The 41,472-nt window shown below is 67.3% G+C and carries 26 protein-coding genes, 2 tRNA genes and 1 pseudogene; 15 read left to right on the forward strand and 14 right to left on the reverse strand.

Annotation, left to right across the window (positions count from 1 at the left end; translation table 11 throughout):
• Positions 1 to 87: pseudogene (locus O3656_RS08805) on the forward strand (DNA-binding protein); the annotation flags it as partial.
• A 78-nt stretch (positions 88 to 165) separates the two neighbouring features.
• On the opposite strand, the gene hemL reads toward O3656_RS08805, so the two are convergent.
• The 6 genes from hemL to hemE are packed head-to-tail and all read right to left on the reverse strand — an operon-like array spanning position 166 to position 7,108.
• The gene (hemL, locus tag O3656_RS08810; RefSeq protein ID WP_500063627.1) at positions 166 to 1,563 is read right to left on the reverse strand and encodes a glutamate-1-semialdehyde 2,1-aminomutase; all 1,398 of its coding nucleotides are present in this window, start codon (positions 1,561 to 1,563) and stop codon (positions 166 to 168) included.
• A gap of 44 nt (positions 1,564 to 1,607) precedes the next feature.
• Positions 1,608 to 2,639, reverse strand: coding sequence for a porphobilinogen synthase (gene hemB / locus O3656_RS08815; RefSeq protein WP_500063628.1), 1,032 nt, complete (start codon positions 2,637 to 2,639; stop codon positions 1,608 to 1,610).
• Positions 2,636 to 3,505: a uroporphyrinogen-III synthase gene (locus tag O3656_RS08820; protein WP_500063629.1), complete on the reverse strand. Its 870-nt coding sequence runs from the start codon at positions 3,503 to 3,505 to the stop codon at positions 2,636 to 2,638. The genes hemB and O3656_RS08820 overlap by 4 nt, the downstream gene beginning before the upstream one ends.
• Before the next feature lie 11 nt (positions 3,506 to 3,516).
• Positions 3,517 to 4,551: a hydroxymethylbilane synthase gene (gene hemC / locus O3656_RS08825; protein ID WP_500063630.1), complete on the reverse strand. Its 1,035-nt coding sequence runs from the start codon at positions 4,549 to 4,551 to the stop codon at positions 3,517 to 3,519.
• On the reverse strand, positions 4,548 to 6,014 hold the full coding sequence (locus O3656_RS08830) for a protoporphyrinogen/coproporphyrinogen oxidase (RefSeq protein WP_500063631.1): 1,467 nt from the start codon (positions 6,012 to 6,014) through the stop codon (positions 4,548 to 4,550). The genes hemC and O3656_RS08830 overlap by 4 nt, the downstream gene beginning before the upstream one ends.
• On the reverse strand, positions 6,011 to 7,108 hold the full coding sequence (gene hemE / locus O3656_RS08835; RefSeq protein ID WP_500063632.1) for a uroporphyrinogen decarboxylase: 1,098 nt from the start codon (positions 7,106 to 7,108) through the stop codon (positions 6,011 to 6,013). Before hemE ends, O3656_RS08830 begins: the two co-directional genes overlap by 4 nt.
• 241 nt (positions 7,109 to 7,349) lie before the next feature.
• Here hemE and O3656_RS08840 point away from each other — a divergent pair, with 241 nt between their 5' ends.
• Both O3656_RS08840 and rarD read left to right on the forward strand, forming a co-directional pair.
• Complete coding sequence (locus O3656_RS08840; RefSeq protein WP_500063634.1) at positions 7,350 to 8,669, forward strand: glutamyl-tRNA reductase; 1,320 nt, start codon at positions 7,350 to 7,352, stop codon at positions 8,667 to 8,669.
• The gene (rarD, locus tag O3656_RS08845) at positions 8,666 to 9,616 is read left to right on the forward strand and encodes an EamA family transporter RarD (RefSeq protein WP_500063635.1); all 951 of its coding nucleotides are present in this window, start codon (positions 8,666 to 8,668) and stop codon (positions 9,614 to 9,616) included. The genes O3656_RS08840 and rarD overlap by 4 nt, the downstream gene beginning before the upstream one ends.
• A 1,214-nt stretch (positions 9,617 to 10,830) precedes the next feature.
• Here rarD and dnaB read toward each other — a convergent pair.
• Positions 10,831 to 12,186, reverse strand: a complete 1,356-nt coding sequence (gene dnaB, locus O3656_RS08850) for a replicative DNA helicase (protein ID WP_500063636.1) — start codon at positions 12,184 to 12,186, stop codon at positions 10,831 to 10,833.
• A 342-nt stretch (positions 12,187 to 12,528) separates the two neighbouring features.
• Here dnaB and O3656_RS08855 point away from each other — a divergent pair, with 342 nt between their 5' ends.
• The 5 genes from O3656_RS08855 to rplI all read left to right on the forward strand — a co-directional run bounded on the left by O3656_RS08855 (position 12,529) and on the right by rplI (position 15,874).
• Positions 12,529 to 13,902 carry an MATE family efflux transporter gene (locus tag O3656_RS08855; RefSeq protein ID WP_500063637.1) on the forward strand — a complete coding sequence of 458 codons (1,374 nt, stop codon included), beginning with the start codon at positions 12,529 to 12,531 and terminating at the stop codon, positions 13,900 to 13,902.
• 265 nt (positions 13,903 to 14,167) lie between these two features.
• Positions 14,168 to 14,458 carry a 30S ribosomal protein S6 gene (gene rpsF, locus O3656_RS08860; protein WP_500063638.1) on the forward strand — a complete coding sequence of 97 codons (291 nt, stop codon included), beginning with the start codon at positions 14,168 to 14,170 and terminating at the stop codon, positions 14,456 to 14,458.
• A gap of 35 nt (positions 14,459 to 14,493) precedes the next feature.
• The gene (locus tag O3656_RS08865) at positions 14,494 to 15,060 is read left to right on the forward strand and encodes a single-stranded DNA-binding protein (protein WP_500063639.1); all 567 of its coding nucleotides are present in this window, start codon (positions 14,494 to 14,496) and stop codon (positions 15,058 to 15,060) included.
• A gap of 91 nt (positions 15,061 to 15,151) precedes the next feature.
• On the forward strand, positions 15,152 to 15,394 hold the full coding sequence (gene rpsR / locus O3656_RS08870) for a 30S ribosomal protein S18 (RefSeq protein WP_003791435.1): 243 nt from the start codon (positions 15,152 to 15,154) through the stop codon (positions 15,392 to 15,394).
• A 21-nt stretch (positions 15,395 to 15,415) separates the two neighbouring features.
• Positions 15,416 to 15,874, forward strand: a complete 459-nt coding sequence (gene rplI, locus O3656_RS08875) for a 50S ribosomal protein L9 (RefSeq protein ID WP_500063640.1) — start codon at positions 15,416 to 15,418, stop codon at positions 15,872 to 15,874.
• Positions 15,875 to 16,265: 391 nt separating this feature from the next.
• Here the strand turns inward: rplI and O3656_RS08880 are convergent, their stop codons facing one another.
• The 3 genes from O3656_RS08880 to O3656_RS08890 all read right to left on the reverse strand — a co-directional run bounded on the left by O3656_RS08880 (position 16,266) and on the right by O3656_RS08890 (position 21,863).
• On the reverse strand, positions 16,266 to 18,608 hold the full coding sequence (locus tag O3656_RS08880; RefSeq protein WP_500063641.1) for a transglycosylase domain-containing protein: 2,343 nt from the start codon (positions 18,606 to 18,608) through the stop codon (positions 16,266 to 16,268).
• 142 nt (positions 18,609 to 18,750) lie between these two features.
• On the reverse strand, positions 18,751 to 20,217 hold the full coding sequence (gene gnd, locus O3656_RS08885) for an NADP-dependent phosphogluconate dehydrogenase (protein ID WP_500063642.1): 1,467 nt from the start codon (positions 20,215 to 20,217) through the stop codon (positions 18,751 to 18,753).
• Between the two features lie 116 nt (positions 20,218 to 20,333).
• On the reverse strand, positions 20,334 to 21,863 hold the full coding sequence (locus tag O3656_RS08890; RefSeq protein WP_500063650.1) for a CCA tRNA nucleotidyltransferase: 1,530 nt from the start codon (positions 21,861 to 21,863) through the stop codon (positions 20,334 to 20,336).
• Positions 21,864 to 22,073: 210 nt separating this feature from the next.
• Between O3656_RS08890 and O3656_RS08895 the strand changes: the two genes are divergently transcribed.
• From O3656_RS08895 to O3656_RS08920, 6 genes are read left to right on the forward strand one after another with little or no spacing between them, the layout of a single operon-like run.
• Entirely contained in the window at positions 22,074 to 22,544 is a 471-nt protein-coding gene (locus O3656_RS08895; RefSeq protein WP_048677501.1) for an NUDIX domain-containing protein, read from the forward strand.
• Positions 22,531 to 25,029: a DUF6049 family protein gene (locus tag O3656_RS08900; protein ID WP_500063644.1), complete on the forward strand. Its 2,499-nt coding sequence runs from the start codon at positions 22,531 to 22,533 to the stop codon at positions 25,027 to 25,029. Before O3656_RS08895 ends, O3656_RS08900 begins: the two co-directional genes overlap by 14 nt.
• Positions 25,026 to 28,136 carry a lipid II flippase MurJ gene (locus O3656_RS08905; RefSeq protein WP_500063645.1) on the forward strand — a complete coding sequence of 1,037 codons (3,111 nt, stop codon included), beginning with the start codon at positions 25,026 to 25,028 and terminating at the stop codon, positions 28,134 to 28,136. Before O3656_RS08900 ends, O3656_RS08905 begins: the two co-directional genes overlap by 4 nt.
• 18 nt (positions 28,137 to 28,154) lie before the next feature.
• Positions 28,155 to 29,192 (forward strand): thioredoxin-disulfide reductase, encoded by a 1,038-nt coding sequence (trxB, locus tag O3656_RS08910; protein WP_500063646.1) that lies wholly within the window; start codon positions 28,155 to 28,157, stop codon positions 29,190 to 29,192.
• Positions 29,189 to 29,620 (forward strand): YchJ family protein, encoded by a 432-nt coding sequence (locus tag O3656_RS08915; protein ID WP_500063647.1) that lies wholly within the window; start codon positions 29,189 to 29,191, stop codon positions 29,618 to 29,620. The genes trxB and O3656_RS08915 overlap by 4 nt, the downstream gene beginning before the upstream one ends.
• A gap of 20 nt (positions 29,621 to 29,640) precedes the next feature.
• Entirely contained in the window at positions 29,641 to 30,282 is a 642-nt protein-coding gene (locus tag O3656_RS08920; protein ID WP_500063648.1) for a phosphatase PAP2 family protein, read from the forward strand.
• Between the two features lie 1,206 nt (positions 30,283 to 31,488).
• Here the strand turns inward: O3656_RS08920 and O3656_RS08925 are convergent.
• From O3656_RS08925 to O3656_RS08940, 4 genes are all read right to left on the reverse strand, one after another.
• Entirely contained in the window at positions 31,489 to 38,337 is a 6,849-nt protein-coding gene (locus O3656_RS08925) for an SdrD B-like domain-containing protein (RefSeq protein WP_500063651.1), read from the reverse strand.
• A 409-nt stretch (positions 38,338 to 38,746) separates the two neighbouring features.
• Positions 38,747 to 38,819, reverse strand: a tRNA-Ala gene (locus O3656_RS08930).
• 11 nt (positions 38,820 to 38,830) lie between these two features.
• Positions 38,831 to 38,965 carry a DLW-39 family protein gene (locus tag O3656_RS08935; RefSeq protein WP_285098988.1) on the reverse strand — a complete coding sequence of 45 codons (135 nt, stop codon included), beginning with the start codon at positions 38,963 to 38,965 and terminating at the stop codon, positions 38,831 to 38,833.
• Positions 38,966 to 38,995: 30 nt separating this feature from the next.
• Positions 38,996 to 39,072, reverse strand: a tRNA-Ile gene (locus O3656_RS08940).
• A gap of 123 nt (positions 39,073 to 39,195) precedes the next feature.
• Here O3656_RS08940 and O3656_RS08945 point away from each other — a divergent pair.
• A complete protein-coding gene (locus O3656_RS08945; RefSeq protein WP_500063649.1) occupies positions 39,196 to 40,074 on the forward strand; it encodes an Mbeg1-like protein in 879 nt (292 codons plus the stop codon).
• Positions 40,075 to 41,472: the final 1,398 nt, after the last annotated feature.

Below are 41,472 nucleotides of genomic sequence, written 5' to 3' on the forward strand. Positions count from 1 at the left end.
GACATCGTCTGGTTCACCCCCAACCCAGGAAAAGCACTGTTCTGCTTTACACCAGACCCCTCGTTCACCGTCCGTGAAGAGCCCTAACACACCCGCTGACGACATCAACCACCACGGAGAAGCACCCGTCGCCCATCCACGGCACAGGTGCCGCGGAGCGATCGACTACTCCGGCTGAGCCGCAGCGGCAGCCTGCGCAGCCGCCGGAGCCGCGGCGGCGATAGCCTCCAGCTCCGCCTCGCCGTGAGCGCCGGACACGAACCACACCTCGTACACCGAGGGCGGGAGGGCCACGCCCGAGGACAGGAACGAGTGGAAGAACGGGGCGTAGCGCCACGCCTCCTGGGCGCGCGCCTGGTCGTAGTCGTAGACGCCCGAGGCGGCCGCGGCCTCGCCGAACATGACGGAGAACAGGGACCCGGTGCGCTGGACGCGGTGGGCGACGCCGGCAGCGTTGAGCGCGTCCGACACGATCGTGCTGATCTCCTGCGCCGAGGCGTTGACTCGGTCGTACACGCCCTGGTCAGCGAGTTCGAGGGTGCGCAGGCCGGCGACCGTGGCCAGGGGGTTGCCCGAGAGGGTACCCGCCTGGTAGACGGGGCCCAGGGGAGCCAGCAGGTCCATGACGTCCGCGCGCCCGGCGACGGCCGCCAGGGGCATGCCGCCGCCCACGACCTTGCCGAAGGTCACGAGGTCGGGCACCCAGTCGGCGCCCTCCACGGAGGACGCGTCGACGAAGCCGGCACCGTAGCGGCCCGCGGGCGCGCCGTCGACCCACCCGGCCACGGCCTCGAGGCCCCACCAGCCGGCGGGGTCGACGCGGAAGCCGGTGAGGACCTCGTCGAGGATCATGAGCGCGCCGTGCGCGGTGCACAGGCGGCGGATTTCGCGGTTCCAGCCGGGGTGGGGCGGGACCGTGCCCATGTTGGCGGGGGCGCCCTCGAAGATGACGGCGGCGATACTGTCGCCCACCTGCTCGAAGCACGCGCGCAGGGCATCAACATCGTTGTAGGGCAGGACGATCGTCTGGGCGGTGATGGCCTCGGGGACGCCGGCCGACCCGGGCAGGCCGCCGGTGGCGACGCCCGACCCTGCGGCGGCGAGCAGGCCGTCGGAATGGCCGTGGTAATTGCCGGCGAATTTCACGATGAGGTCGCGCCCGGTGGCACCGCGCGCCAGGCGGATCGCCGTCATCGTCGCCTCGGTGCCCGTCGACACGAAGCGGACGCGCTGCGTGAAGGGCACGCGCTCGCGCACGGCGCTGGCCAGCAGCGTCTCAGTTTCGGTCGGCGCACCGAAGGACAGGCCGCGCGAGGCGGCCTCCTGGACGGCGGCGACCACCTCGGGGTGCGCGTGGCCGAGCAGCGCCGGGCCCCACGAGCCGACCAGGTCCACGTAGGAGCGCCCCTCCACGTCGGTGACGCGCGCACCGCTCGCGCTCGCGATGAAGCGCGGGGTGCCGCCGACGCCCCCGAAGGCGCGCACGGGCGAGTCCACGCCGCCGGGGATCACGGATTTTGCTTGGGAGAATGCGGTTTCGTTAGTAGTCACGGCTACCTTCATCGACGAAAAATGGATTGTTGCTATGGTACGCGCGCTCAGCACGCTCAGCGGGTCCGGCGGGCGACCTCGAGGGCCCAGTAGGTGAGGACGGAGTCGGCTCCCGCGCGGAAGATGCCGGTGAGGGACTCGTCGATGACGCGGGTGCGGTCGATCCACCCGTTGGCGGCGGCGGCCTCGACCATCGCGTACTCCCCGGACACCTGGTAGGCGGCGACGGGGATGTCGGAGGCGGCGGCCACGTCGGCCAGCACGTCCAGGTACGGGCCGGCGGGCTTGACCATGAGCATGTCGGCGCCCTCGGCCGCGTCGAGCAGCGCCTCGAAGAGGCCTTCGCGTCGGTTCGCGGGGTCCTGCTGGTAGGTGCGTCGGTCGCCCTTGAGGGTGGATCCGACGGCCTCGCGGAAGGGCCCGAAGTAGGCGGACGCGTACTTCGCGGAGTAGGCGAGGATCGCGACGTGGGCGTATCCCGCCTGGTCGAGGGCGGCGCGGATCGCGGCGACCTGGCCGTCCATCATGCCCGAGGGCGAGACCATGTGCGCGCCCGCGCGCGCCTGGGAGATCGCCATCGCCTGGTAGAGCGGCAGGGTCGCGTCGTTGTCGACGCCGCCTTCGGAGTCGAGGAGGCCGCAGTGCCCGTGGTCGGTGAACTCGTCCAGGCAGGTGTCCGCGCACACGACGAGGGCGTCGCCGACCTCGGCGCGCACGGCGGCGAGACCACGGTTGAGGATCCCGTCCTCCGCCCACGCCTGGGAGCCGATCGCGTCGCGGTGGGAGGGCACGCCGAACAGGTCGATGGCACCCACGCCGGCTTCGGCGGCCTGCGCGGCGGCCCGGCGCAGCGAGTCGATCGTGTGCTGGTACTGGCCCGGCATAGCCGCGATTTCGCGGGGTTCATCGATGTCGTCGCGCACGAAGACAGGCCAGATGAGCTTGGCGGGGTCGACGTGAGTTTCGCGCACGAGCGCGCGCATCGCTGGGGTCGAGCGCAGGCGGCGCGGGCGGATCGTCGGGATCGGGGAGGAGTCCACCCCGGCCTCGGCGAGGTAGGAGGTGACGGATTCAGGGACGGTAGTCATGAGTTTCTTTCTTCGGGTGCGTCGGCGTGGGTGGGGCGGGCGAGGGCGTCGGCGAGGGCGCGGACGATGGCATCGGGTGTGGGGGACGAGGCCTGGGCCGCGACCGCGATCCCCTGCCCCCTGGCGGTGGCGGCGGTGGGCGCGCCGATGGTCACGACCCGAGTTGAGGGGGGCGGCAGGCCGAGGAGCGGGGGGAGGGCGCGCGCCTGGGAGGAGGCGGTGAGGACCGCCGCGTCGTAGTGACCCGCGCGGAAATTCCCCGCGATATCGGCGTCACAATCACCGGCGTCGGCGGGGAGAGTGGTGTAGGCGTCGATGGCCTCGACGCTCCAGCCCAGCGCCCGCAGCCCGTCCGGCAAGGTATCGAGCGCAGCTGCCGACCGGGGAATGAGGATCGAGCGCGCATTATGAGCGGACGGAGCGGGGAAGCACTCGAGCAGCGCGGCGGCGGACCCTTTGCCGGTCATGTCGACGCTCACGCCCGCGTGGTCGCTGATCCACCGGGCCGTGGCCTCTCCGACGGCGGCGATGCGCGTGCCGCGCGAGCGTGCCCGTGGCAGGGCGGAAACGACGGCGCGCGCGGCCCTCCAGGAGGAGAACACGACCCACGCGTACGCGCCGTCAGCGAGCCGGCCGCGGGCCGCGTCGAGCTGCGCGGAATCAAGCGGCGTCGAGACGGTGAGGGCGAGAGCATCCACCTGCGCCCCGGCGAGGCGCAGGGCGCGCGCGATGGCGTCATCGGGCTTGGCGCGGGTCAGGAGGATCCGCCGCCCGTGCAGGGGTGCACTCGCGAGGGGCTCGCTCACAACGGGGCCGCTCACAACGGGGCCGCTCACAACGGGGCCGCTCACGCAAGGTTCGCTCACTGGGGCTTCGTTCACGAGGATTGCCTCGGCGCTTTCGTCGCCCCTAGATCGGTGACCTCGGCGGCGCCGCGGGCGAGCAGCTGGCGCGCCACGTCCTCGCCGAGTCGGGCTGCCTCGCCCAGGCCAACCGTGCCCGTGAGCGCTAACGCACCATTCGCCTCGACCCGCTCGCGTCCGTCGACGCTCATGACGCGCGCGTCGAGCAGGAGGGTCGAGGAGGCCTCGTCCACGCGGGCGAAGACACCGACGGGTGCCGCGCACCCCGCGCCCAGGGCGGAGAGGACGGCCCGCTCGACGCTGGCCGCGAGCGCGGTCGGCCGGTCATTGAGTGCATCGAGGAGGGTGCACAGGAGCGGGTCCGACTCGTCGCGCGTTTCGATGGCAAGGGCTCCCTGCGAGGGGGCGGGCATCATGATGGCTGGGTCGAGCACGTCGGTGGTGTGGGCGTCGAGGCCGATGCGCCGCAGCCCGGAGAGGGCGAGGACGACCGCGTCGAGACGCTCGCCCGTGCCGAGCGCAGAGGGTGCGGTGCCCGCGTCGGCACCCAGGTCGATGCCGCGCACGCGCGAGAGCCGCGTGGGGACGTTGCCGCGCAGGTCGCAGACGCGCAGGTCGGGGCGCACGGCGAGCACCTGGGCGGCGCGCCTGGGCGAGCCCGTGCCGACGAGCGCGCCCTCCGGCAGGGATGCCAGGGTCGCCCCGTCTGCCGCGCACAGAGCGTCGCGGGGGTCTTCACGCAGCGGGACGGCCGCGATGCGCAGCCCCGGCGTGGGGGCGGTGGGCAGGTCCTTGAAGGAGTGGACGGCCAGGTCGCACTCTCCTCCGAGGAGGGCGAGCCGCAGCTGCGCGGCGAACACACCGACGCCGCCGAGCGCCGCCAGGGGTGCCGCGGACACGTCGCCGTGCGTGCGCACGACCTCCAGCTGAACGTGCACGTCCTCGCCGAGGCGAGCCCCAGCCTCCTCGATCGCCCGCGCGACGGTGGTGGATTGGGCGAGCGCCAGGCGTGATCCCCTGGTTCCCAGAACGAACGTCCGCGTGGTCATAGCAGTCCTTTCGCGCCCGCGCGGGCGTGGGAGACGACGGAGGCGATGCCGGTTCCGGCGACCCAGGCGCCCGTGAGCGCCACGCCCCCCAGGGGACGCACCTGTTCCTCGAGTGCTCTCACGCGGCTGCGATACTCGGGGGGCAGGGGTGGGAGCGTGCCGTTCCAGCGGGCGAGCAGGTGGTCGGTGACAGCCTCGGGCGCGATGTCCACGCCGGTGAGCGTGCGAATATCGCGCAGGGCCCCCTCGACGGTGACGGCGGGTTCGGCCTCGCCGAGGCGCCCGTAGGACAGGCGCAGCAGGTGCGTGTGGGGCGGGAGTTGGTCGGCAAGCCACGGCCACTTGACGTTGAGGTGCGAGAGGGCCTTGGCCGCCACGGGCCGGTCGTCGGCGGGGGCGGGCGCGACCAGGAGGCCCTGGGAGACGGGCGCGTCGTCCAGCTCGGGGGCGCGCACGGCCAGGGTGAGGCGCGCGATGGGCGCGCCCTCGGGAACGCTCACATCGGGCACGAGGCCGGGGATGCGCGCCTGGGTCAACAGGCGCAGGGCGGCACCGGCGCTGCAGGCGAGGACGAGGCGCTGGGTCGTGACGCTCACGCCCGGGCCAGCCGGCACGGGTTCGGCGCCCGGGGTGGGCCCGGGCCTCGTCGGCCCACACTCGAGGGTCCATCCCGAGGCCTCGCGCGTCATCGCGAACGCGCCCGTGCGGGTCAGGACGGTTCCCCCGGCCTCTTCTATGGCGGCCCGCAGCGCATCGACGAGGACGAACATGCCGCCCTCGACGCAGGCCTCGGGGGTGCGGCGCGATCCGGCGGTGGCCAGGCGTGCCTCGACTGCGGCAGCCAGGGATCCGCGGCGAGCGGTCTCTGCACGCAGCCCGGGAGCGACCGTGTCGGTCGCCAGCATGGTCGGGTCGGCGGTGTAGATGCCCGCGATGATCGGCCGCACCGAGCGCTCCAGCACACCCTCGCCCATGCGCGCGGTCACGAAACCGGCCAGGGTCTCCCCGGCCTCGTCCATGCCGACGCCGCCGCCCATCGAGCGATCCTCGAGGGCGCGGCGCACCCCGGCCTCACCGAGCACGCGGGCGCAGTCGGGCGCGTCCGGGTGGGCCGGGATTCCCAGGAACGAGTCGCGCAGGAAGGGGCGCAGCTCCCAGCCGCCGCGCAGGGCGGGAGCATAAAGGCGGGCGCCCGAGCCAGCGGGCTCGACCGAGGTCAGCCCCAGGGCCTCCACAATCGAGGAGGTGTCGGTGCCGCGCACGACGTATGTTTCCGCGCCCAGGTCCACGTTCACGCCGCCGACCGTCCCCCGGGCGATCAGGCCGCCCAGGTAGCCGCGCGCCTCGATCAGGAGGGGGCGCACGCCCGCGCGGGCCAGTTCCCACGCGCTCACGGCTCCGGCGATGCCTCCGCCGACGACGACCGCGTCGGGGTGGGTGGGGATCGCGTCCAGGGGGCTCATCGGGCCTCACCCAGCTCGTGCACCAGCTCGACGATGCGCGTCAGCACGTCAGGGTCGGTCATGGGCGGCACGCCGTGCCCGAGGTTGAAGACGTGGCCGGGGGCAGCGCGCCCGGCGTCGAGGATATCTCGAACGGTCTGTTCGATAACGGGACACGGGGCCTGAAGTAGCGCGGGGTCCAAATTCCCCTGCACGGCCTTTCCGGGCACCTGCTCGATAGCCCACGACAGGTCCGTCTTCCAGTCCACGCCCACGCAGTCGGCCCCGACCTCGGCCATGTCGGCCAGGAGCGGGGCGCTGCCCGTACCGAAGTGGATGAGAGGGGCGCGCTCGCCGGTCACCGGGCTGACGACGCCGGCGACGCGCTGCGCAACCATGCGCGAATACGGCGCGACGGACTCGCGATAGGTGCGCGGCGAGAGGGAGCCCACCCACGAGTCGAAGAGCTGCGCGGCGCTGGCCCCCGCCTCGACCTGGGAGGTGATGAAGTCGGCGCTCACGCGCGCGCACCAGGTCATGAGGGCGTCCCACGCGCCCGGGTCGGAGGCCGCGAGCGCGCGTGCCGCCATGTGATCGCGGGAGGGGCGCCCCTCGACCATGTACGCGGCCAGGGTGAAGGGGGCGCCGCCGAATCCGATGAGGGGCGTGGACCCCAGCTCGCGCACCGCCGTTGCGACGCCGTCGCGCACGGATTGGGCTCCCTCGGCGCAGTCGCGCGCGCGCCCGGTGGAATCGGTCCAGGAGCCCTCGCCGTAGCGATGGCTCAGCAGCTCGTCGATACTCTCGCGCGTGCGATAGGGGTGGTCGAGGACCGGGCCCACGCCCGGTTCAATCTCGACACCCACCCCAGCCAGGCGCAGGGGGACCATGATGTCCGAAAAGAAGATGCCCGCGTCCACGCCGTGGCGTCGCACGGGCTGCACCGTCGCCTCGGCGGCCACGTCGGGGCGCAGGCAGGCCTCGAGCATGGGCAGGCCAATAGCGGCGCGCAGCTCACGGTACTCAGGCAGGGAGCGTCCAGCCTGACGCATGAACCACACGGGGGTGTTCCCGCGTCGCCCGGTCAGGGCAGCGATCAGCGGGGGCGTCGTCATGTGTCTCCCTCAATTAAATGATGTTTTCATGCGTTAATTCGCGCATTTCCGTCTGTTTCCAGTCTAGTTCAAGACAATTTCTCACACGCCGCAAATGCTTGAATTTTCGTGGCTTTATGTCCATTTATCCGCGGGAGAGCGCCATTTATTTCGCCGACATTCCGAAATGACACGGCGTCACCAACATAAATAGCTTCTCTCCACTGCCCGCTCTACCCGCGTGCCCTTAAATGGACGCGTTGTGACTATTCATGTGCTTTCCGCGGACCACCGCTACGCCCCCCTCGACGACATCGCCCGGCTCTCCGGCGCGACCGACCTCGGCCCTACCCTCATGCGCTCGCTGGCGCAGGTACGTGGAGTCATGTTCCTACGCACCTGTAACCGCGTCACCATCTACGTCGACGCCCCGGCCTCGGCCGACCCCCACGCGCTCCAGGACGCGGTAGAGCGCGAACTCGCCACCGCCGCCCACGCCCCGCGCGCCGACGTACAGCTGCGGCACCTGTGGGGACGCGACGGCCTCGTCGATCTTTTCGCGACGGCATCCGGGCTGGAATCCATGGTTATCGGCGAGCGCGAGATCGCCGGGCAGATGCGCCGCGCCGCGCGCACCGCCTGGGAGGACGGAACCCTCAGCTGCGACCTGGGACGCGCCGCCGAACGGGCCTCGGCCACCTCGCGCCGCGTCGCCACCGAGACCGGACTGGCCGGGGCGGGCCGTTCGGTCGTCGCCGTCGGCCTCGACATGGCGGCCGCCCACCTGGGACCGTGGGAAGACACGCGCGTGCTCATCGTCGGCACGGGCGCCTACGCCGGTGCGACCGTCAGCGCCCTGAACGCGCTCGGCGCATCGGACGTGTCCGTCTACTCGACGTCTGGGCGCGCCCGCGAATTCGCTCAGGGACGAGGCATCGGCTGGGTTGATGCCGCAGGCCTACCCTCTGCTCTCGAGCGCGCCGAGCTGGTCATCACCTGCCGAGGGCTCGGAAGCCCCGTCCTGACCCGCGACATGGCTGCAGCTTCCGGACGCACCGTGGTCCTGGACCTCGCGCTCATGCGCGACACCGAAAGCTCCGTCGCCTCACTGCCGAACGTGACCCTCATCGACCTGCCGACCATCCAGGCGTCGGTCCCGGCCGCCGATGCCGACGCACTCACACGCGCCCGCACCATCATCGACGAGGAGGTCACCTCCTTCGAGCGCGGCCTCGGCGCACGCTCCATGGACCCCGTCGTGCGACACCTGCGCTCACGCGTCTTCCGCATCGTCGAGGAGGAGATCGACCGCCTCAGCGACGCCCCCCTCTCGACCGACGACGCGGCCCGCGCACTGCGCCACCTGGCCGCGCGACTCATCCACAACCCGACCGTGCTCGCGCGCCGGGCGGGCGAGGAGAGCCAGCAGGAACGCTACCTGGAGGCCCTGAGCGTGGTCCTCGGCATCGACGAGACCGCCCTTATTACGGGGGACACGGCCCCTCACGCTTTCTCGCCAGGTGATCACAGCGATTCCCTCGTCGGCGCCTGCCCCCGCGATGTTCATACACTGGGAGCATGAGCACCCAGAAGAACGATCCACGCGCACTCGCCCTCGGCGTCTCCTGCTACGTGATCTGGGGTTTCTTCCCCCTGTACTTCTCGCTGCTCTCCCCCGCCGGCGCCGTTGAGGTCATCGTCCACCGCGCGGTCTGGGGCTTGTTCTTCTGCGTGGTTGCGCTCGCTGTGACGGGGTCGCTCGGGAAGGTGCGCGCACTCATCGCGGACCGCGGAGCCCTGTGGCGCCTCGCGGTCGCGGGCGCGCTCGTCGTCGTCAACTGGTCGGTGTACGTGTACGCGGTCCTCGCCGGACACACGACCGACGCGGCAGTCGGCTACTTCATCAACCCCCTCGTCACGATCGCGCTGGGACTCATCGTGCTGCGCGAGCGCGTCACCCCGATCCAGCAGGTGGCTCTGGCCCTCGGCGTCATCGCCGTCATCATTCTCGTCATCGGCCAGCGCGCGGTCCCCATCGTCTCCCTCACGCTCGCACTGACGTTCGGCCTGTACTCACTGGTGAAAAAGGACGTGGCCGCGCGCGTCGACCCGCTCGCGGGCATGGCGATCGAGACCGCGGCGGTCTCGCCCTTCCTGCTGGGCTACTACGCGTATCTGGTGGCCACGTCCTCCACATCCTTCCACGCCATCGCGTCTTCCGACGGCTCCGGGTTGTCGTGGCCCGTTCACCTGGCCCTCCTGGTGGGCGCGGGGGCACTCACGATGATCCCACTCATTATGTTTGCCTCGGCGGCAAGGGGTTTGACCCTGGGGACAATGGGATTCCTGCAGTATCTGGGGCCGACCCTGCAGCTCCTCGTCGCCGTGTTCATCTTCCACGAGAGCGTGCCCGCATTCCGCTGGATCGCGATGGGCGTCGTGTGGGTGGCGCTGGCGTGCCTGAGCGCCGACTGGCTGGTCTCCTCCGTGCGCGCCAAGCGCCTGGCCCGGGCAGGTCACCAGGACTGAGGCCGGGCACGCCGGGCGGTGGGGGCGGCCGCCATGGCGAGCCCCGGTACAAAACTCCCCCTGCACGGGGCACATCTGGCATCATGCGCGACAATGTTCGCCCAGCGTGGGGCCTTCACAGGCTCACCCGTGACAAAATTCGCCCAGCGCAGCCCCTACTACAGTGTTTTCGCGAAAAAACTCGCCCAGCACGCCACAAACCGCCGATTTTGGGCCATTTTTCGTGCACTGGGCGAACTTTTTCGCGCATTCGCCCACCACCAGACCAAGCAGGGAGAACTTTGTACCGCACGCGGGGCCGGTGCCGGTACAAAACTCTCCCGGCACACACCCCCAGCGAGCCCAACCGGTACAAAACTCTCCTGGCGTATCCAGTTCGGCGGCCCAACCGGTACAAAACTCTCCCGGCACATTGGCCTGGCGGGCCCAACCGGTACAAAACTCTCCCAGCACACCCGAAACCGCCCTTTTTGACCAGTTTTACCCGAGCAGGGAGAACTTTGTACCGCTCCCACCAACAACAAGCCACGCAGGGAGAAGAAAGTCACGCGCCAACACCCCGCCTCACCCCAACAACACGCACCTCCCCCAATTCCGCATGCAATTCGATTGCATGAAACTTCAACAACACTCAGAAACGTTGAAATACCAACGATCACAATTCAAATCCTGAAATAGCCGCAGGGGAATTGCATGCGAAATTGTTGAGAGCCGCACGCCGATGCGGAGGGGGCCGGAGGGTCCGGAGGGCACGGGCAGGCTTCGAGGCGCGGGGCCTGGCCGCGGTGCCGGTGGGCGGTGTCAGGCCCTGGCCGAGCTTCAAAACGACACACCAGCCAAAAGTCGCATGCAATTCGATTGGGTGAAGTTTCAACAAAGTCTGAAAACGTTGGAATTCCAACACTACAAATTCATAGTTTGAAAGAGTCGTGGGGGAATTGCATGCGAAATTGCTAGGGGCGAGCGGTGAGCATGCTAGCCACGAACAGCGACACAGCGCCGCCCGATTGGAGGCCGCCGCAGGGCCTGCAGAGCCTGGCCGCGGTGCCGGTGGGCGGCGGCAGGGCCAGGGCGGGCCTCGAGATCGACCACTCTGAGCCGCAGACTCGCGTGTGGCGATCTCGCGGGCGGGCCGCCGCCCACCGGCACACACAGCGGCCAGGCACAATCAAGCAACGCGGGGCCCGCAACACCAGCGGCCAGTTAAACCGCCCTTACTCTCCTCCGCCGCCAGGCTCGGGGCGTCCCGTGTAGTTGACGAAACGCGCCATGTCGCCCTGGAAGAGGGCGGTGACGGTCGCGGTCGCGCCGGCGCGATGCTTGGCGACGATGATGTCGGCCTCGCCGGGGCGATCCTCCTTGTCGTAGTAGTCGGGGCGGTGCAGCAGAATAATGATGTCCGCGTCCTGTTCGAGCGACCCGGATTCACGCAGGTCGCTCATCATGGGCTTGCGGTCGGTGCGGCCCTCGGAGTTACGGTTCAGCTGTGCGACGGCGATGACGGGGATGTCGAGGTCCTTGGCCAGGAGCTTCAGGTTTCGCGACATCGCGGAGACTTCCTGCTGACGGGATTCGACCTGACGGCCGCTTGTCATGAGCTGGAGGTAGTCGATGACGACCAGGCCCAGGTTTTCCTGCTGTTTCAGGCGGCGGCACTTGGAGCGGATCTCGGAGATCGTGATGTTCGCGGAGTCGTCGACGTACAGGGGCGCAGCGCTCATGCGCGAGGACGTTTCGGCGACCTTTTGCCATTCGTTGCTGTTCATTTTGCCGGCCTGCATCTTGGACAGACGCACCCCGGACTCGGCGGACAGCAGGCGCATCGCGATTTCCTGCGAGCTCATTTCCAGCGAGAAGATCAGCGACGTGATGCCGTGCTTCATGGACGCGGAGCGGCAGAAGTCCAGGGCGAGCGTGGATTTACCCATGGCGGGTCGGGCGGCGACGATGATCATCTGGCCGCCGTGTAGGCCCTGGGTCAGCTCATCCAGGTCGGTGAAGCCTGTGGGCACGCCGTTGAGCTTGCCCTGGTTCTTTTCGATGTCTTCGAGGGCGATGAGAATATCCGTGCTCATCTTATCCATGGACACGTAGTCGCTGGTTTCGCGCCCGTCGGAGACGGCGTAGACCTCGGCCTGGGCTTGGTCGACGATCTCGTCGACGTCGCCGCCAGCGTCCGCGTAGCCGAGCTGGACGACGCGCGTGCCCGCGGTGACGAGGCGGCGCATGATGGCGCGCTCACGCACAATGCGCGCGTAGTAGGCGGCGTTCGCGGCGGTGGGCACGGAGGCGATGAGGGTGTGCAGGTAGGCGGCGCCGCCGACCTTCGACAGGAGGCCGGCGCGCTTGAGTTCGCCGGCGACGGTGATCGCGTCGGCGGGTTCCGCGCGGCCGTTGAGTTCGATGATGGTGTCGAAGATGGTCTCGTGGCTGGGCTGGTAGAAGTCCTGCCCACGCAGCATCTCGGAGACGACGTTGGCGGCCTCGGTCGTCAGCATCATCGATCCGAGGACGCTCATCTCCGCGTCGATGTCCTGCGGGGGGACGCGGTCGAACTGGTCGTCGGACATCGTGATCCTTTCGGGTGCGCGGGCGTGTGGGGACGAGGCCGGGGCTGGGTTCGGGCCGCGAGCGCGGTGGGGAGCCCTGTGGATAGAGGGCCTTCAGGCGAAGACTAACGCGTTGTAGGAGATTGCGCGACCGGCGCTGTGCACGGGCCTGTGCACATATTGTGGATAACCTGTGCACAACGCCGACAGCGCCTGTGCACAACGTGAAATGACCGATCTGTCAGGGCAGATATGCTCATCACAGTCACATCGTTGTCATTCATTGGGCCGTCTAGAATTTCCCCGTGCACGGCTTTCCACAGGCCTGTGCACACATTGTGGATAAGGAAAACGGAGCGTGTCATGACGAGCACACAGGGACCCAGCGACCCGACCTCACCGTCGAAGCGTGAGGAGGCCCCGGCCTCGTCGACCCCGACGATCACGACGCGGATGATCCTGTCGCTCGCGCTGCCCTCCTTGGGGGCTCTCATCGCTGAGCCGCTGTTTACGGTCATCGATTCGACGATGGTCGGTCACCTGGGTACCCCGCAGCTGGCGGGCCTGGGTGTCGCGTCGACCGTGCTGAACACGGCGGTCGGGCTTTTCATCTTCCTCGCCTACTCGACGACGTCCTTGGCGGGGCGTCACCTGGGGGCCGGGCGGCGCGATCTCGCGGTCCGCTCTGGGGTCGAGGCCATGTGGCTGGCGGGAGGCCTCGGCCTCCTCGCCGCGATCCTCCTGGCGGTCTTCGCCTCTCCCCTGCTCACCTGGCTGGGAGCGAACGAGGCGACGCTGCCGCACGCCCTGGCCTACCTGCGCGCGTCCGCGCCCGGGCTGGTCGGCATGTTCGTCGTCCTGGCGGCGACCGGGACTCTGCGCGGGTTGCAGGACACGCGCACTCCCCTGGTCGCGGCGTCTGTGGGCGCGGCGTTCAACGCGGTGGCGAACTGGGTGCTCATGTACCCGCTCGGCATGGGGGTTGCGGGGTCGGGCCTGGGCACGGCGATCACGCAGACGCTCATGGCGGTCTTCCTCGGCTGGATGATCGTGCGCGCCGCACGTCGCGAGGGCGTGAGCCTGCGCCCATCCACCTCGGGCCTGTTCGGCGCGGCGGTCGAGGGGGCGCCGCTGCTCGTGCGCACCCTCGCCCTGCGCGTCGCCCTCCTGGCTACCCTGAGCGCGGTGACCGCGATCTCCACCCAGGCCTTGGCCGCCCACCAGATCGTGTGGACGCTGTGGACGTTCGCCGCCTACGTGCTCGACGCGCTCGCGATCGCCGCCCAGGCGCTGGCAGGATTCACGGCCGGCACCGGCGAACGCGGGGCCATGCACCCGCTCCTGCGCACGCTCTCGCGCTGGGGTGTCAGCTTCGGCATCGCAGTCGGCGTCGCTCTGGCGCTCACCGCACCCTGGATCACTCGCATCTTCACGAACGACCAGACCGTCATCGACTACGCGACCGTCGCCATCATCGTCAGCGCCTTCTTCCAGCCGGTCGCAGGCTACGTCTTCCTCCTCGACGGCGTCCTCATCGGCGCGGGCCGAGGCCGCTACCTGGCCATCGCCGCCGTCATCAACCTGGTCGTGTACGCGCCCCTCCTGTGGGTCATCGCCCACTCCTCCTCGCTCGCCGCGCGCCCCTCGCTGGCCCTCGCGCTCGTGTGGCTCGCATACTCGGCGGTCTACACGGGTATGCGGGCGCTCACCAACGGGCTCGGCGCGCGCTCGCTGTAGGTGATCGACGAGGCCGGGGCAGGCCTCGTCCCCACCGGCCGTTTCGCGCGGGGTTCGGCGTCCCGGCGGGGTGGGCCCAGGCCTCGTCCCGAGGGTGCCAATCGTGACCGGAAACGCCCTAGCGAAGACGCTCCCACCCGTGTAAAGTGGGTAGCTGGACTGTCCGCACCCGCGGCCCGTCCAGCAGGCCCCCAGGGGCCATACGCAACGCCCTCCTGTCACGGACCGTCCGTGACCGTAAAGACCATAGGAGGTGGGAACCAACGTGCGTAACTACGAACTGATGGTGATCCTCGATCCTTCGATCGACGAGCGCACCGTCGCCCCCGTGATGGAGAAGTACCTGGCACCCGTGGCTGCCAACGGCGGATCCGTCGAGAACCTTGACATCTGGGGCAAGCGCCGCCTTGCTTACGACATCCTCAAGCGTTCTGAGGGCATCTACGTCGTCATCGACATGACCACGACCCCCGAGGTCGCTCTCGAGATCAACCGCCGCATGGGCATCGACGAGACCATTCTCCGTACGAAGCTCCTGCGCCCCGACGCTCACTGAGCCGACACCACACCCTCTAAGCCCGAGGAGCCGACATGGCCGGAGATACCGTCATCACTGTCATCGGTAACCTGACCGCTGACCCCGAACTGCGTTGGACGCAGTCCGGTGCCGCGGTCGCCGATTTTACGGTGGCCTCCACCCCCCGAACCTACGACCGTAACGCCGGTGAGTGGCGCGACGGCGACACCCTCTTCATGCGCTGCTCCGTGTGGCGCGATACCGCTGAGAACGTCGCCGAGTCGCTGCGTAAGGGCATGCGCGTCATCGTTCAGGGTCGCCTCACCCAGCGCTCGTACGACACCCAGCAGGGTGAACGTCGCACGGTCGTTGAGCTGCAGGTCGACGAGGTCGGCCCATCCCTGCGCCGCGCACGCGCGCAGGTCACCCGCACCGCCCCCTCCGGTGGCGGCGGCTACCAGTCCGACAACCGCGGCCAGCAGGGCGCGCCCCAGCAGGGCGGCGGTTACGGCGGCGGCCAGGGTGGATACGGCCAGGGTGGCGCCAACTACGGCGCACCGACCGGCGGCTCCCCCGAGGACCCGTGGCGCTCCGCCCCCGCTGGCGGTGCCACCTCCTTCGGCGACGAGCCCCCGTTCTAAAGTCGAGCGCTCCGGCGCTCGCGCCGGACGCCACGTCGAAGACACAACGCTTGGGGCGGCACAGTCCGCCCGGATTCACTAGGAGACCATCATGGCGAAGCCCCAACTTCGCAACAAGCCCATCAAGAAGAAGGCCAACCCGCTGAAGTCGGCCAAGATCGAAAAGATCGACTACAAGGACACCGCTCTGCTGCGTAAGTTCATCTCGGACCGCGGCAAGATCCGCGCCCGCCGCGTGACCGGTGTTTCCACCCAGGAGCAGCGCAAGATCGCTCGCGCCGTCAAGAACGCGCGTGAGATGGCTCTGCTGCCCTACTCCACGACCGGCCGCTGATAAGGGAAGGACACAGCTGATATGGCTACCACGAAACTGATCCTCACCCACGACGTCCCCAACCTCGGCCACGCCGGCGAGGTCGTCGAGGTCAAGGCTGGCTACGCCCGCAACTACCTGGTCCCCCGCGGCTTCGCCGCCAAGTGGACCGCCGGCGCGCAGAAGCAGATCGACCAGATCGCCGCTGCTCGTCGCCGCCACGAGATCGCCACGATCGACGACGCTCGCGCCGTGCGCGACGCCCTCCAGGGTGCCGTTGTCGAGATCTCCGGCAAGGTTGGCAACTCCGGCCGCCTGTTCGGCGCCGTCTCCGCTGCTGCGATCGCTGACGCGGTCAAGGAGCAGCTGGGCCAGACCATCGACCGTCGTCGCGTCATCATCGCCACGCCCATCAAGGCCGTAGGCGACTACACGGTGACCGTCGGCCTCCACACCGAGGTGTCCGCGAACCTCAAGGTCCGCGTTTCCGCCGCGAAGTGAAGGCTTCACGCATCGGTTGAATGCTGATTGAAGGGTTGGCTCCCGCTCATGCGAGCGGGGGCCACCCCTTTTGCTGTGCCTGCAAGATCTGACGCTCGTCTACGACACGTCGTTGCGGGCCCCTGCCGGAGCGCGGCAGGCGCGACGCACGTGGTCGCAGAGGGCGTATGGCGTGAGCTCACGCACTCACACGCGGATAGGTTGCGCGCATCTGGATAGGTTATTCGCTTGCGGATAGGTTATTAACCTATCCGGATGTTCACAACCTATCCACATCGTCGTTTCCTATCCACATCGTCGTTTCCTATCCACATAGGCACACTCCTGCGAACACACTGCGGGCCCCGAGGAGAACCCTCGGGGCCCGCAGGCGTGGCGCTAGGACGCTCGGCTAGTTTCTTCGGCCGCCATTGTTGTTGCCGCCGTTGTTGTTGCCGCCGTTGCCGTTGTTGGAACCATTGCCGTTGTTGGAACCGTTGCCGTTGTTCCCGTTTCCGTTATTGGACCCGTTCCCATTGCCGTTATTGCCGTTCCCGTTGTTACCGTTCTCCGAACCCTCGGTGGGCTCGGCGGACGGGGTCTCCGTCGGGGTAGGCGTCTCTGTGGGCTGCGGAGCGGACTGCGGGGCCTCGCTCGTCGCGCTCGGCACGGGCGTGGGCGCGTTGTTCTGCACCTTGCGGTTGGACGCAACCTTCCACGTGAAGTCGTCGCCCGACAGGTTCGCAGTCGCGGGCTTCATGTAGTCGATCCACACGTCCACGGGCCAGTCGCCGCCATGGAACTGGTCCAGGCCACCCACGTCGTCCAGCGGCACCGAGTTGCCCGCGTCGTCGGACTGGTACATCGACACGGCCGTGACCATGCCGGGCACGAAGCCCACGAACTGCGCGGAGAGCTGGTCGGAGGAGGTACCGGTCTTGCCCGCAGTCGTCAGTCGCGGAATCGAGGCGTCGACGCGGCTGGCCGTACCATCACCGCTCGTGACGGCCTCGAGGGCCGGCATGATGGAGGAAACTTCCTCGACCTCGAACACGCGCTTGGGGGCCACGTCCCCGCTGTAGAGCAGCTTGTTGTTCGAGTCCTCGACCTTCTTGACGATGTGGGCGGTGACGCGCTCGCCACCGTTCGCGATCGTCGAGTAGGCGGTCGTCAGGTCGATGTTGTGCGGCGAGGAGGGGCCCAGCACGTTGAGCAGCTCCTCGTTCAGGCCCACCGTGTCCTCGGGAATACCCGCGTCGATGGCCGCCTTCAGCGTGTTCTCCGGCTCCACGTCGTCATTGAGGCCCACGAACACCGTGTTCATCGAGTAGGCGGTCGCCTTCACGAGGGTGACGTTGCCGAAGGAGTAGCCGCCGTCGTTGGTGACGGGGGTGCCCATGCCTCGGAAGTACTGGGGAGACTTGCCCGAGTAGGTGTCGTAGACGCTGCCACCCACGCGCGCGTTCGCGAGGAGAGCGAAGGGCTTGAAGGACGAGCCGGCCATCGCGATGTCCTGCGTGACGGCGTTCTGCTGGCGCTTCTCGAAATCCGCACCCGCATACTCAGCGAGGATCTCGCCCGTGGCCGGGTCCATAGAGGAGAGGGCGACGTGCTGGTACGTGGGATCCCAACCGTCGACATCGTTCATGCCCTCGGCGGCGGCAACGGCCTGATCCTGGTGTTCCTTGACGATCGTCGAGGTGATGCGCAGGCCACCCTGGCTGATCTTGTCCTCGTCGAACTGGCCGGAGGCGATGAGTTCCGACTTGACCTGAGCCATCAGGTAGCCCGTCGTGCCACTCATCGACTCACTGTTGAGGGTGTCGGGGTCAATCGTCTCGGGGAAGACCGCGGAGTCGTGCTGCGCCTGAGTAATCCAGCCGTCCTCCAGCATGAGGTTCAGGTCGCGCTCCCAGCGCTCCTTCGCCTTGTCGGGGTTGACGGCGGGGTCCCACGCGGAGGGCGCGGGGATGACGGCCGCGAGGAGCGCCGACTCGGACAGAGTGAGCTGGTCCGCGCCGTGGCCGAAGTAGGCCTGGGCAGCGGCGTCGATGCCGTACGCGCCACGACCGAAGTAGATCGTGTTCATGTAGGCACCAATGACCTCGTCCTTGGACTTCTCACGGTTGATCTTGATCGCCAGGACGGCTTCCTTGAGCTTGCCCGTATAAGACGTGGTTTCACCCATGTAGTAACGCTCCACGTACTGCTGGGTGAGGGTCGATCCGCCCTGGCGAGCACCGCCACGCAGGTTGTTCACGAGCGCGCGGAAAATGCCCTTCAGGTCGACGCCATTGTTCGTGTAGAACGTGCGGTCCTCGGAGGCGACGATCGTCTTGGGCACATAGTCGGGCAGCTTCGTCGTATCGATGATCTGACGATTGATCTCACCCAGGGTGCCCATCTCGGTCGTGCCATCGGCGTAGTAGACGGTCGTCTTCTGCGCGAGGGCCAGATCGTCCGGCGCGGGCACCGTCAGCGTGTTGTAGAGGTACAGGAACACGGCCATGCCAGCAATGAACACGCCCAGGAAGATGGTCAGAATTCCAAACCCGATGCGCTTGGCCCACCGGAATTTCTTCTTCGCGGGGCCCTTCTTACCGGCCGACGAGGCCGTGGCGGCCTTCTTGGAAGCACGCGACGAAGCGGCGGCGCGCGTCGCGCGACGCGAGGGCAGGGCGTCGCGGTGCGACGCGCCCGAGCCGCCGGGCTCGATGATGTCGTTCCAGTCGGACCGTCCGTTGTTAGTAGCCACGTATTCGCCCTTTCAGCGGATTGTTATGTTCCTAGCCTAACGGTGTTTCCTGAAAGAACCCCAAAGTATGGTCCGCAACACAGCGGGTGGGTGCGTCCATCGCGCACCCACCCGCTGCTAGAGAACCTTCCGTCTCTTCAGGTCAGGACCACTGTTCCTCGGGACGACCCGGCACCGCCCACAGCGTGTGGAAGACGCCCTCCTTGTCGACCCGGTGGTAGGTGTGGGAGCCGAAGAAGTCGCGCTGACCCTGGATGAGGGCGGCCGGTAGGCGCGTCGCGCGAATCTGGTCGAAGTAGGCCAGGGACGAGGCGAACACGGGGATCGGAACGCCTGCGAGGGCCGCCTGGGCCACGACGCGGCGCAGCGCGGGCGTGCACTCCTGGAAGCGGGTCGCGAATGGCTCGGCGGCCAGCAGCAGCGGCAGGTCGGGGTCGGCCTCGTAGGCGCGAGTGATGTCGTCGAGGAAGGCCGCGCGGATGATGCAGCCCGCGCGCCAGATGCGAGCCAGGGCGCCCTTGTCGATGCCCCACTCGTACTCGGCAGCACCAGCCTCGATCTCGTCGAAGCCCTGCGAGTAGGCGACGATCTTGGAGGCGAAGAGCGCCTGGCGAACATCCTCGATGAACGCGACCCGGGCCTCGTCCGACTCGATGACGAGCGCGGTGGCGTTGCCCGCGAGCGCCTGGCCGGCCGCGCGCTGGGCGGGCTCGGAGGATGCGCCGCGCGCGAAGGTGGCCTCGCCGATCGCGGTGACGGGGACGGCCAGGTCGAGGGCGGTCTGCACCGTCCACTTGCCGGTGCCCTTCTGCGAGGCGGCGTCCACGATGAGGTCGACGAGGGGCTTGCCCGTCTCGGCGTCCACCTGGCGCAGGACCTCGGCGGTGATCTCCATGAGGTAGGAGTTGAGCTCACCCTCGTTCCAGGCGGCAAAAATGTCGGCGATTTCGGCAGGGGTGGCACCCAGGCCCTCGCGCAGGAGGGTGTAGGCCTCGGCGATGACCTGCATGTCCGCGTACTCGATGCCGTTGTGCACCATCTTCACGAAGTGGCCGGCGCCGTTCGCGCCAATGTAGGTGCAGCAGGGCACGCCGTCGTAGGTGGCGGCGATGGCCTCGAACATGGGGCCGAGGCGGTCGTACGAGGCCGGGGTGCCGCCGGGCATGATGGAGGGACCCCACAGGGCGCCCTCCTCGCCGCCGGAGACGCCCGCGCCCACGAAGTGCAGGCCGCGCTCGGCCGCCCACTTCTCACGGCGGATCGTGTCGGTGAACAGGGAGTTACCGCAGTCGACGATGATGTCGCCCTCGTCCATAACAGCGGCGAGCTGCTCCATGACGGCGTCCGTCGAGGGGCCGGCCTGGACCATCATGATGGCGACGCGCGGGGTGCGCAGGGAGGCGATGAAGTCCTCGAGCGTGGACGCGGGGACGAAGGTCGCCTCGTCGCCGTGGCGGGCCATGAGCTTCTCGGTGCGAGCCTGGGTCCTGTTGAAGACGGCGGTCGCGTAGCCGTTGCGGGCCAGGTTACGGGCGAGGTTTGCGCCCATGACTCCCAGGCCGTACACGCCGATGTCGGCCGATGCCTTCTCGGGGGTGAACGTGCTCATGCGATAACTCTCCTCACAAATAGTCGAATTATTCCCAGAGTACGGCGGTGGCCCCGGCAGTGCACCGCGCGCGGGCGTGACGATTGTCGCCCCTTGTGCGGTCTCAATGCCCGGTCTCAGTTCTCCTGGGCTTCGCGGGCGGCCTTCGCGGCGGCCTTGCGGGCCTTCTTTTCCGCGACCTTGGCCTCCCAGTGGGCCTGCTGGGCCTGGTACTCCTGCGCCAGGGCGCGCACGTCGTCCGATGCCCACCAGTCGAGAAGCGCCTGACGGGCGGCCTCCTCGCCCAGCGGCCCGCGCTCCATGCGCAGCTCGAGCAGGTAGTCGCGAGCGATCTTCACGGCGCGCGAGGGGCGCAGCCCGAGGATCTCCATGATCTGGTCGCCGTCGAGGTCGGGGCGGATCGCGTCGAGCTCCTCCTGCTCGCGCAGGGCGGCGATGCGCGCCTCGAGGTCGTCGTAGGCGGCGGACAGGTAGTTGGCCTTGCGGCGGTTGCGGGTCGTGCAGTCGGCGCGGGTGAGGCGGTGGAGGCGTTCGAGGAGGTCGCCCGCGTCGGCCACGTAGCGGCGCACCGCGGAGTCGGACCAGGCGGCCTCGCCGTAGCCGTGGAAGCGCAGGTGCAGCGCGACCAGGGTGGTCACGGCCTCGGTCGTGGCTTTGTCGAAGTGCAGGGCCTTCATGCGCTTGCGCGTCATCTTCGCGCCCACGATCTCGTGGTGGTGGAAGGACACGGTGCCGTTCTTTTCGAAGCGGCGGGTCGCCGGCTTGCCGACGTCGTGCATGAGGGCGGCGAAACGCAGGATGAAGTCGGGGGCGGGAACCGGGCCGTCCGGGCCGGTCTCCAGGTCCATCGCCTGCTCGACGACGGTGAGGGTGTGCTCGTAGACGTCCTTGTGGCGCTTGTGCTCGTCCACGGTGGAGACGAGGGCGGCGACCTCGGGCAGGACGATGTCGGCGACGCCCGTGTGGACCATCAGCTCGATGCCGCGACGCGGGTAGGGCGAGATGATGAGGCGCTCGAGTTCGGCGCGGATGCGCTCGGCGGAGACGATTTCGAGGCGCGAGGCCATGGTTTCCATCGCGTTCATGACGTCCATGTCGACATCGAGGCCCAGCTGGGCGCTAAAGCGCGCGGCGCGCATGATGCGCAGCGGATCGTCGTCGAAGGACTGCTCGGCGGACACGGGGGTGCGCAGGTTGCCGTCCGCGAGGTCCGCGAGGCCGCCGCAGGGGTCGACGAGGGCCATCTGCGGCAGGCGCATCGCCATCGCGTTGACCGTGAAGTCGCGACGCGTCAGGTCGCCCTCGAGCGTGTCGCCGAAAGTCACCTCGGGCTTGCGCGAACCGATCTCGTACTCGTCGGTGCGGTAGGTCGTCACCTCGACGATCAGGTCGCCGCGGCGCCCTCCGATCGTGCCGAACTCCTTGCCGATGTCCCAGGTCGCGTTGCCCCACGTCGCCAGGAGCTCCTCGGTGCGCTCGGGGCGCGCGGAGGTCGTCATGTCGAAGTCGTGCGGAGTCACGCCCAGGAACGCGTCGCGCACGGGCCCGCCGACGAGCGCGAGCTCCTCCCCGGCCTCGTGAAAAATCGTGCCGAGTTCCATAATCGCGGGCGGGAGCGCGGCGAAGGTCCTCGTGGCGTTCGCCATGAGGGTAGGAATGTCCGTCGTTCCGGCGTTTTGCGCGGTCACGGGGCCGTTATTCGGAGAAGCTGACTGGGTACTCATCGCTCTTAAGCATGCCAGGAAAGGGCCCTGGCCGACTACCGGGGGCCGCGTACCGGCTAAAGTGGAGTTATGCCTGCACGTCCAGTTGACCGCCGAGGCGGGGTACCCAGACCCCCGCGTCGGTCCGCTTCTGTGCGCGCTGGCCGCTCTCATCTGCCGATTTCCGCGGAAACCAGCGCGGGCGGCATCGTCGTCGACGTGCGTGACGGAATTCCCTATGCGGCGTTGATCGCGCGGCGCAATCGGGCGGGCCGCATCGAGTGGTGCCTGCCCAAGGGCCACCTCGAGGGTTCTGAGACTCCTCAGCAGGCCGCGCTGCGCGAGGTCGCCGAGGAAACAGGCATCCACGGGCGCATCATCCGCCACCTCGCGTCGATCGACTACTGGTTCTCCGGCAACGACCGCCGTGTCCACAAGGTCGTCCACCACTACCTGATGGGGTACGAGTCCGGCACGATCACCGTCGACGGGGATCCGGATCACGAGGCCGAGGAGGCCGCGTGGGTGCCGCTGCGCGACGTGTCGCGCCAGCTCGCCTACCCCAACGAGCGTCGCATCGTGCGCATCGCCCTGGACCTGCTGTATCGGGATGGCCGTGACTAGGCGCGCGCTGCGGGTGGCCGCCGCGTGCGCGGCGATGGCTCTTCCTTTCGGCCTCGGACTGCACGAGGCCGGGGCCGCCCCCCTGCCCACGGTGACCTCTTCTCAGTCCGACGCGTCGCGCCCCGCAGTGATGGGCGCGGCGGCCGAGGCATCCGGTCTCGTCATCTCGATTAACTCGCTCTCCCCTCGCATCCTGACGAGCGAGAACGAAGTGGTCGTGTCCGGCACGGTTCACAACGATTCGCCGACCACTCTCGCGAATATCTCCCTCGAGGTGTTCGTCGCCAACGAGACACCGATCTCGGTGGCCGCGCTCACGACGGCGCTCACCGAGGACGAACCCGACGCCACGCACGCCGCGTCCTCCTCGCTCACCGACGTCGTCCGCGGTGCCACGGTCTCCTTCGAGATCCGCATCCCCACCTCTTCGCTCCCCCTGACCGACGCAACCGAGTGGGGACCGCGCGTCATCACAGTGGCCGCCAACTCCGGCGAGTACTCCGGCAAGGACCGCTCAATCCTCGTGTGGGACTCGGGCGCCCAGGTCTCTGCTTCGCGCGTCAACGCCGTGGTCCCCTGGACCTCGACGAGCGCCACCCAGGACCAGAGTGAGCGCTCCGCAGTCCTGAATCTGGCCGCCTCCCCGGGCGTCACCCTGGCCGTTGACCCGCTGCTCATCCCGCTCGGACCGCAGCCCACCGCCTCGCCGAGCCCCTCGCCCGATTCCGATACCTCCGAGACCCAATCGGGGCAATCCGGTCATCCCAGCACCCAATCGGGGCAATCGGGCGCAGCCACGGCCTCGCCGAGCCCGTCCTCCTCCCCCACCCCGACCCCCGCGCCCACGGCCACGGACCCCGCGCAGCGTGCGCGAGACCTCCAGTCCGAGGCCTTCGTGTCCGCCCTCATGGGGGCAGCAAACGAGCTCATCGCGCTCCCGGAGGGCGACGCCGACCTCGGTGCCCTCGCCCTGTCGGGCAACACGGGCTTCTGGGACCGCGCATCGCACTCGATCGCGAGCTTCCCCTCGTCCCTGCGCGAGGCCGGCTGGGTCGCCCCCACGCCCTCACCCGCCCCCTCACCCGCCCCCTCACCCACGGCCTCACCCGCGTCGCCCACCCCCTCACCCTCCGCGAGCGCCACGGAAACCCCCAGCGCCTCAGCGTCATCATCCCCATCCGGGCAGAGCGGCACGACGACGACCGCACCAGACGCGGGCCCCACGATCCTGCGCAACGTCGCATGGCCCGCCGACACGACTTTTGGCACGTCATTCCTGTCGAACTATGCCTCGACCGACCAGATCACGATCGCTCCGGCCTCGGCGCTTACCCCCGCCGAAGAAGTCACCTTCACCTCCTACGCGCGCGTGAACGTCAACCCCGCCACCGGAGAGACCTCGACGGACGGAACGGGCGCGCGCACCCTCGCCCAGCAGGCCGACCTGGCCGCAATCCTGTCGTGGAACGCCTCCGGAGGCGACGAGCTCGACGCCGAGCAGGCCCTCACGGCGATCACGGCGATCATCGCGCGCGAACGCCCTTCCTCGTCGCGCACTCTCTTTGCGGCGGCCGCGCGCGGCACGACCGTCAACGAGTCCCTCACCAAGCGTGTCAACGCCCTCTTCTCCCCGCGCTGGGTCTCCGCCCAGACTTTCAGCGACATCGCCGCCAGCGAGCCCACCGACGTTGAACGTCAGACCGTCGGCGCGGGCACGCTCGACGCGGACACGTCCACCGCGATCGAGGCCATGGCCTCGTCCCTGACCAGCCTCGTGCCTCTCGCGAAGGCCACGGACGATCCCGACGCCGTCTACGAATCGGTGACGCCCCAGATCCTGCCCTCCCTGGCCGCGCAGCTCACCCCCTCCGAACAGCTCGACTCGGCGACCGCGATGACGTCGCAGATCACGGGCATGCTCTCCGCGGTGACCGTCGAACCATCCTCGGCCGTCAACCTCATCAACAAGTCCGCGAACTTTCCCGTCCTCGTGCGCAACAACCTGCCGTGGCCGGTCCACGTCGACGTGACCCTCGTGCCCGACGACCCGCGTCTGCGCGCCACCCCGGCGCAGTACCAGACGCTGGCCGCGCAGGGGGCGACGACGGTTGAGGTGCCCGTGGGCGCGATCGGCAGCGGCGACATCGAGGTCACCTACAAGGTCACGACGCCGGACGGCCACATCCTGGACGACTCCCAGACCGTGACCGTGCGCATGCGCGCCGGGTGGGAGGACGCGATCACCGCCGTCATCGCCTCCCTCTTCGCAGCGCTCTTCCTGGTCGGCATCACCCGTTCGCTACGCAAGCGGGCCGCCCGCAAGACGCAGGGCGCGCCCAATGACGCCAGATCCCACGAGCCGCAGTCCCCGCCCGAGGCCAGCGACGACACGCTCTCCGACGAGGCCTCGGCACCCACAGACGACAACACCGAATCCGAGACAGCAACGACGACAACGACGACAACGACGAAGGAGACCCCATGAGCTCGAATACGCCTCGCCGATCGATCCTGAGGGCATCGGCGCTCATGGCGTCGGGCACCATGGTGTCGCGCATCCTCGGATTCATCCGTAACGCGATGCTGATCGCGGCAGTCGGCGCGACCGCCGGCGGTGTCGGTGCCGCGTTCCAGACGGCGAACACGCTGCCCAACACCGTGTTCAACCTGCTGGCATCCGGCATCTTCGACGCCGTCCTGGTCCCGCAGATCGTGGGGGCGATCAAGCGCCGCCACGACGGCGACACCTACGTCAACCGGCTGCTCACCCTCGCGGGAACACTCCTCTTCCTCGTGACCTTTGCGACGATGGTACTGGCCCCCGTGCTCGTCATGATCACGGCCGCCGGCTACACCGAGGACATCCGCAACCTCGCGATTTTGTTTGCGCTGCTGTGCCTGCCCCAGCTCTTCTTCTACGGCCTGTACAACCTGCTCGGCGAGCTACTCAACGCCCGCGAGATTTTCGGACCCTACATGTGGGCACCGGTTGTCAACAACGTCGTCGGCATCGCCGGCCTCGGCCTCTTCCTCGTGATCTGGGGCGGCGCACCCGACGGCGGCATCCCCGCGGGCGACCTGACAGGCGCGCAGTTCTGGGTCCTCGCGGGCTCAGCGACCCTGGGCGTCATCTGCCAGGCGCTGTGCCTGCTGTGGCCGATGCGTCGCGCGGGCGTGTCCTTCAAGCCGGACTTCCACTTCCGCGGAACGTCCTTTGGCTCGATGCCGCGCGTGGCCGGATGGACGTTCGCGACCCTGGGTGTTTCCCAAGTCGGCGTCCTGTCGACGAACAACCTGGCGGCCATGGCCGACGGCTTCATCGGCCATGGCGGCGCGCAGGGCGGCGTCGTCGGCATCCTGGCCTACTCGACGGCCTTCATGATCTTCATGGTCCCGCAGTCGCTCATCACGGTGTCCCTGACGACCGCGATCTTCACCCGCATGGCCGGTGCCGTGGCCGACGGCGACGACCGGGCGGTGGCCGACAGCTACCACCTGGGCGTGCGCACGATCACGTCGCTGACCCTCGTCGCAGCAGCCATGCTCATGGCCGGATCCGTCCCCATGATGGAGATCGCGATGGCCGCCAAGGGCGGAGATCCCGAGGCCGTCACCGGCTACGCCCTCGTCCTGGCCTCGCTGATGCCCGGCGTCGCGTCGACCGGCATGGTCCTCATGAGCCAGCGCGTCTTCTTCGCCTACGAGGACGTCAAGCCCGTGTTCCTCATGGGCATCGGTCCCACCATCATCCAGGTCATCGTCGGCTGGTCCATGTACGCCCTCACCGGCGCGCGCTGGTGGGTCGTCGCGGCCGCCCTCGGCGAGACCGCGTGCCGCCTCACGCAGGGCGTTATCGCCGTCGTGTGGGTTTCGCGTGAAAATAGCTTCGTGGATCGCGCGGGACTGCTGCGCTCCTACGTCTCCTACCTGGGCAGCGCGGTCGTCGCCGGCCTCGTCGGCTTCGGCGTCCTGTGGATCATGGGCATCCACACGGGCGTCTCCTCGACGCTGGGACGGATGGCGCTGGCGGGCGTCAAGCTCTCCGTCGTCTCGGCGGTGACCGGCCTCGTCTACCTGATCGTCCTACGCTTCGCGGCACCCCGCGAATCCGCTGCAATGATGCGCCCACTGCTCACGCGCCTGCACGTGCCCGCCGCTGTGGTGAACATCCTGGCAGCGTCTTCCACTGCGACCCCCGACCCAGCTGCGATAATGGCGGGACACACACCCGACCAGACGGAGGACCCGATGGCTCCCACGCCCGAACGCACCGGCGACGAGAAGAAACTGCCGTCGTTCGACGAGGTCGTCGCCGACTCGCCGATTCCCGCTCCCCCGGTGCCCCCCGCCTCGTCGAATGACGAATCGGTTGACGCTCCGCCCATTCCGACACCCGCCGAGGTCCCGGCATTCGGCCCCGCGACGCAGGCTCCCGTCGAGAATCCCGTCGTTGCCGAGGCCATCGCAGCGCCCGCTGTTGAGGCCATCGCCCAGGCGCAGGGCATCCCCCTGCCCGACGCGGACACGATCCCCGCACCGCAGACCGACCCCATTCCGGCCCCCGACGCGGACCCGGCCCCTGAGCCGGACGGCCGATCGATGGCCGAGTCCCTCGCAGAGCTGGGCGTCGAGCCCCTCACCGGTGCCACGGACAGCGCCGAGGTCGCCGCAGCAGCCTTCCCGCTCGCTCCCCCGCCACCCGCACCCGCGGCCAGCGGATACGAGCGCGAGAGCGAGATTAACCCCGAGGACTACCCGCACCCCGAACCCCTCACAGACGCGCCCGCCACGCACCAGATCCCCCGCGTGCAGCCGGCGGCCGAGGCCGCGATCCCCGCTCCCCCGGTCGATGATCCGACCGAGGTCATGGACTCTGTTCCGCCCATCCCAGCGGCTCCCGCACAGGCTGCCCCGGCCTCGTCCGGCGAGGACAACTCCAAGCCCGAGCGCTCCGCGAAGCTGATCGACCCGACGCGACCCGCCCTCATTTTCGGTGTCGTGCTGTTCCTGTTCGGCGCGATCTGGGGACCGTGGATGGCGACGCGACCGGTCACCAACCTGGATCTCGGCCAGTCGCTGCGCGACGGCGTGAACGCCCAGGAATCCGGCGCAGAACCCGCACCCGTCCTCACAACGACGCCTCCCCCGACCGAGTCCGTGACGCCCGTGATCTCCTCCGTGCAGGTCCTGTCGTGGAACAACGACGACGGCGACCACCCGGACCGCGCAATCAACATGATCGACTCGAACCCGTCCACGTCGTGGTCCTCGCGCTGGTTTGACACTAACCAGTTCCGCGACGAGACCTCCGTGACGATCGTCGTCAAGCTGCAGCAGAAGGCCACCGTGTCCTCGGTGACGCTCAACATGGATCCGGCCACCTCCGGCGGTGAGGTCGTCGTGCGTAACGTCACGGACCCGTCGAACCCGCGCGGTGGAACAGAACTGGCCACGTCGGCGTTGTCTCCGACGACCACGATTAAGCTCCCGACACCTGTCGAAACCGACTCGATCGCGCTGCAGTTCCGCTCGATGCCCAAGGGCCAGGACGGCCGCAACTGGGCGTGGATCTCCGAACTCACCGTTCAGTAACCCCTAAGGAGGGTACGCATGTCTTTCGTTGCGATTCCGGGCCTTGTGACGGCCGAACCCACCGAGGCCACCCCTAAGGCCGCCGAGGTGCAGATCCCGTCGGCCGAGGTGCCCGAGGGTGCCACCGTCCACGACGTCGTCATCGTCGGCTCGGGTCCCGCCGGCTACACGGCCGCGGTCTACACGGCCCGCGCGGGCCTCGCCCCCATCGTTCTGGCTGGCCAGCTGGCGGCGGGCGGCGCGCTCATGAACACGACCGAGGTCGAGAACTTCCCCGGCTTCCCCGAGGGTATCCAGGGCCCCGAGCTCATGGACAACATGCGCGAGCAGGCCGAGAAGTTCGGCGCGGACGTGCGCTACGAGGACGTCATCGCCGTCAACCTTGAGGGCGACGTGAAGGCCGTGGCGACCGAAGACGAGGTCTTCTACGCGCGCGCCGTCATCCTGGCCACCGGCTCGGAGTACCGTCACATGAATGTGCCCGGCGAGGAGGAGTTCTCCGGCCGCGGCGTCTCCTACTGCGCGACCTGCGACGGCTTCTTCTTCAAGGATCGTCGCCTGGCGGTCATCGGCGGCGGCGACTCCGCAATGGAGGAGGCGACCTTCCTGACGAACTTCGCGTCCGAGGTCGTCGTCGTGCACCGTCGCGACGCCCTGCGCGCCTCGCGCGTCATGGCTGAGCGCGCCCTGAACAACCCGAAGATCTCCTTCGAGTGGAACGCGACCGTCGCCGAGGTGCTCGGTGACGAGTCCGTGACCGGCCTGCGCCTGGCCTCCACGGTGGATGGCTCCACTCGCGAGATCGCCGTGGACGGCGTGTTTGTCGCGATCGGCCACCTGCCGCGCACGGGCTTCCTGCGTGGCCAGGTCGCCCTCGACGAGGCCGGCTACATCACGGTCGACGAGCCGTCGACGCGCACGTCCGTGGCGGGCGTGTTCGCGTGCGGTGACGCCGTGGATCACACGTACCGCCAGGCCATCACGGCCGCCGGTTCCGGCTGCCGCGCCGCCCTGGATGCGGAGCGCTGGCTGGCTTCTCTGGGCGACCAGGCGTGATCTCCTCCCCCGCTGCCCCCGGCGCTGCGAGCGCTGGCGTGCCCCGGCCTCGTACCTGTCCATGCGGGTCGGGAGCGCTGCTGGCGCAGTGCTGCGGGCCTTACCTGGATGGGGAGGCGGCTCCGACCGCCGAGGCGCTCATGCGGTCGCGTTACACGGCGTTCGCGCTGCGCGACGAGGACTACCTGTTCCGCACGTGGCACCCGCGCACGCGCCCCGCTCCCCCGTTCTGGGTGGAGGGGACGCAGTGGACGGGCCTGCGGATCCTGGGGGCCGAGGCCGGGGGTCCTTCCGACGAGGAGGGCACCGTCACCTTCGTGGCCTCGTGGCGTGATGTGGCCACCGGCGAAACCGGGCAGATGCGTGAGCGTTCGCGCTTCTCGCGGCGGGCTGGGCGCTGGGTGTACGAGTACGGCGCAAACGACTGACACTACGGTAGGATTTCACTATGATTGTTCGTCGATTCCTGACTCCCCCTCTCGTTATCGGGGTTCTCCTCGTCGCGGCTGTCGCCGTCGCTGGTGGGTTTATCACGAGCCCCCTGCCGATCGATACGACGGTCTGGAATGACTTCATTGCGTCGCGTACCCCGGCGATGAACACGTTCATGACGGGCGCGTCGTGGCTCTTCGATCCCAAGCGCGCCGTCATCGTGGCGGTGGCCGTAGCGGCCTTCGTGTGGTGGCTCGTCAAGAAGGTCATGCACGCCCTGTACATCCTGGGTTCCGTGGCCTTCTCGGGGATCAATGGCTACATCATCAAGCACATTGATTCGCGTCCGCGCCCGGAAGAGGCCTACCGGCTGATCACCGAGGATGGCTACTCGTTCCCGTCGGGTCATGCCACGGCGGTGACCGCACTGATCGTGTCGCTGGTCCTGGTGTTGACGATGACGCGCCTGGGTCGTCACCTCCGCTACCTGCTGTGGGCCGCCGCCCTCGTGTTCATCGTGTTCATCTGCGTGACGCGCCTGTACCTGGGCGTCCACTGGGTGACGGACGTGATTGGCGGTTTCGGCGTGGGACTGGGCTCGTCGATGATCTTGGCGCCGTTCATGATCGGGCCGAATGCCCTGAGGTTGTTCAGGTAGTTGTCGGAGCTTATTTGTTGCTGGGAGCGCCCGGGGCCACCGCCCCGGGCGCTTCTGCATGCGGATTGTTGGAGGCAGCGTGCGGGGTCGTGCGGGGCTCACACGCGGAGACAAGTTCGGACACAGATCGCCCGACGCCAGCCCATCTGGCCCACTGGCGAGACAAAATTCGCCCAGCACGAGCCGCGCGGGGCCGCTTCCGGTACAAAACTCTCCCCGCACGCCCGACCTCACCGCATGTTCGGTACAAAACTCTCCCTGCACGCCCGAAATGGCCCAATTTGGCGCATTCTACGCATGCAGGGAGAGTTTTATACCGTTCTCACCACCAAGAAGCCGGCAGGGAGAATTTTGTACCGAACGCGAGGCGGAGATCGAGCTAGGCGGCACAACAGCACACCAGGCGCCACCGGCGTGGAATGGAAGGCCCCCGGGGATCCGCAGGTACCCGCGCCGGTGCCGGTGGACGGCCTCAAGGCCTGGCGAGGCTTCGAGACGCGACACCGAGACCACCCCACACAAATTTCGCACATAATTTCCCACGGTCATTTTTCGAGACCACCCAAAAACATTGCAATTCCAACGATGCAAATTCAATGTTTGAACAAGCTGCAGGGGAATTACGTGCGGAATTGATGAGCGGCAGTAGAGCCCGGATAGGCAAAAGTCGCATGCAATTCCCCCACGGCACAAACCAACACAAGCTCAAAAACCGCAGAATATCAACGATTAGATTTCAATACTTGAAATACTCTCAGGGGAATTGCATGCGAAATTGATGATTGACAGCCACAACTGGGCCGCATACAGCAACCCAGGGCCAGGCCGCGGTGCCGGTGGGTGGCGGCAGGGCCTGGCCGCCACCACACAGACAATAAGCACCGCCCGATTGGAGGCCGCCGCGAGGCCTGCGGGGCCTGGCCGGGCATCGAGAAGACGCGCCGCCACGCACAGCACCGCAGGCACCACTGGTGTGGAGGGCGCCGGAGGGTCCGGAGGGCACGGGCGGGCTTCGAGATCGACCACTCCGAGCCTTCAGGCTCGCGTGTGGCGATCTCGCGGGCGGCCGGGCCCGACGGCGCCCGGAACACCAGCGGCGCCACAAGCACCAGCCACACGAACACCCGGGCACGCCAAAGGGGCGGGTACCGAAGTACCCGCCCCTCACTCAGCCACTGCCTCGTCGAGGCTCAGGCCGAATGACCGTCAGCCCTGGCGGCGGCGACGCATCCACAGGAGGAGGCCTCCCGCGGCCGCGGCGCCCAGGCCGGCGCCACCGACCAGGCCGTCGAAGCCGGTGCGTGCAAGACGCTGCTTCAGGCTCGGCTCCACGGCCGGGGCGTCGGGCGCGACGTAACCGAAGTTCACGCCGGTGACCAACTGGTTCTCGAAGCCGATCGTGATCTCACCGGACATGGAGTCGGCGATGCCGTCCGGGTCCTCGGTCTGGTCGAGGCCAGCGAGGTCGCCGTCCGGGTGGACCTTGACGCGGTAGGTGCCGGCGGGCAGCTTCTCGAAGGAGTACTTGCCGTCCCGGTCGGTCGTCGTGGTAGCCACGACGTTTCCGGAGGCATCGAGCAGGTCGACCGTCACGCCGGAGAAGGTCTCTTCACCGTCGGTGTAGGAGCCGGACTTGTCGAAGTCGCGGTAGACGCGACCGGCGATCGAGTAGTCCGGAACGTAGCCGAAGTTGACCTTCTCCTGCAGGGAGTTCTCCGGGCCCATCGTGTACACCGCGGAGGTGTCGTCGATGGTGGCGTCGGGGTCCTCGGTCTGGTCGTAGTCCTTGATGGACGAGGGGCGCACGACCTTGACGGTGTACTTGCCGTCGGGCAGGTGCTGGAAGGCGTAGTTGCCGTCCGCGTCGGTGTCGAGCGTCTGGATGACGTTGCCGTCCTCGTCGAGGAGCTGGACGCTCACGCGCTCGAGGCCGGGCTCGTCACCGTCGATCATCTTGTCGCGGTTGTCGTCGCGGTAGACGGTTCCCTTGATGGTGTTGTTCGGGACGTAGCCGAAGTCGACGTCGCCCTTGGTGGGGGTCTTCTCATCGAGGGTGATCGGCTCGGACGCGTTGTCCAGCTTGTTGTCGGGGTCGCCGGTCTGGTCGGTGTCGGCCAGGGCGCCGTCCTTGACGACCTTGACGGAGTACGTGCCGTCGGGCAGGTGCTCGAAGGAGTACTTGCCGTCCTTGTCGGTCGTCGTGGTGGCCACGACGTTTCCGGAGGCGTCGAGGAGCTGGACCGTCACGCCGGAGTAGCGTCCCTCGTTGTCGCCCTTCTTTCCGTCGCGGTCACCGTCGCGGTAGATGGTGCCGTTGATGGAGTTGTTGGCGATGTATCCGAAGTTGACGTCCGTGCGGGTGCGGTGGTCGTTGCTCAGCGAGATGACGCCGGAGGCGCTGTCCTTGGTACCGTCCGGGTCCTCGGTCTGGTCGAGGTCGGTGAGGGCACCGTCCTTGACGACCTTGACGGTGTAGTCGCCGGCGGGCAGCTTGGAGAAGGAGTAGGCACCGTTCGCGTCCGTCGTGGTGGTCGCAACGACCTTGCCGTCCTTGTCGCGCAGCTCGACGGTCTGGTTGGCGTAGCCCTTCTCGCCCGCGCCATGCGTCTCGTTGCGGTCACCGTCGCGGTAGACGAGGCCGTGGATGGAGTAGTCCGGCACGTAACCGAAATCGATGTGGTCCTTGGTGGGGTTGTCCTCACCCAGGGTCACCGGCTCGGAGGCACCATCCTTCGTAGCATCCGGGTCCTCGGTCTGCTCGGTGTCGGCGAGCTCGCCGCCCTTGACGACCTTGACGGAGTAGGTGCCGTCGGGCAGCTTGGAGAAGGAGTACTTGCCATTCGCGTCGGTCGTCGTGGTGGCGATGACCTGCCCATCCTTGTCGAGGAGCTGGACGGTGACGCCGGAGTATCCGGGCTCGGTGCCGTCCTGGTCGCCGTTGCGCGAGTCATCGCGGTAGACGGTGCCCGACAGGGAGTTGTTGTTCACGTAGCCGAAGTTGACGTCCGTCTTGGACGGGTTGTCGTTGTTCAGCGTGATGGGCTCGGAGGCGTTGTCCTTCGTGGCGTCCGGGTCACCGGTCTGCTCGAGGCCGGCGATGGGGCCATCCTGAACGACCTTGATGGAGTAGGTGCCCGCGGGGAGCTTGTCGAAGGAGTAGGTGCCGTTCGCGTCGGTCGTGGTCGTGGCGACGACGTTGCCGTCGGCGTCAACGAGGTTGACCGTTACGCCCTCGTAGAGCTTCTCGTCCGTGTCGAGCGCGCCGGAGCGGTTGCCGTCGCGGTAGATCGTTCCCTTGATGAAGTAGTCGGGCACGTAGCCGAAGTTGACGTTCTTCTTCGTGGGGTTGTCCTCGTTCAGGACGATGAGCTCGGAGGCGCTGTCCTTGGTGCCGTCCGGATCCTCGGTCTGCTCGAGGTCGGTCAGGGCTCCGTCCTTGACGACCTTAACGGAGTAGGTGCCGTCGGGCAGGTTGTCGAAGGAGTAGTTGCCGTTCGCGTCGGTCGTGGTGGTCGCGATGACCTGGCCGTCCTTGTCGAGGAGCTGGACCGTCTGCTCGGGGTAGCCGGCCTCGCCCCCATTGTGGGAGTTGGAGCGGTTGTCGTCGCGGTAGACCGTGCCGGAGATCGAGTTGTTCGAGATGTACCCGAAGTTGACGTTCTCCTTGATCGGATCGTTCAGCTCGAGGGTGATGTCACCGGAGGTGTTGTCCTTGGTGCCATCGGGGTCCTCAGTCTGGACGAGGTCGGCGATGGGGCCTTCCTTGCGGACACGCACCTTGTAGGTGCCTTCCTCGAGGTTGGTAAAGGCGTAGGCGCCGTGAGCGTCGGTGGTCGTGGTGGCCACGACGTGACCGGAGGCGTCGAGGAGGTCGACGGTCACGCCCTGGTAGAGCTTCTCGCCGTCCTCGAGGGTCTCGGAGCGGTCGGCGTCACGGTAGACGGTGCCCTTGATCGTGTAGTTCGTGGCGTAACCGAAGTTCACGTTCTTCACGGAGGGGTTGTCGTGGTTGACCTCGACAACACCGGAGGTGTTGTCCTTGGTGCCGTCCGGGTCCTCGGTCTGCTCGAGCTTCTTGAGCAGGTCGGAGGGCTCCACCTTCACCGTGTACTTGCCGGCGGGCAGCTTGGCGAAGGAGTACGTGCCGTCCGCCTTCGTCGTGGTCGTCGCGACGACCTGGCCATCCTCGCCGAGCAGCTTCACGGTGATGCCGTCGAAGCCGGGCTCGGAGTTGTTGAGGGTCTCGGAGCGGTCCTTGTCGTAGTACACGGTGCCAGAGACCGTGTAGTCCTCGGCGTAGCCGAAATTGACGTTGATGACATCCGGATCGGAGCGGGTAAACGTGATGGCCCGCGAACGGGAGTCTGCCTGACCGGAGGGATCCTCGGTCTGCTCGGTGTCGGCGAGCGGGCCGGTCTTGTCGACCTGGACGGTGTAGGTGCCGTCGCTCAGCCCGGTGAAGGAGTAGTTGCCGTCCGCGTCGGTCGTCGTGGTGGCCACGACGTTGCCGGAGGGGTCAACCAGCTTCACGGTGACACCGGACAGGTCAATGTCGCCCGTGTTCTTCGTCTTGTCTCGGTTCTGGTCGAGGTAGACGGCGCCGGAGATCGCGTGCTTCTTGACGTAGCCGAAGTTGACGTTCTCCTGGACGGGGTGGTCGGCGTTCAGGGTGATCGCGCCGGAGGCGTTGTCCTTCGTGCCGTCCGGGTCCTCGGTCTGGTCGAGGTTGGCCAGCTCGCCAGCCTTGGTGACCTTAACCGTGTAGGTCCCGGGGTCGAGGCCGGTGAAGGAGTAGTTGCCGTCCGCATCGGTCGTCGTGGTGGCCACGACGCTACCGTCGGTGCCGATCAGCTGGACCGTGATGTCCTTGAAGGGCTCCTCGCCGTTGTTGTACGAGGAGGACTCGTTCGCGTCGTAGTACACCTTGCCGGAGACGCGGTGCTTGACGGAGATGGACGCCGTCGAGGAGTTGTTGCCGGGCACGAGGTCGTACCCGGGCGGGTTCGCGAAGGAAGCCGTGTTGTTCAGGGTCTTGCCTTCGGTGCCCGCATTCAGCGTGACGGTCACGAAGAGCGAGGCGTATTCGCCGGCGAGCATATCGCCCATGGCCCACGTGGTGCCGTCGAAGGTGCCGGCCTCGTCAGTTCCCTGACATTCCTGGGGCAGGCCGCTCGTGTAGCCCGAGGTGCACTTGTGCGTCTCGGCGGACACGAAGGTCGTGCCTGCGGGGAAGGCTTCCTTAACCTTGAGGTCGGGGGCCTTGCCCTGGCCGATGTTGCCGGCGTCGATGCGGTAGGTGACCTGGTCACCGGGCTTCAGGTTGGACGCGTCGGAGACGACGGTCTTGTTGAGCGCGACGTCGAGCGCGAGGGCGATGGCGACCTTGATCGGCTCGGCGGGCAGGATGGCGCGGTTGTTCGAGGCCTGGGTGGCCGCGATGGCGACGGACTCGTAGGCGATGCCGGTCGCGTTATCGGGGGCCTTGATGGGCGCGATGACCGGGATCGAGGCGCCGGCCTTGATCGGGGTGGCCTTGCCGTTGATGTAGATGCGGTAGGACTTCACGTCGGCCCACGAGGCCGGGGTGGCGGTCCAGTTGTTGTCACATCCAGCGGGGCCGGCTGCCATGGCGTCGCCCTGGTTCATGACTTCGCCGCGGCAGGGGTTGAAGGAGGTGGAGTACTCGATGGTGACCTGCGAGGGGTCGATGCCCGAGCCTGTGCCAACCTGGAGGGGGCCGGTGAGGATGGGTTCCCACTCGGAGCCGCGGGGATCAGAGCCCTGGATGGCGGTGTCGTTCACGTGGGGCAGGATGCCGTACACGGTCATGTCGGACAGGTCCGCGTTACCGGAGTTGGTGGGGGTGATGCGGTACTGGCCGTCTTCACCCTGGCGGATGACGGACACGCCGTCGGTGTACTTCTTGTAGGTCGAGCCTTCGATGGAGCCGAGGCTTTCGAGGACGACGTCGGCACCGGCCTGCTCGGAGACCGTGAAGGTCGAGGAGACGGGGCAGACCTGGTCGGTGGTCTTGCCGTCACCGTTGACGTCGTAGGTGTCGTCGGTGGAGCCGTAGAAGCAGATGGTCGTCGTCTTGGAGGTCAGCGCGTACTCGGGCTCGGCCGCGGAGATGTAGGCCTCGTTCCTGTGCGTGCCGGCGCTCATCGAAGAACCGACCTTGCCTCGCAGCTGGATGGTGGTGCCACCCTTGGTCTGGTAGCCGGGCCACGTGACCTGGACGAGCTGGCGGGTGCAGCCGGTGGCGTCGGTGACGTCGCGGACCGTGACGGTCTTGTCCTTGCCGGAGGGGCCGCCCGTGACGGAGCCCTCGACGAAGGTCATGCCACAGGGCAGCAGGTCGGAGATGACGGGCTGGGAGTCGACGATAGTCGAGGTGTTGTTCGCGGTGACGCTGAACGTGACCTCGGAGCCGGGCGACGCCAGGTTGCCCCTGATGGTGGACTTGGCGTTGTAGTACTTGGGCAGCGCGGTGCCCAGCGTGAGGATGTCGCAGTAGTCGTCGGCGGGGATCTGGATGGATCGGGAGCCGTCGAGGGACTTCATGGACCAGTCGGAGACACAGTTCTGGACGCGCACGTACTGGTCGGACTTACCGGCCTTCCATGCGGCGGAGTTGGTGTCGGCCTGGACGTAGGTGGTGCCGTCCTCGGTCGTGGGGGTGCCTGCGCCGACCGGGCCGGCGACGTTGAGGATCGAGGACTCACCGGCGGGGATCGTCTGCTTGTAGTGGAAGACGGTCAGGTACTCGTCGGCGGCAAAGGAGGAGAAGTCGAATGCCTTGCCGCGGTAGATGGTCTGAGTACCGGTGTTGCCCTTGTTGGTCCAGTAGGTGATTTCGATGGGCGTCGTGGTCTGGGTGTCCATCGTCTTGACGCGCATGAGGGGCTTGGAGCAGTCCTTGGAGCCGTCGGTCGGGGACACGAGGCCACAGGTCATGTAGTCGGTGTACTCCATGACGACCGGGACGTTGGAGGTGTTGGAGTAGCTGTACAGCCAGTTGCCCTGCTTGCCGCGCTCGAACTGGCTCATGGCGCGCTTGTTGAAGCCGCCGCCGTAGCGGACTTCGCTGTCGAAGCGGTGCGTGAAGGAGGCGTCGGCGGTGACAACGTTTGTCTCGTTGTGCATTTCCGAGCCGGTGAGCTTCGCGGTGTTGGTGACGGTGTCCTCCGTGCAGGTGTCGTCGTAGTGGACGGTGACGGACAGGACGATGTTCATGAACGCGGGGTTGACGTCACCGACGTTCCAGGTGACGGTGTGGGTCGCGGCGTCGTAGGAGCTTTCGACGGTCGCGGCCGTGTTCGTCTTAGTGTTACCCGAGGCCGAGGAGGACACGTACGTCGCGCACTGCGGCAGCGGGTCGGTGATGACGACGTCGGTCATGTTGGACTTGCCGTTGAGGCCGTCCACGTTGGTGTCGTACTTCGGCGTGATCTGGTACGTCACGTCGACGTTCTTGGGGGTAGCAACCGGGCCGGTCTTGCTCAGGAGAGGCGTCGGCTCGGACTTGATCGTCACGGTCGCCTGCGAGGTTTGCTTGCTCTCGCCGGAGGTGAAGGTTGCGACCGGGGTGACGGTCGAGCCGCCGGGGGTCACTCCGCGCGGGGCGGTGAAGGTCAGGACCGTCTGGAACGAGGAGCCGGCGGCGACGGTTCCGAGGTTGTAGGTGACGAGGCCGTCGGCATTAGCGGTCGGCGCCGTGATCGTGGGGGTAACGACCTTCTTGCCGGCGGTGGCCGTGGCGTTGACGCCTTCGGGGGCCGAGTCGAGGTTCGAGTTACCCGCGGGCGTCACGGTGTGGGGCAGTGTGATGGTAACGAGCGAGTCGAGGCAGTCCTCCGTGGTGGAGGCGCACGAGAACTCGACGACGTAGCGCTGCTCGACCCCGGAGAGGTACGAGGTCGTATCGGGATTGATTGCGAGCTTGAGCGTCGGCGCTGCCGCATAGGTGGGCAGCGTCGTGACGCCAATCATGACGAGGGCGGTCGTGACGAGCATGGCAAGCAGCTGGGCTGGCTTGGATGCCTTCGACCACATGTGATTGATGTGCACAGACTTCTCCTGAGTGTGCGAAAACAGCATATTCCGCGCCAATTCTACGGGTTTCACAGCAAGTGTGAAGGAGGTATTTGCTGAGGTCAGGAGCCCTCTCACTTCCCTCTGTCAGGTCAGTTTTTATGCAGTGAGGTCAGCGTGGCAAACAACCGTCCACACGGTTTATACACAACTGTGCACAAGGCTGTGGAAAAACAGCGGTCATGACGACGGCTAATAGGCCACTTTGCAGCTCTGTGGACAACGGCCTCGTCGTTATCCCACGAATAACCAGGTGGTCGGACAAATCGTTTTCGACTGCACAATCGGGCCCCATCAGGACCTTCGCCCCATACGGATTGATGAAACTCACAAACAAAAAACCCGCAACCATCAGGTTGCGGGTAAAACGTGGAGCTAACGGGACTCGAACCCGTAACCCCCTGCTTGCAAAGCAGGTGCGCTACCAATTGCGCCATAGCCCCGTTGGAGGAACTCAGTCCTCCACGGTGTCCGTCACGGACGTCCACAGGTCAGCATTGTCGGAAAGATCAACGAGAATTTGTCGAACGACGATGCCTACGGCCACGACGGATCCGACAGCCACACAACAGGTGACCCATTTCTTCATAATGATCCTCCGCTTTCGCTCGCCTGCGGATGGTGGGCCTAGGTGGGCTCGAACCACCGACCTCAGTCTTATCAGGACTGCGCTCTAACCTACTGAGCTATAGGCCCAACCGGCACCCTTTCGGGCACTCGGATATAGTACACAGCACAGGGCCATCCGGCAAAATCGAGAGTTCGTGACGTCGAACACGACGAGTTTTCACCGCTCTCACAGGAAGGAATAAGCGCGTCGTGGCAACGATCCTTGACTACGTTCGCCAGGCTCACTCGCCGCTTCAGGCGGACCTCTCCCCCGCCGACGCCCTCGCCCTGACCTGCCTGGTCTACGTGGATTTCCACGCGCTGCCCGGGCCTCGTTCCCCGCGCGGCTGCCTGCTCCGGGAGGTCGCCCAGGCCTCGTCCATCCCTTCTCTGTATCGCTATTCATCACCGACGCACGCGGATCGTCAGCTGCTCGAGGCGGCCGGCTGCAGCGCACGATTCGGGGGGCTCCGCGTGCGCGATGCGGTCACGCGGTTGGGTACGCACCCACTCGCTCAGTTCGGCGCCGCCACCTTCATCGACGAGGCCGGGACCACCTACGTGGTCTTCCGCGGCACGGATGCGAGCGCGGTGGGGTGGGCGGAGGATGCCCGCTTTGTTCTCGATTTTCCGACTGATTCGCAGCAGTGGGCCGCCAACTACCTCGCGTATGCGGCGTCGCGCGCTGCGGGACCGATCGTCGTGGTCGGGCATTCGAAGGGCGCGAACCTCGCGCTGTATGCGGCTGCTACAACCACTCCCCCGATTGTGGACGGCGTCTATGCGTTCGATCCACTTGGTTTCCCTGGTCCTGTCATCGACGGCGGGTTTTTTCGCGGCATCAATGGGCGTATGCGTATCTACGTGACGGCAGGCTCGTGGGTGAGCCCGCTGCTTCCCTTGCCCGCGCCGACGACGGTCGTGGCATCTGGGTGGCCTGGTCCTTTGAGTCATAACCCCTATGCGTGGTGCCTGGACGGCGCCTCCTTGGAGCTGGATGGGCGTCAGCCATCACGGTCGGGCCGCGTGTTGCGGAGTGTTCTTCGCGCATTGCTTCAGACCCGCCCGACGCGGATTGGCACCATCTAGCGACGCCGCTCCCACAGGTGGCCACTTGGGCCGTTTGTCGCGCACGTTCACCCGCTAATCCGCACATGGGTCCGCTCATGCGCACGTTAACCCGACAGGCGGTGGCCTAGGCGGGCTGCCCACCATGCCACCAATAGGGTTTAGCTGCGCATGAGCGGGTTAAGGCTGCCAGTGGTGGGGCCTAGCTGCCACCAGCGCCCCTCATGATCACTCCCACGGCGACGAATCCAGCCCTCACGACGCGACTCGGCCCCATTCGGGTCCCACCAATGCGCACGTGGGCCCCTTCATGCGCACGTTAACCCGCTCATGCGAGCCTGGGCGACCCCGCCCACGCGCTAAGTTGCAGGTTCACGTGCGATAGAGCGGGTGACCGCTCGCAAAAGCGGGTTCACGTACGAACAACGCACCACCGCCAGACACTGGTGCGCCCAAAACGCAGACCATCTCGCCCACAACACCCCATTTTCAACGTCTTTCACCGAGGTGGTCTGCGATTTGGGCGCCATACCACCTCGAACAGCGGCCGCGCCGTCACCAATCGGGGGGAATTGCACGACACGGGGGTCCGACACGCCGACGACACGCCGCAGAAGGGCGTCATGTAGTGCAAAACCCCCATCGCAGCCAGCCCGAAGTGCGCCGCGTCGCCTCCAAGACCGGCGCAGGGCCGCTTGGCGCGAAAAAACTCGCCCAGCACGGCCCCTACGGCGGCTCTTCCGCGAAAAAACTCGCCCAGCACGCGCAAAAACGCCGAATTTGGGGTGTTGTGAGCGCGCGGGGCGAACTTTTTCGCGCTTTCACGATCTAACAGCGACGCAGGGCAACTTTTTCGCGCGTGCAGACGTAGGCCCTCCAGTGCACTACCCATCAGCGACCTGACCCCACTGGTGTGGAGGGTGCCAGCGGACCCGAAGAGCCCAGCCGCAGTGCCCGTGAGCAGCGCCAGGGCGCTGCCATAGCCCGCCAACTGGCTCGAGGACTACGCCTGGGCACGACACTATTCACTCAACAAGAACCACGCCGCGCCACTTCGGTACAAAACTCTCCCAGCACGAGCTGCACGGCCCCACTTCCGGTATAAAACTCTCCCCGCACGCCCCCTCTCGCCGCATTTCCGGTATAAAACTCTCCCAGCACAACCGAAATGGCCCAATTTGGCGCAATCTACGCATGCAGGGAGAGTTTTGTACCGCTTTCACCACCAAGAAGCCGAGCAGGGAGAATTTTGTACCGAACACGAGGCAGAGTTGGGGCTAGCCACGACACCACAACTGGCACCACAAGTGCGGAAGGAACCGGAGCAACCACAGGACCGAGATGCAGCACCCGCGGGCGGCGGCAGGGCCAGCATGGGTTGGCAGGGCCAGCATGGGTTGGCAGGACCACCGCCACACA

Source organism: Pauljensenia sp. 27098_8_83, assembly GCF_041432695.1.
Taxonomy (GTDB): Bacteria; Actinomycetota; Actinomycetes; order Actinomycetales; family Actinomycetaceae; genus Pauljensenia.

What these genes read in the sequence shown, in the direction of transcription:
- O3656_RS08890 (WP_500063650.1), bottom strand. Translation starts at nt 21,863, where the DNA reads ATGGCGAACGCCACGAGGACCTTCGCCGCGCTCCCGCCCGCGATTATG.
- hemB (WP_500063628.1), bottom strand. Translation starts at nt 2,639, where the DNA reads ATGACTACCGTCCCTGAATCCGTCACCTCCTACCTCGCCGAGGCCGGG.
- O3656_RS08900 (WP_500063644.1), top strand. Translation starts at nt 22,531, where the DNA reads ATGGCCGTGACTAGGCGCGCGCTGCGGGTGGCCGCCGCGTGCGCGGCG.
- rplI (WP_500063640.1), top strand. Translation starts at nt 15,416, where the DNA reads ATGGCTACCACGAAACTGATCCTCACCCACGACGTCCCCAACCTCGGC.
- O3656_RS08830 (WP_500063631.1), bottom strand. Translation starts at nt 6,014, where the DNA reads ATGAGCCCCCTGGACGCGATCCCCACCCACCCCGACGCGGTCGTCGTC.
- O3656_RS08855 (WP_500063637.1), top strand. Translation starts at nt 12,529, where the DNA reads ATGACGAGCACACAGGGACCCAGCGACCCGACCTCACCGTCGAAGCGT.
- O3656_RS08905 (WP_500063645.1), top strand. Translation starts at nt 25,026, where the DNA reads ATGAGCTCGAATACGCCTCGCCGATCGATCCTGAGGGCATCGGCGCTC.
- O3656_RS08920 (WP_500063648.1), top strand. Translation starts at nt 29,641, where the DNA reads ATGATTGTTCGTCGATTCCTGACTCCCCCTCTCGTTATCGGGGTTCTC.
- O3656_RS08865 (WP_500063639.1), top strand. Translation starts at nt 14,494, where the DNA reads ATGGCCGGAGATACCGTCATCACTGTCATCGGTAACCTGACCGCTGAC.
- O3656_RS08925 (WP_500063651.1), bottom strand. Translation starts at nt 38,337, where the DNA reads ATGTGGTCGAAGGCATCCAAGCCAGCCCAGCTGCTTGCCATGCTCGTC.
- trxB (WP_500063646.1), top strand. Translation starts at nt 28,155, where the DNA reads ATGTCTTTCGTTGCGATTCCGGGCCTTGTGACGGCCGAACCCACCGAG.
- O3656_RS08935 (WP_285098988.1), bottom strand. Translation starts at nt 38,965, where the DNA reads ATGAAGAAATGGGTCACCTGTTGTGTGGCTGTCGGATCCGTCGTGGCC.
- hemL (WP_500063627.1), bottom strand. Translation starts at nt 1,563, where the DNA reads ATGAAGGTAGCCGTGACTACTAACGAAACCGCATTCTCCCAAGCAAAA.
- rpsR (WP_003791435.1), top strand. Translation starts at nt 15,152, where the DNA reads ATGGCGAAGCCCCAACTTCGCAACAAGCCCATCAAGAAGAAGGCCAAC.
- rarD (WP_500063635.1), top strand. Translation starts at nt 8,666, where the DNA reads ATGAGCACCCAGAAGAACGATCCACGCGCACTCGCCCTCGGCGTCTCC.
- dnaB (WP_500063636.1), bottom strand. Translation starts at nt 12,186, where the DNA reads ATGTCCGACGACCAGTTCGACCGCGTCCCCCCGCAGGACATCGACGCG.
- hemE (WP_500063632.1), bottom strand. Translation starts at nt 7,108, where the DNA reads ATGACGACGCCCCCGCTGATCGCTGCCCTGACCGGGCGACGCGGGAAC.
- gnd (WP_500063642.1), bottom strand. Translation starts at nt 20,217, where the DNA reads ATGAGCACGTTCACCCCCGAGAAGGCATCGGCCGACATCGGCGTGTAC.
- hemC (WP_500063630.1), bottom strand. Translation starts at nt 4,551, where the DNA reads ATGACCACGCGGACGTTCGTTCTGGGAACCAGGGGATCACGCCTGGCG.